This window comes from Amycolatopsis sp. NPDC045836, assembly GCF_056431745.1.
This window is the reverse complement of record NZ_JBWKKF010000019.1, coordinates 110,175-155,810: the sequence shown is the minus strand read 5'-3', so window position 1 is coordinate 155,810 and position 45,636 is coordinate 110,175. Positions and strand designations below refer to the sequence as shown.

Annotated in this window: 45 protein-coding genes and 1 tRNA gene (1 of these 46 cut by a window edge); 25 read left to right on the top strand and 21 right to left on the bottom strand. The window is 71.5% G+C overall.

The window, feature by feature from the left end; genetic code table 11:
- Positions 1 to 15: 15 nt before the first annotated feature.
- The 5 genes from AC07EG_RS31455 (at position 16) to AC07EG_RS31435 (ending at position 5,451) form a co-directional block, all read left to right on the top strand.
- Positions 16 to 3,981 carry an RHS repeat-associated core domain-containing protein gene (locus AC07EG_RS31455; RefSeq protein ID WP_478256855.1) on the top strand — a complete coding sequence of 1,322 codons (3,966 nt, stop codon included), beginning with the start codon at positions 16 to 18 and terminating at the stop codon, positions 3,979 to 3,981.
- Position 3,982: 1 nt separating this feature from the next.
- Entirely contained in the window at positions 3,983 to 4,369 is a 387-nt protein-coding gene (locus tag AC07EG_RS31450; protein ID WP_478256854.1) for a hypothetical protein, read from the top strand.
- Positions 4,366 to 4,812 (top strand): hypothetical protein, encoded by a 447-nt coding sequence (locus AC07EG_RS31445; RefSeq protein ID WP_478256853.1) that lies wholly within the window; start codon positions 4,366 to 4,368, stop codon positions 4,810 to 4,812. Before AC07EG_RS31450 ends, AC07EG_RS31445 begins: the two co-directional genes overlap by 4 nt.
- Before the next feature lie 157 nt (positions 4,813 to 4,969).
- On the top strand, positions 4,970 to 5,107 hold the full coding sequence (locus tag AC07EG_RS31440) for a hypothetical protein (RefSeq protein WP_478256852.1): 138 nt from the start codon (positions 4,970 to 4,972) through the stop codon (positions 5,105 to 5,107).
- Positions 5,108 to 5,220: 113 nt separating this feature from the next.
- Complete coding sequence (locus AC07EG_RS31435; protein WP_478256851.1) at positions 5,221 to 5,451, top strand: hypothetical protein; 231 nt, start codon at positions 5,221 to 5,223, stop codon at positions 5,449 to 5,451.
- Here AC07EG_RS31435 and glfT1 read toward each other — a convergent pair whose 3' ends face one another.
- The 5 genes from glfT1 to AC07EG_RS31410 form a co-directional block, all read right to left on the bottom strand.
- Positions 5,452 to 6,351: a galactofuranosyltransferase GlfT1 gene (gene glfT1, locus AC07EG_RS31430; protein ID WP_478256850.1), complete on the bottom strand. Its 900-nt coding sequence runs from the start codon at positions 6,349 to 6,351 to the stop codon at positions 5,452 to 5,454.
- A 2-nt stretch (positions 6,352 to 6,353) separates the two neighbouring features.
- A complete protein-coding gene (gene wzt / locus AC07EG_RS31425) occupies positions 6,354 to 7,169 on the bottom strand; it encodes a galactan export ABC transporter ATP-binding subunit Wzt/RfbE (protein ID WP_478256849.1) in 816 nt (271 codons plus the stop codon).
- A 10-nt stretch (positions 7,170 to 7,179) separates the two neighbouring features.
- Positions 7,180 to 8,130: a galactan export ABC transporter permease subunit Wzm/RfbD gene (gene wzm, locus AC07EG_RS31420; RefSeq protein ID WP_478256848.1), complete on the bottom strand. Its 951-nt coding sequence runs from the start codon at positions 8,128 to 8,130 to the stop codon at positions 7,180 to 7,182.
- 45 nt (positions 8,131 to 8,175) lie between these two features.
- Positions 8,176 to 8,994 carry a class I SAM-dependent methyltransferase gene (locus AC07EG_RS31415; protein ID WP_478256847.1) on the bottom strand — a complete coding sequence of 273 codons (819 nt, stop codon included), beginning with the start codon at positions 8,992 to 8,994 and terminating at the stop codon, positions 8,176 to 8,178.
- A gap of 167 nt (positions 8,995 to 9,161) precedes the next feature.
- Entirely contained in the window at positions 9,162 to 9,728 is a 567-nt protein-coding gene (locus tag AC07EG_RS31410) for a bacterial proteasome activator family protein (protein WP_478256846.1), read from the bottom strand.
- Between the two features lie 91 nt (positions 9,729 to 9,819).
- Here AC07EG_RS31410 and AC07EG_RS31405 point away from each other — a divergent pair, with 91 nt between their 5' ends.
- Positions 9,820 to 11,019, top strand: a complete 1,200-nt coding sequence (locus AC07EG_RS31405; RefSeq protein WP_478256845.1) for a cysteine desulfurase-like protein — start codon at positions 9,820 to 9,822, stop codon at positions 11,017 to 11,019.
- A 43-nt stretch (positions 11,020 to 11,062) separates the two neighbouring features.
- Here AC07EG_RS31405 and AC07EG_RS31400 read toward each other — a convergent pair whose 3' ends face one another.
- Positions 11,063 to 12,040, bottom strand: coding sequence for an NAD(P)H-quinone oxidoreductase (locus AC07EG_RS31400; RefSeq protein ID WP_478256844.1), 978 nt, complete (start codon positions 12,038 to 12,040; stop codon positions 11,063 to 11,065).
- Positions 12,041 to 12,242: 202 nt separating this feature from the next.
- Between AC07EG_RS31400 and AC07EG_RS31395 the strand changes: the two genes are divergently transcribed.
- Positions 12,243 to 13,781, top strand: coding sequence for a M28 family metallopeptidase (locus AC07EG_RS31395; protein ID WP_478256843.1), 1,539 nt, complete (start codon positions 12,243 to 12,245; stop codon positions 13,779 to 13,781).
- 66 nt (positions 13,782 to 13,847) lie between these two features.
- Here the strand turns inward: AC07EG_RS31395 and ypfJ are convergent, their stop codons facing one another.
- Complete coding sequence (ypfJ, locus tag AC07EG_RS31390; RefSeq protein WP_478256842.1) at positions 13,848 to 14,744, bottom strand: KPN_02809 family neutral zinc metallopeptidase; 897 nt, start codon at positions 14,742 to 14,744, stop codon at positions 13,848 to 13,850.
- A 521-nt stretch (positions 14,745 to 15,265) separates the two neighbouring features.
- Here ypfJ and AC07EG_RS31385 point away from each other — a divergent pair.
- A complete protein-coding gene (locus AC07EG_RS31385) occupies positions 15,266 to 15,733 on the top strand; it encodes a MarR family winged helix-turn-helix transcriptional regulator (RefSeq protein WP_478256841.1) in 468 nt (155 codons plus the stop codon).
- A 24-nt stretch (positions 15,734 to 15,757) separates the two neighbouring features.
- Positions 15,758 to 15,845: transfer RNA gene (locus AC07EG_RS31380), tRNA-Ser, on the top strand.
- A gap of 220 nt (positions 15,846 to 16,065) precedes the next feature.
- Here the strand turns inward: AC07EG_RS31380 and AC07EG_RS31375 are convergent.
- Positions 16,066 to 16,359, bottom strand: a complete 294-nt coding sequence (locus AC07EG_RS31375) for a DUF2277 domain-containing protein (RefSeq protein WP_478256840.1) — start codon at positions 16,357 to 16,359, stop codon at positions 16,066 to 16,068.
- 122 nt (positions 16,360 to 16,481) lie between these two features.
- Here AC07EG_RS31375 and AC07EG_RS31370 point away from each other — a divergent pair, with 122 nt between their 5' ends.
- The 5 genes from AC07EG_RS31370 (at position 16,482) to AC07EG_RS31350 (ending at position 19,413) form a co-directional block, all read left to right on the top strand.
- The gene (locus AC07EG_RS31370; RefSeq protein ID WP_478256839.1) at positions 16,482 to 16,670 is read left to right on the top strand and encodes a DUF1918 domain-containing protein; all 189 of its coding nucleotides are present in this window, start codon (positions 16,482 to 16,484) and stop codon (positions 16,668 to 16,670) included.
- Between the two features lie 25 nt (positions 16,671 to 16,695).
- Complete coding sequence (locus AC07EG_RS31365) at positions 16,696 to 17,382, top strand: Crp/Fnr family transcriptional regulator (RefSeq protein ID WP_478256838.1); 687 nt, start codon at positions 16,696 to 16,698, stop codon at positions 17,380 to 17,382.
- Positions 17,383 to 17,503: 121 nt separating this feature from the next.
- Positions 17,504 to 17,656 carry a hypothetical protein gene (locus AC07EG_RS31360; RefSeq protein WP_478256837.1) on the top strand — a complete coding sequence of 51 codons (153 nt, stop codon included), beginning with the start codon at positions 17,504 to 17,506 and terminating at the stop codon, positions 17,654 to 17,656.
- Positions 17,657 to 17,836: 180 nt separating this feature from the next.
- On the top strand, positions 17,837 to 18,607 hold the full coding sequence (locus AC07EG_RS31355; protein ID WP_478256836.1) for a hypothetical protein: 771 nt from the start codon (positions 17,837 to 17,839) through the stop codon (positions 18,605 to 18,607).
- Positions 18,608 to 18,837: 230 nt separating this feature from the next.
- Complete coding sequence (locus AC07EG_RS31350; protein ID WP_478256835.1) at positions 18,838 to 19,413, top strand: hypothetical protein; 576 nt, start codon at positions 18,838 to 18,840, stop codon at positions 19,411 to 19,413.
- A 67-nt stretch (positions 19,414 to 19,480) separates the two neighbouring features.
- Here the strand turns inward: AC07EG_RS31350 and AC07EG_RS31345 are convergent, their stop codons facing one another.
- Positions 19,481 to 20,662, bottom strand: coding sequence for a S8 family peptidase (locus AC07EG_RS31345; protein WP_478256834.1), 1,182 nt, complete (start codon positions 20,660 to 20,662; stop codon positions 19,481 to 19,483).
- Between the two features lie 90 nt (positions 20,663 to 20,752).
- Positions 20,753 to 23,701, bottom strand: a complete 2,949-nt coding sequence (locus tag AC07EG_RS31340) for a helix-turn-helix transcriptional regulator (protein ID WP_478256859.1) — start codon at positions 23,699 to 23,701, stop codon at positions 20,753 to 20,755.
- A 350-nt stretch (positions 23,702 to 24,051) separates the two neighbouring features.
- On the opposite strand from AC07EG_RS31340, the gene AC07EG_RS31335 reads away from it, so the two are divergent.
- The 3 genes from AC07EG_RS31335 (at position 24,052) to AC07EG_RS31325 (ending at position 28,538) form a co-directional block, all read left to right on the top strand.
- Complete coding sequence (locus AC07EG_RS31335) at positions 24,052 to 24,855, top strand: alpha/beta hydrolase (RefSeq protein WP_478256833.1); 804 nt, start codon at positions 24,052 to 24,054, stop codon at positions 24,853 to 24,855.
- Between the two features lie 99 nt (positions 24,856 to 24,954).
- Positions 24,955 to 26,967 carry an acetate--CoA ligase family protein gene (locus AC07EG_RS31330; protein ID WP_478256832.1) on the top strand — a complete coding sequence of 671 codons (2,013 nt, stop codon included), beginning with the start codon at positions 24,955 to 24,957 and terminating at the stop codon, positions 26,965 to 26,967.
- A complete protein-coding gene (locus AC07EG_RS31325) occupies positions 26,964 to 28,538 on the top strand; it encodes a thiamine pyrophosphate-binding protein (protein WP_478256831.1) in 1,575 nt (524 codons plus the stop codon). Before AC07EG_RS31330 ends, AC07EG_RS31325 begins: the two co-directional genes overlap by 4 nt.
- Here the strand turns inward: AC07EG_RS31325 and AC07EG_RS31320 are convergent.
- Both AC07EG_RS31320 and AC07EG_RS31315 read right to left on the bottom strand, forming a co-directional pair.
- The gene (locus AC07EG_RS31320) at positions 28,535 to 29,164 is read right to left on the bottom strand and encodes an NAD(P)-dependent oxidoreductase (RefSeq protein WP_478256830.1); all 630 of its coding nucleotides are present in this window, start codon (positions 29,162 to 29,164) and stop codon (positions 28,535 to 28,537) included. The two genes, AC07EG_RS31325 and AC07EG_RS31320, sit on opposite strands and share 4 nt — an antisense overlap.
- Before the next feature lie 46 nt (positions 29,165 to 29,210).
- A complete protein-coding gene (locus AC07EG_RS31315) occupies positions 29,211 to 30,308 on the bottom strand; it encodes a winged helix DNA-binding domain-containing protein (RefSeq protein WP_478256829.1) in 1,098 nt (365 codons plus the stop codon).
- A gap of 70 nt (positions 30,309 to 30,378) precedes the next feature.
- Here AC07EG_RS31315 and AC07EG_RS31310 point away from each other — a divergent pair, with 70 nt between their 5' ends.
- From AC07EG_RS31310 to AC07EG_RS31300, 3 genes are all read left to right on the top strand, one after another.
- Positions 30,379 to 31,602: a sensor histidine kinase gene (locus tag AC07EG_RS31310; RefSeq protein WP_478256828.1), complete on the top strand. Its 1,224-nt coding sequence runs from the start codon at positions 30,379 to 30,381 to the stop codon at positions 31,600 to 31,602.
- On the top strand, positions 31,590 to 32,225 hold the full coding sequence (locus tag AC07EG_RS31305; protein ID WP_478256827.1) for a LuxR C-terminal-related transcriptional regulator: 636 nt from the start codon (positions 31,590 to 31,592) through the stop codon (positions 32,223 to 32,225). Before AC07EG_RS31310 ends, AC07EG_RS31305 begins: the two co-directional genes overlap by 13 nt.
- 119 nt (positions 32,226 to 32,344) lie before the next feature.
- Positions 32,345 to 33,325 (top strand): beta-ketoacyl-ACP synthase III, encoded by a 981-nt coding sequence (locus tag AC07EG_RS31300; protein WP_478256826.1) that lies wholly within the window; start codon positions 32,345 to 32,347, stop codon positions 33,323 to 33,325.
- Positions 33,326 to 33,330: 5 nt separating this feature from the next.
- Here AC07EG_RS31300 and AC07EG_RS31295 read toward each other — a convergent pair whose 3' ends face one another.
- The 3 genes from AC07EG_RS31295 to AC07EG_RS31285 all read right to left on the bottom strand — a co-directional run bounded on the left by AC07EG_RS31295 (position 33,331) and on the right by AC07EG_RS31285 (position 36,391).
- Entirely contained in the window at positions 33,331 to 34,017 is a 687-nt protein-coding gene (locus tag AC07EG_RS31295) for a LuxR C-terminal-related transcriptional regulator (RefSeq protein ID WP_478256825.1), read from the bottom strand.
- Positions 34,018 to 34,051: 34 nt separating this feature from the next.
- Positions 34,052 to 34,831, bottom strand: coding sequence for an ATP-binding protein (locus AC07EG_RS31290; protein ID WP_478256824.1), 780 nt, complete (start codon positions 34,829 to 34,831; stop codon positions 34,052 to 34,054).
- A 69-nt stretch (positions 34,832 to 34,900) separates the two neighbouring features.
- Positions 34,901 to 36,391: an adenylate/guanylate cyclase domain-containing protein gene (locus AC07EG_RS31285; RefSeq protein WP_478256823.1), complete on the bottom strand. Its 1,491-nt coding sequence runs from the start codon at positions 36,389 to 36,391 to the stop codon at positions 34,901 to 34,903.
- Between the two features lie 69 nt (positions 36,392 to 36,460).
- Between AC07EG_RS31285 and AC07EG_RS31280 the strand changes: the two genes are divergently transcribed.
- Positions 36,461 to 36,958, top strand: coding sequence for an FBP domain-containing protein (locus tag AC07EG_RS31280; protein ID WP_478256822.1), 498 nt, complete (start codon positions 36,461 to 36,463; stop codon positions 36,956 to 36,958).
- A 4-nt stretch (positions 36,959 to 36,962) separates the two neighbouring features.
- Here AC07EG_RS31280 and ku read toward each other — a convergent pair whose 3' ends face one another.
- From ku to AC07EG_RS31255, 5 genes are read right to left on the bottom strand one after another with little or no spacing between them, the layout of a single operon-like run.
- The gene (ku, locus tag AC07EG_RS31275) at positions 36,963 to 37,949 is read right to left on the bottom strand and encodes a non-homologous end joining protein Ku (RefSeq protein WP_478256821.1); all 987 of its coding nucleotides are present in this window, start codon (positions 37,947 to 37,949) and stop codon (positions 36,963 to 36,965) included.
- 10 nt (positions 37,950 to 37,959) lie between these two features.
- Positions 37,960 to 39,786: a DNA ligase D gene (ligD, locus tag AC07EG_RS31270; protein ID WP_478256820.1), complete on the bottom strand. Its 1,827-nt coding sequence runs from the start codon at positions 39,784 to 39,786 to the stop codon at positions 37,960 to 37,962.
- A gap of 13 nt (positions 39,787 to 39,799) precedes the next feature.
- Positions 39,800 to 40,618, bottom strand: a complete 819-nt coding sequence (locus AC07EG_RS31265; protein ID WP_478256819.1) for a class I SAM-dependent methyltransferase — start codon at positions 40,616 to 40,618, stop codon at positions 39,800 to 39,802.
- A gap of 52 nt (positions 40,619 to 40,670) precedes the next feature.
- On the bottom strand, positions 40,671 to 41,396 hold the full coding sequence (locus tag AC07EG_RS31260) for a SigB/SigF/SigG family RNA polymerase sigma factor (protein WP_478256858.1): 726 nt from the start codon (positions 41,394 to 41,396) through the stop codon (positions 40,671 to 40,673).
- Between the two features lie 56 nt (positions 41,397 to 41,452).
- Entirely contained in the window at positions 41,453 to 41,926 is a 474-nt protein-coding gene (locus tag AC07EG_RS31255; protein WP_478256818.1) for an ATP-binding protein, read from the bottom strand.
- 131 nt (positions 41,927 to 42,057) lie between these two features.
- Here AC07EG_RS31255 and AC07EG_RS31250 point away from each other — a divergent pair, with 131 nt between their 5' ends.
- Positions 42,058 to 42,822 carry a sulfite exporter TauE/SafE family protein gene (locus AC07EG_RS31250; RefSeq protein WP_478256817.1) on the top strand — a complete coding sequence of 255 codons (765 nt, stop codon included), beginning with the start codon at positions 42,058 to 42,060 and terminating at the stop codon, positions 42,820 to 42,822.
- On the opposite strand, the gene hisC is transcribed toward AC07EG_RS31250, so the two are convergent.
- The gene (gene hisC / locus AC07EG_RS31245; protein WP_478256816.1) at positions 42,815 to 43,885 is read right to left on the bottom strand and encodes a histidinol-phosphate transaminase; all 1,071 of its coding nucleotides are present in this window, start codon (positions 43,883 to 43,885) and stop codon (positions 42,815 to 42,817) included. The two genes, AC07EG_RS31250 and hisC, sit on opposite strands and share 8 nt — an antisense overlap.
- A 104-nt stretch (positions 43,886 to 43,989) precedes the next feature.
- Here hisC and AC07EG_RS31240 point away from each other — a divergent pair, with 104 nt between their 5' ends.
- The 3 genes from AC07EG_RS31240 to AC07EG_RS31230 all read left to right on the top strand — a co-directional run.
- Positions 43,990 to 44,637: a dienelactone hydrolase family protein gene (locus tag AC07EG_RS31240; RefSeq protein WP_478256815.1), complete on the top strand. Its 648-nt coding sequence runs from the start codon at positions 43,990 to 43,992 to the stop codon at positions 44,635 to 44,637.
- 80 nt (positions 44,638 to 44,717) lie between these two features.
- Positions 44,718 to 45,179, top strand: coding sequence for a hypothetical protein (locus AC07EG_RS31235; RefSeq protein WP_478256814.1), 462 nt, complete (start codon positions 44,718 to 44,720; stop codon positions 45,177 to 45,179).
- Positions 45,176 to 45,636 carry the 5' end (the start) of a WXG100 family type VII secretion target gene (locus tag AC07EG_RS31230; protein WP_478256813.1) on the top strand. It continues 598 nt past the right edge of the window, so only the first 461 of its 1,059 coding nucleotides appear in the window; it begins with the start codon at positions 45,176 to 45,178; its stop codon lies beyond the right edge, outside the window. The genes AC07EG_RS31235 and AC07EG_RS31230 overlap by 4 nt, the downstream gene beginning before the upstream one ends.

Genomic DNA, 45,636 nt, shown 5'->3' with positions numbered 1-45,636 from the left:
GTTTCGGCTGGTGTGATGATCATGGGCACCGTGGTGGCGGCGGTGCGCGAGCTCGTGCGTGATCTGGTGGCCGAGTTGGTCGGGAAGCTGATCACCTGGGCGCTGGAGGCTGCTGCGACGCTGGGTTTCGCCACGCCGGTGATCGCGGCGCAGGCGACGGCGGCGATCACGAAGACGATCGGCAGGATCAGTGAGTTCGTCCGGAAGCTGGTCAAGACGATCGGGAATGTGTCGCCGAAGATCCGCAAGATCGTCGACAAGCTGGGTGAGATCATCGAGAAGCTGTCGAAGATGCTGCGCAGGGGCGGCAAACCCGGCAGCGGCACCACTCCGTCGGCGGCGAAGACGTCGCCGAAGTCCCCGGACACCACCCCGAACTCCCCGGACACCCCCGGCACCACTCCGTCCGATGTGGACAGCGCTCCGGGCGGTACCGGCACCGGGGGCGGGAGCAGCCGCAACGATCCGAACAACTCGTCCATGCGGGACAACGCGGGCGATCCCGATGCCGACGCCCGTCAGCAGGAGTGCGCGCCCGGCTCCGGCGACCCGGTCGACCTGGCCACCGGCCAGGTGTTCATGAGCCAGTTCGACGTGGAACTGCCCGGTGTGCTGCCACTGGCGTTCCAGCGCACCTACTTCTCCTCCGCCGGAGTGGGCCGGTGGTTCGGCCGATCCTGGATTTCCACCGTGGACCAGCGGATCGAAGTGGAGGATGACGCCGTCTACTTCGCCGCCGCGGACGGCGCGCGGTTGCGGTACCCGCTGCCGACGCCCGGTGGGGCCGAGGTGGCGCCGGTGTCCGGACCGAGTTGGCGGCTGTCCAGGCCCGATGCGGGCGAATACCTCGTGCGGCAACCGGAACTGGGGCGGGTGCTGCGCTTCGCCGGGACCGGGAAGGTCCGGCCGATCGAGTCGATCAGCGATCGCAACGGCAACCGCATCGACTTCGAGTACGACGGGTCCGGTGCGCCGCTGCACATCCGGCACCACGGCGGGTACCGGGTCGACCTGCGCACCGACGGCGGCCGGGTCACCGAACTCCTGCTGCACAACCAACACGGCGACGACATCGCGCTCGCCCGGTACGACTACGACTCGACCGGGCGGCTGACCGCGGTTCGCAACTCCTCCGGCAGGCCGATGGAGTTCGAGTACGGCGGTGGCGAGCGCATCGTGCGCTGGCGGGACCGCAACGACGAGTGGTACGGCTACACCTACGACGCCGAGGGCCGGGTGGTGCGCACCGAGGGGTCCGGCGGCGCGCTGGTCGGAACCTGGTTGTACGACACCGAGAACCGGCGGACCGTCTACACCGACGCGCTGGGCCACCCGACGACGTACCAGTTCGACGAGGCGTTCCGGATCACGCGGGTGATCGATCCGCTCGGCGGCCTCACCGCGCAGGAATGGGACGGGTACAACCGCCTCCGCTCCCGGACCGATCCGCTGGGCCGGACCACCCGCTACGAATACGACAACGACGGCAACCTCCTCGCCCTCACCCGTCCGGACGGCGCGCGCACGCTGGCCGAGTACAACGCCTTCGGCCAGCCCACGACCGTGATCGCCACGGACGGCGCGGTGCTGCGCCAGGAGTACGACGACCGCGGGAACCTGACCGCGGTGACGGACCCGTCAGGTGCGCGGACCACGTACGACTACGACGAGCGCGGAGTGCTGACTTCCAGCACCGACGCACTGGGCCGCACCCGCCGCATCCGCGCCGATGCCGCCGGACTGCCCCTCGAAGTGACCGATCCACGGGGTGGCGTCACCGTGTACGAGCGGGACCAGTTCGGCCGGGTGGTGGCGGCCACGCACCCCGGTGGCGGGGTGACGCGGTTCGCGTGGACGGTCGAAGGGCAACTGCTCGCCCGTACGCTGCCGGACGGTTCCGCCGAGCGCTGGACCTACGACGGCGAGGGCAACCAGGTCGAGCACGTCGATCCGGCCGGACGCGTGACCCGGTACGACACCACCCACTTCGACTTCGCCGCCGGCGAACTCGCCGCGGACGGCACCCGGCACGACTTCCGCTACGACGCGGAACTGCGGTTGACCGAGGTGCGCAACCCGCAGGGGCTCAGCTGGCGGTACGAATACGACGCGGTGGGCAACCTGGTCCGCGAGGTCGACTTCAACGGCCGTGAGCTGCGTTACGCCTACGACGCGGCCGGGCAGCTGGTCGAGCGGGTGAACGGTGAGGGCGTGCTCACGCGGTTCGTGCGGGACGCGGTCGGCAAGGTCGTCGAGCGCGTGACCGCGGACGGCACCACCAGGTTCGCCTACGACGAGGCCGGCCGGGTGGTCCGGGCGCAGAACGCCGATGCGGACGTGGTGTTCGAGCGGGACCCGCTCGGGCGCATCGTCGCCGAGACGGTGAACGGCCGTACCACGCGGTACCGCTATGACGCGGCGGGCCGCAAGGTCTGGCGCCGCACCCCGCAGGGCAGGGAAAGCCACTGGCAGTACGGCGACCTCGACGAACCCAAGGTGCTGAGGACGGCCGGGCGCACGCTGAGCTTCGGGTTCGACGAGTCCGGCCGGGAGGTGGAACGCCTGCTCGACACCGGGACCATCACCGCGCAGTCGTGGGACCGCAACGACCGGCTGGTCTCGCAGACGGTGTCCACGGTGGCCGCCGGCGGGGTGGGCGCCAGGGTGCTGCGCCGCCGTGACTTCCGGTACCAGGCGAGCGGTTACCTGACCGGGATCGAGGACCAGCACGAGGGCACCACCTGGTTCGACCTGGATCCGTCGAACCGGGTGCGCCGGGTCGAGAGGTCTGATCGCACGGAGACCTACGACTACGACGCGGCGGGCAACGTCAGCGGGGTCTCGTCGCGGGTGCACCGGTTCGACGGCGCACTGCTGCGGGAGGCGGGGAACGTGCGGTACCAGCACGACCGCCAGGGGCGGGTGGTGCTGCGCCAGCGCAAGCGGCTTTCCGCGAAGCCGGACAACTGGCACTTCAGCTGGAACGCGGAGGACCGGCTGGTCGGCCTGGTCACGCCGGACGGTGCGCGCTGGCGCTACCGCTACGACGCCTTCGGCAGGCGGATCGCCAAGGAGCGGCTCGACGAACGGGGCCGGGTCGCCGAGTGGGTGGAGTTCACCTGGGACGGCGCGGTGCTGACCGAGCAGGCCGACCACACCGGCCGGGTGGTCACCTGGGAGTTCGAACCGGGCTCGTTGCGAGCGCTCGCCCAGGTGGAGGGCCGGACCGGGCACGACCTCGCACAGCACGAGGTGGACACGCGGTTCTATTCGATCGTCACCGACCTGGTCGGCACGCCGACGGACCTGTTCGACGACCGCGGCAACCCGGGTTGGCGCCGCCGGACGAACCTGTGGGGGGAGGTGGTCGACGAAACCACGTCCGGGGTGGACACCCCGCTGCGCTTCCCCGGTCAGTACCACGACACCGAAAGCGGGCTGCACTACAACTTCCACCGGTACTACGACCCGGAAACCGCGCGCTACTACAGCCCGGACCCGCTGGGGCTGGCGCCGTCGCCCAACCCCTACGCGTACGTGCACAACCCGACCGGCTGGATCGACCCGTTCGGCCTGACCGCGCACAACCCGGGGCCGTCCGGCGGCAGCTGTCCCAAGGGCGGGGGCGGCTCGGCCGCGAACAACCCGGCGACGGTCAACGAAACCGTGGCGCCCAAGCCGGTCAAGCCGGAGGACGCGGTCGACAACTGGGACGAGTTCCTCGGCGAGGGCACGCACACCAACATCCACCCGCGCACCGGGCAGCCGGATGCGGACCGGATCGTCTCGGAGGACGGCACGCGGAGCATCCGCTACGGCGCACACGAAATGGGTGGCAAGCCGACGAAGCACCACTACCACGAGGAAACCTGGTCGCAGGACCCGGCGACCGGGCAGTGGCACGTGGAGAACACGCAGGTGCGCGTGCCTATCATCGTGAAGAAGCCGAAACCGCCGGTGCCGCCGCAGGCAGGGGAGTGAGATGAGGATCGTCGTGCGCCCCGGCCGGAGCGCCGGGCTGGTGGAATTCGATTCGCCCTACGGTTCCGCGGCCGCGAAGTGGGCGGGCCCGGACCCCGCGCCGTCCGGCGAGGTCGAAGTGGAGTTGGAGGTCGAGGAGCCGTTCACCTGGGCCGAGCGCGTGCACCCGGTCGAGGCGCACGCCCCCCGGCTGGCGCTGCGGGAAGGCGAGGTCGAACTGACCGGCCAGGTCGAATCCCCCCTCGGCGACGACCTCTTCTCGGTGCGTCTCGGCGATTCGGTGGTGACGCTGGAAATCGAAGACGGGCCGGCGGAGGACCTGTCCGGCCGGTGGATTTCGGCCGTCGTCCGAGCGGACGAGCTGGAGCTGTACCCCTATTCGGTGTGAAGGTGTTCCGATACCAGGTCACGAAGTACGGACCGGGGCATCCGGAAGACGAGTGGACGGCGTACTCCGATGTCGGTGAGCTGGTCGAGCAGGCGGAGTACGAGCGGGTCGAGGACCTGTACCTGCGGGCGGTGCGGATTGCCGCGGAGTTGGCCGGGCTGATGCGGTTGCAGGTGCGCGGGCTTGAAGCGGCGGAAGACGCGTCGATCGCCGAGGGGCAGTGGCTTTCGCTGGACGAGGCGATCGAGGTGTGCCGGGCGATGTTGCGGGAGTCGGGTGTCTGGTGCCGCCTGGAGGACGGCGACCGTTTCTACGTGCACGTCGGTTTCGACTACTACCTTTACGTGGGGTCCACTGTGGACCCCGGCGATGCCTGGCGGGGCTTGGTCGAGCAGGGCCTGTTCATCGAGCCGAACTGGCCCTCCCCATACCTCGGAGAATGACCGGGAACCGTTGGCGCACCTATTCGCCGCAGGAATCGACGAGCTGGGGCGGACCGCGCCCCCGCTCACCGACCGCGGCGAGCGGGTCTGCCCGGCGTGCGGCGACCGGGCCGTGCGCAAGTATCTGTACGACCACCGTGGGGCGCGGGTGGTCGCGATGACGTACGTGTGGTGCGGGAACTGCCGTCGCTACGCGTCCTCGACCGGCCCGCCGCTGGCGCCGGACTTCGACTTCGACGATCCGGTGGCGGATTCGGCGAAACTGCGAGAACTGCGGGGCGGGGAGGAACGATGAGGGTGGTCGTCCAGAGCGTCGGTGAGGACCGGGCGGTTCGGTTCGACTCGCCCTATGGGTCCGCAGCGGCTCGGTGGGCCGGCGCCTGGCCGCCACCCTGCGGGGGAATCGAGGTGGAACTCGAAGTCGCCGGGGTCGTGGAAGTGGCTCGGACCTCGGCGACCGCGCCCCGGATTTCCACCGGTGAGCTCGTCGGCCTGGTCGAGCGAGTGCTCGGCGACGGCCTCTGCGCGCTCCGGTTCGGCAGTTCCGTGGTGACCGTGGAAACGCGAAGCGATCCACTGCCCGGACAGTGGATCGCCGTGAGGACTGCTGATGTCGAGTTGTACCCCTGCTCGGTCTGATCAGTAGCGGAAGAAGTGCTCCCGCCGCCCCTGGCGGACCAGTTTCAGCCACTGCAGGAACGCCTTCGGGTCCCGCTTCACGCCGACGAAGTACAGGCCGAACCGCACGATCTCCAGCGCGCCGATCTTCCGCATCCCCGGCTGCGACAGCAGGTAACCCCGGTTCCGGTAGGTGTAGTACCGCTTCACCTCGTTCGACGGGTCCTGCGCGTGGAACCGCCCGCCCAGCATCGGCTTGAACTCGTCCGAGCCGTCCGGGTGCAGGTAGGTGGTGCGCAGCGAGGTCCCGAACGGCAGCCCCGAGCGCACCAGCCGCCGGTGCAGTTCGACCTCGTCGCCGCGGAAGAACAGGCGCAGGTCCGGCACGCCGACGACGTCCAAAGTAGACGCCCGGAACAACGCGCCGTTCATCAGCGAAGCGATGCCCGGCAGGAACTCCTCGCCCAGTTCGGCGGCCGAGCGCTTCCAGGTCAGCCCGCGGCGCAACGGGAACGCCAGCTTGTCCGGGTTCTCGATGTTCGTCACCACCGGCGAGACCTCCGCCAGGTTCCGCCGCTCGGCGACCTCCAGCAGCACCGCCAGCACGTTCTCGTCACCGGGCCTGCCGTCGTCGTCGGCCAGCCAGATCCAGTCCGCGCCCAGCGACAGCGCGTGCAGCATGCCGAGGGCGAAGCCGCCCGCGCCGCCGAGGTTCCGGTGCGACGGGAGGTAGGTGTACGGCAGCGGGAAACCGGCGACCACGTCTTCGGCGGACTGGTCCGGCCCGTTGTCCACCACCACCAGGTGGTCCACCGGCCGCGTCTGCGCGGCGATCACCTTCAGCGAGTCCGCGAGCAGTTCACGCCGGTGGCGCGTGACCACCACGGCCACCACCGAACCCGCCGCCAGCGCTTGCTCCACCGCTACTCGCCGCCGTTCCCGCTCAGGACCGGGGCCTGCCCGATCCGCTCCAGCGTCTCCTGGCTCAGGTTCTGGAAGGGGTCCCGGCCCTTGTAGGCGGTGAGCACCTCCCGCAGCGAACCGTGCTGCTTGACCTGACCCTCGTCCATCCAGATCGCCGAATCGCAGAACTCGGCGAGGAACTCGTCGGAGTGGTTGGCGAAGACCAGCAGGCCGGAGCGGCGGACCAGGTCCTTGAGCCGGTCGCGCGCCTTGGCCATGAACGCCGCGTCGACCGCGCCGATGCCCTCGTCCAGGATCAGGATCTCCGGGTCGATCGAGGTGACGATGCCCAGCGCCAGGCGCACCCGCATGCCGGTGGAGTAGGTGCGCAGCGGCATCTGCAGGAAGTCGCCGAGTTCGGTGAACTCGGTGATGTCGTCGACCCGCTTCTCCATCTCCTTGCGCGTCATGCCCAGGAACAGGCCCCGGATCATGATGTTCTCCAGGCCGGAGATCTCCGGGTCCATGCCGACGCCGAGGTCGAACACCGGCGCCACCTTGCCGACCACCTTGGCCGAGCCGCGGGTGGGCTCGTAGATGCCGGACAGCAGCCGCAGCAGGGTGGACTTGCCCGCCCCGTTGTGCCCGACCAGGCCGACCCGGTCGCCTTCGGAGAGCGAGATCGTCACGTCGCGCAGCGCCTCGATGATCGGGATCCGGCTGCCGGTCCCGATCTTGCCGCCGACCTTCCCGATGACCTTCTTCTTCAGCGAGCGCGTTTTCGCGTCGAAGATCGGGAAGTCGACGTAGGCGTTGCGAACATCAATGCTGACCATTGGTTTCCTGTCACACCCAGTAGGAGACGCGGGCACGGTAGTTGCGCATGGCGACCAGGGCCAGGCCCCAGCCGACGATCGCCATTCCGGCGACCGCGAGCCAGCTGTAGAAGCTCAGGTGCTGCCCCAGCAGCGGGGCGCGGACCACCTGGACCAGGTGGTAGATCGGGTTGAGCTGGATAATCGGCAGCACCGTCTCGGCCAGCTGGTGCCGGTTGCCGCCGACCGCGCTGACCTGGTCCAGCGGCCAGACGATCGGGGTCAGGTAGAACAGCAGCTGGACCAGCGCGTTGATCACCTGCGGGATGTCGCGGAAGCGGGTGGAGATGATGCCCAGCAGCATGGTCACCCAGCCCGCGTTGATCGCCACCAGCACGAACCCGGGGATGGCGAGCAGCATGTCGAACCCGAGGCCGGGGTGGCAGGTCCAGGCCTCGTTCACCCCACCGCAGGACCCGTTGCCGGTCAACGTGTACGGCCCGCTCAGCGTGCCCACGTAGATCAGCATGATGATCACGTAGACGATGATGTTGTGGGCGAACATCAGCATCTGGCGCCACACCGTGCGCAGGGCGTACACCGACAACGGCGAGGGCAGCTGCTTGATCAGCCCCTCGTTGGCGATGAAGCACTCCATGCCCTCGGTGAGGCAGCCGCTGATGAAGGTCCAGACGATCAGGCCGGTGGCCACGTAGGGCAGGAAGGTCGCCACCGGGGCACCGAACAGCACCGCGTAGAGGACACCGAGGCCGAGCGCGATGACACCCTGGCTGATGGTGATCCAGAACGGGCCGAGCACGGAGCGCCGGTAGCGCTGCTTGATGTCCTGCCAGCCGAGGTGGCTCCACAGCTCACGGTTGGCGTAACCCTGGCGGAGATCGCGGATGGCGCGCTTGAACGTGCGGCTGTCGGAGACCGCAGGGGGCGCGGGAACCTGTTCGATGGTGCTGGTGGCGTGCACGAGATACGAGGGTACCGACGGCCCCGACCTGACCGAGACCAGCCCTCACCGCCCGCCGATGCGGACGATGACCTGCTCGTCGGCGTAGGTGTAACCCTCGTAGGTGAACTCCACGCCGGTTTCGCCGACGTACTCCATCCACGCCCGGTACTCGTGCCGCTGCCAGCCCGGGTAGTTGAAGAACTCGTCGAAGACCACGATGCTGCCTTCGACCAGCCGCGGCCCGACCAGGTCGAGCACGGTCTTCGCCGAGCTGTAGAGGTCACCGTCGACGTGCAGGAAGCCGACCGGGCCGGGGTGCTCCGCCAGGAACCCGGGCAGGGTCTCGTCGAACCAGCCGGGCACCAGCTCCGCGCCGGAGACGTCCGGCAGCCCGTCGACGGTGAAGGTGCCCGCCGGGAAGCCGTTGCGCCAGTCCTCGGGCAGGCCCTGGAACGAGTCGAAGCCGTAGACCTCGCCGGCGCGCGCGGCGGCGATGATCTTCAGCGTGGTCCCGGTGTACACGCCGAACTCCAGCGCCATGCCCTCGGCGGGCGCCAGCGAGAGCGCGTGCTCCAGCGTCGCGTGCGGGTGGCCGAAGTGCGGCGCGGTCGGCATGTGGTTGCGCACGAAGCGGTTCGCCTCGATCGCGGCTTCCTGGTCGGCGGCGTAGACGATGTCCCGCCTGCTGCGGATCTCGAACTCCACCAGCCGGTCGAAGGCGTGCTTGGCGTCCTGGCGCAGCTCGTGCTCGAGCCGGTCCAGGCGCTCGCGCTGCTCGTGCTGGAACGGCTCCATCGCTTCGGCGATGGCGCGGATGAACTTGTCGCGCACCGACCGGCGGAGAGCTTCGCCTCTGAGCAGGTGGTGGATTCTGTCGAGCACCGCGGGGTCCTCCCTGGTTCGCAGGCTCGGCTGGTGGGGCCCCCTGTCGCCCCGATGCCTAGGCCGCGCCGAAAGGCGCAGTGTACGCAGGCGCGGACTCCGCGTGAACCGGTAGCCGCCTTTGCCCACCGGGGAAAACGCGGCCCAAGATCACCGGGGACGGGGGGTCACAGGTACTGGCCGGTGCCCCCGATGCCGGGACCGGGGTGGTCACCACCGCCTGCCGCCGACGCACCCGGGGGCAGGCCGCGGCGCATCTGCTCCAGCTGCACGCGGGCCGCCATCTGCTGGGCGAACAACGCGGTCTGGATGCCGTGGAACAGCCCCTCCAGCCAGCCCACCAGCTGGGCCTGCGCGATCCGCAGCTCGGCGTCGGTGGGGGTGGCGTCCTCGGTGAACGGCGAGACCAGGCGCTCCAGCTCGTCGCGCAGCTCCGGGGCCAGCGCCTGCTCCAGCTCCTTGATCGAGGTCTCGTGGATCTCGCGGACGCGGTTGCGGCTGGCGTCGTCCAGCGGTGCCGCGCGGACCTCTTCGAGCAGCTGCTTGATCATCGTGCCGATGCGCATCACCTTGGCGGGCTCTTCGACGAGGTCGCCGACGGTCTCGTTCTGCTCGGCCTGCTCGCTCGGCGCGACCCGGGCCGTGCCCACCGGGGACCCGTCTGGCCCGACCACCACGACGTGCTGGGCGGACTCGCCGTTCGTGTCTGCTTTCGGGGAATTCGGCTCGGTCATGGTCCCGAGCCTAGCGGTCCGTGGCTGGTCACGCGGTTCGCAGGCCAACCCCGGAGCACACGGTGATTCGCAGGCTCCGTACCGTGTGCCCATGGCCTTCGACGTCGCTCGGATTCGCGGGTTGTTCCCCGCGCTGGGTGACGGCTGGATTCACTTCGACGGCGCGGCCGGGATGCTGGTACCCGAACAGGTGGCCTCGGCTGTGTCCACCGCGATGCGTGCCCCGGTTTCCGGGCCGGGCGGCGTTTTCCCGGCCTCGCAGCGCGCGGAGAGCATCGTGTCGGCGGCCCGGCGCGCGGTGGCCGACCTGGTCGGCGCCGATCCGGCCGGGGTGGTGCTCGGGCCCAGCGCGTCGGTGCTGCTCCAGCGGCTGGCGGACGTGCTCTCCGAGCGGTGGACCATCGGCGACGAAGCGGTGCTGTCCCGGCTCGACGAGCAGGCGAACCTGTCGCCGTGGTGGCGGGCGGCCAAGCGGGTCGGCGCGGTGGTCCGCTGGGGCGAGATCGACATCGAGACCTGCGAACTGCCCGCGTGGCAGTACGCCAACCTGGTCTCCGCGCGCACCAAGGTCGTCACCGTCACGCTGGCGTCCGGTTCGGTCGGCACCCGCCCGGACGTGCCGACGATCATCGAGTACGCCAAGCGCGTCGGGGCGCTGGTGGTGGTCGACGCCACCTACGCGGCCCCGTTCGTGCCGCTGGACCTGCCGGAACTGGGCGCCGACGTGCTGGTGCTCTCGGCGCAGGCGTGGGGTGGCCCCGCGATCGGCGCACTGGTCTTCCGCGATCCGGAACTGCTGGAGCGGCTGCCGTCGGTCTCGCTGGAGGCGGGGGCCCGCGGGCCCGCCCGGCTGGAACTGGGCCCGCACGCCTATCCGCTGCTCGCCGGGCTGGTCGCCTCGGTGGACTACCTGTCCGGGCTGGATGATGCCGCGATCGGCTCGCGGCGGGAGAAGCTGGTCACCTCGCTCGGCTCGGCGAAGTCGTACCACGCGGGCCTGCTGGCGCAGCTGAGCACCGAACTGCGGTCGCTGCCGCACGTGATGGTGATCGGCGACGCCATGCGCCGCATTCCGGCGCTGGCCTTCACCGTGTCCCGCAAGAAGCCGCCCGAAGTGGCCGAATACCTTGCCTCGCAAGGACTCTGCGTGTTCGCCGACGACGGCACCAGCGGCGTGTTCGCGGCGATGGGGGCGGGCGAGGTCGGCGGTGCGGTCCGCGTCGGCCTCGCCCACTACTCCAACGTCTTCGAGATCAACCAGCTGGTGCGCGTCCTCGAAGAACTGCGCTGAGCTGCGCTGAGCTGCGCTGAACTGCGCTGAACCCCGTTGGGGATCAGGACCGGGCGGACAGCAGGATCTTGCCGAACACGCCGCCCTCGTCCAGCCTGCGGTGCGCGGTGCCCGCCTCGGCCATCGGCACCACCTGGTCCACCACCGGTGCCACCGAACCCCGTTCGACCAGTGGCCACAGGTGCTCGCGGACCGCGCCGACGATGCGCGCCTTGTCCGCCAGCGACCGCCCGCGCAGCCCGAGCCCGGTCACGCTGGCGCGCTTGCCGAGCAGCTGACCGAGGTTCAGCTCGCCCTTGACCCCGCCCTGCATGCCGATCACCATCAGCCTGCCGTCCGGCTTGAGCGCGTCGACGTTCTTGCCGAGGTAGGCGGCGCCCATGTTGTCCAGGATGACGTCCGCGCCACCGGTCTCCGCCCGCAGCACCTCGACGAAGTCCTGGTCGCGGTAGTTGATCGCGAGGTCGGCGCCGAGCTGGCGGCAGCTCTCCAGCCGTTCGGCCGAACCGGCGGTCACCGCGACCGTGGCGCCGAGCGCCTTGCCGACCTGGATCGCGTGCGTGCCGATGCCGCCGGCACCGCCGTGCACCAGCAGCACCTCGCCCTCGGCCAGGCCGGCGTGCATCACCACGTTCGACCAGACCGTGCAGGCCACCTCCGGCAACCCGGCGGCGGCGACCAGCTTCACCTCACCCGGCACCGGCAGCAGCTGCCCGGCGGGCACCGCCACCTTCTCGGCGTACCCGCCACCGGCCAGCAGCGCGCACACCTCGTCGCCGACGGCCCAGCCCTCGACGCCCTCGCCGAGTTCGGTGACCACCCCGGAGCACTCGAGGCCGAGGATCTCGCTGGCGCCCTCCGGCGGTGGGTACTTGCCCTGCCGTTGCAGCAGGTCGGCCCGGTTGACGGCGCTGGCGGCGACCTCCACCAGCACCTCGCCGGGCCCCGGTTCGGGATCGGGTACCTCGCTCCAGTGGAGGTTCTCCGGCCCGCCTGGTTCGCTGATCGTGATCGCGTGCATACCGTCGACCATAAACCCGCAATGTCAATTCGTTACCAGCGCGGGTAAACAGCGGTCAACGGATTACCGGCCACAAATCCAACGAATGCCTCTTGACCAGGGGCGGCAAACAGCTGAAGGTGATGCGCATCGCGGTATCCGGTCTGTTCGGGGGGCTGGGTGGGACCGGTGCCGATTCCACGTGAGATTGGGGAACCGCTCGATGTCATCCGTGAGAAAGAAGCTCGCGCCCGCGGTCGCACTGGCCGCGTGCGCTGGCTTGGCGCTGGGCACCGCCCCGGCCGCAGGCGCGCAGCAGGCGCAGGCGGTGCCGGACGGGCCTGCACTGGCCAAACAGCTGGTGAAGAAGGTCGACGTCGGTGGCGTGAACCGCCACCTGGTCGCCCTCCAGCGCATCGCCGACCAGAACGGCCGGACCAGGGCCGCCAGCACCCCCGGTTACGACAAGTCCGCCGACTACGTGGCGGGCAAGCTGGAAGCCGCGGGCTTCACCGTGACCAGGCAGCAGTTCCCGTTCACCTACTCCGAGACGCTCGCGGAGAGCCTCGAGGTGGCCGGGACCGACGTGCCGATCCATGTGATGACCTACAGCCCGTCCACCCCGGTCGGCGGCATCACCGCGCCGCTCGCGGTGGTCCCGGCGGACGCCACGCCGGGTTGCGAGGCGAGCGACTACAGCGGTGTCACGGGCAAGATCGTGCTGGTCTCGCGCGGGTCCTGCTCCTTCGCGCAGAAGCAGCAGGTGGCCGCGGAAGCCGGGGCGATCGGCGCGATCATCTACAACAACGTCGAGGGCGACCTGAACGGCACGCTCGGTGACCCGAGCGCGGCGAAGATCCCGACCGGTGGCATCAGCCAGGCCGCCGGCCAGACGCTGGCCGGGCAGAACGGCGCCTCGGTCACCCTGGAGCTGCGCACCATCCAGGAGCAGCGCACCACCTCCAACGTGATCGCCGAGACCAAGACGGGCCGCAAGGACAACGTCGTGATGGCCGGTGCCCACCTGGACAGCGTGCCGGGCGGCGCCGGGATCAACGACAACGGCACCGGCTCGGCCGGGCTGCTGGAGACCGCGTTGCAGCTGGGCGGCAGCCCCAAGGTGAACAACGCGGTGCGGTTCGCCTGGTGGGGTGCCGAGGAGTTCGGGCTGGTCGGCTCGAACTACTACACCAGCCAGCTCAGCTTCGAGCAGCAGCTGGACATCGCGCTGTACCTGAACTTCGACATGATCGGCTCGCCGAACGCCGCGTACTTCGCCTACGACGGCGACGACTCGGCCGGTGAGGGTTCGGGCCCCGGCCCGTACGGTTCGGCGCAGATCGAGCAGCAGTTCGTCGGCTACCTGGGCTCGCAGAACATCCAGGTGGAGGACACCGACTTCAGCGGCCGGTCCGACTACGGCGGCTTCATCGCGCTCGGCATCCCGGCCGGTGGGCTGTTCACCGGGGCCGAGGGCATCAAGACCGAGGCGCAGGCGGCGAAGTGGGGCGGCAAGGCGGGCGTGGCCTACGACCCGTGCTACCACCAGCCATGTGACAACCTCGGCAACGTGGACCGCAAGGCCCTCGACCGCAACGCCGACGCCCTGGCCTGGGTGACCGCCGTGTACGGCATCAGCACCGAAGAGGTCAACGGGGTGGCGCCGCAGGGCGCCAAGAACAAGAAGGCCACCGCGGACCAGCGGAAGGCCCAGCGCACCTTCGCAGCGCACGCCGAGCACACGCACGACGTCGCCGCCTGAGTGAAGTGGGGAGAGGGGCCGGGCGCTCGCCCGGCCCCTCGCCTTTTTCGCCGTGTTTCGAGCGGGTCAGCCGAGGTCCCGGGTGCTGAACGTGTCGCAGCGGGCCGGGTCCCCGGTGGTGATGCCGGTGGTGAACCACTTCTCGCGCTGCTTCGAGGTGCCGTGGCTGAACTGCGACTCGTCCACCCGGCCACCGCCGAGTTCGCGCTGGATGTAGTCGTCGCCGATGCGGGCGGCGGTGTCCAGGGCGCGCTTGACGTCGTCCTGGGTGATCTCGGTGACCAGCGGCCTGCCGGTTTCGGTCGGCGTGGTCGTCGCGTGGTTGGCCCAGACGCCGGCGTAGCAGTCGGCCTGCAGCTCCAGCCGCACCGAGTCCGAGGCCGGGCCGCTGCGGCTGCGCACCCGGTCCGAGGTGCCGTTGAGGTTCTGCACGTGGTGCCCGTACTCGTGCGCCAGCACGTACGCCTCGGCGAACGGCCCGCCCTGCGCACCGAAGCGCGACCGCAGTTCGTCGAAGAAGGCCAGGTCGATGTAGACCTCGGAGTCGGCGGGGCAGTAGAACGGGCCGACGTCGGAGCTGGCGTTGCCGCAGCCGGTGCGGGTGCCGCCGCTGAAGAAGTTCGTGGTGGCCTTGCGGTAGGTCTGCCCGGATCGAGCGAATTCGGCGGCCCAGTAGTCCTGGATCGAGTTGATCACGGCGACCGTGGCGCAGTCGCGGTTGGTGTTCGCGTCGGCGCCGGTGCGGCACTCCGAGGAGAGCGCACCGTTGTCGGTCCGCTCGCCGGAGCCGATGCCCGACAACCCCGTCCCGCTCGGCGACACCCCGCCGAACTGGGAGAACAGGAAGTAGACCACCAACCCGAGCACCCCGAGACCGCCGCCGCCGATGGCGACCCGGCCACCCACCCCACGCTGATCGGAGACCTCGGAGACGTCGAGGCCGGCACCTTCGTCGAATCGCACCCCGAAAGCCTAACCGGCCCCCGGAAAGCGCGCTGGGGCAAGAAAAAGCCTGGGTGCCGCCTGCAACGGGACGGCACCCAGGACTACCGAGGTTGTCATGGAACTGTCGCGGTCAGCCGCTTGCCGGGCCGGCGAGGAGCGCTGCCGGTGGGGTCACCGAGGCCACACCGAACACAGGCTCGACGACGCCGAGAATGCGCGTTTCTCAGACCCGAGCGCACCAGGGAAACCCGCGCTCGCGCTGTTCACAGTCACGACCTGGTCGTCAGTGGGATCGCCCTGGTCGTGGGACACAGCCGGCGGTCAACCGCGAGGAATCATCCGTCACTGCACCACCTAACCCTCTCCCGGGTGGAGGCCCGTCCCGGCGCGCCTGGCCGGTGTGCCGCGGTTCGGGTCGTGCCATCCGCTTGTCCACCAGGATGCGCCTCGGCGGGCTGAGTCTCAACCGTTTCGGCTGCCACTTTCGGCGGAAGATCCCCGCTGTGGCGGAGGCCGGGCCGGGATCTACTCTGCGTGGCATGAGCGAGGACGAACCGCGGTGGCTCAGCGAGCGCGAGATGCTCGCGTGGCGGTCCTACATCGTCGCCACGCTGCACCTGCGCCAGCGGTTGCACCGCGAACTCGCCGAGGAGCACGACCTCTCGCTCATCGACTACGAGGTGCTCGTCGCGCTGTCGGCCCGTGAGGACGGGCGGGTCCGGATGTCGGAGCTGGCGGCCATGCTGGGGTCGACGAAGAGCCGGCTGTCGCACCAGGTGGGCAGGCTGGAGCAGGAGGGCTACGTCCAGCGCGAACGCGACCCGGCCGACCGGCGCGGCGTGATCACCGTGCTGACCCCCGCGGGCCGCGCCCTGCTCGAACGGGCGGCGCCCACCCACGTCACCGGGGTGCGGGCGCACCTGATCGATCTGCTCAGCGAGGAGGAGCAGGTGGTGCTGGGGCGGGCGTTCACGCGGGTCAACAACCACCTCGGCGGCGCCTGGTAGGGCGAGGCGCTACGCTCGGGGCAGGGAAGCGTGGCAGAGCGGCCGAATGCACTCGCCTTGAAAGCGAGCGTTGGGAAACCAACCGGGGGTTCAAATCCCTCCGCTTCCGCCAGCACGGTTTTCGGAACCGCCGAGTGTTCGGGGCCGATCCGTTCTTTTCGCCGGACCGGTTCTGGGAGCGGCTGGAGAGCTACGCCCTCGGTTACCGCCTGCCCCGGGATCCGTGTGGTGGCGCGGGTTTCTCGGTGACGCCGAGCCGGGATTCGGGGCTGGCAGGTGTTCGGCCGTCCGTCTACGACTCGCTGCTGCTCGAGTCGTTCCCGTGGCAGGTCTCAGGCTTCCGCGGCGGCCTTCGCGGCTTCTCGGGCGGCGATCCTGGCTTGGACCTCGGGGCGGCGCAGGGGTGGCACCACGGCCGGTGGCTTGCGGCGCGCGGGGAGCGAGTTGATCAGCTTCTCCGTCGCGGCGGCGATTTCGGCGACCGCGGTTTCGAACGCTTCGCGGTTCTTGGCCGAAACGGAGCTGACCCCGCCGACCTTCCGGACGTACTGGGTGGCGGCGGCCTGGATCTCCTCGTCGGTGGCGACCGGCTCCAGTCCGCGCAGGTTGGTGATGTTGCGGCACATGGCACCACCATACGTCGAGGGGCTCGAAAACGGCTCGAAAACGGGTATTCACCCTGGCGCACGCTGTGCTCGGGCGGCTACGAAGGGCATTCTAGGGAGCACCGGCGGAGACGGGAGGAACCATGCGGGCAAGCGTCGGTGACCAGCTGCTCACCCACGGCCGGGTGGTCGGCCAGCAGGACCGGTTCGCCGAGATCGTGGAGGTGCTCGGCGCGGACGGCAACCCGCCGTACCGGGTGCGCTTCCCCGACGGGCACGAGGCGCTGATCAGCCCCGGAGCGGACTCCGTGGTGCGCAACCGCGACGCCTGAGCGCCACGCGGGGGAGGGGCGACGGTTGAGTTGGCGCGATCCGCTGCCGCGGGCGGCTCCGGGCACCTTCTGGGGTGCGCTGGACCCGGCTGACCGGCAGGCGCTGGCGCGCGCGGGTGCGCTCTGCTCGTACCCGCGCCCGGCCACGCTGTGCCGCGAAGGCGAGGGCGCCGACGGCGTCTTCGTGCTCTACGGCGGCCTGGTCGAGGTCTTCCGCGCCGACGCGAGCGGCACCCGCACGGTCATCGCGCGCCGCGGGGCGGGCGAGATCGTCGGGGACATGGCCGCGGTCGACGGCGGTCCGGTGTCGGCCACCGTGCAGGTGCTGCGGCAGGTGCGCGCGCTGGTGGTGCCCGCGGTCCGGTTCGCCGCGCTGTGCCGCGAGCGGCCGAAGATCGCCTGGCCGGTGCTGACCAACGCGGTGGCGCGGCTGCGGGACAGCGACCTGCACCGCCACCACCACCGCTTCGACACCCGCCGCCGCACCGTGCAGTGCCTGCTGGAACTGGCGGAGGCGGAGAGCCGTTCCGGCGAACTGGTCACCGTTCGCTTGACCCAGCGGGAACTGGCGGACATGGTGCTGGCGTCCCTCGTCTCGGTGACCAGGGTGCTGGAGGAACTCCGGCGGCGCGACATCGTTTCCACCGGCCGCGGCCGGATCCGCGTGCACGTGCCGCGCCTGCGGGCGCTGCTCGCCGAGACCGGCGGCTGAACTTCGGCGTTGCACATCATTTGACGCACAAGGATTCCCCGCACCGGGATAGCGTGATCACGCGACGGTTAATAGCTACCTGAAAAGGTGATTCCCGATGCGAATGATGTGCGCTCCCGCGATGATGATCAGGATTGTCGCCACCACGCTGCTGATCGGGATGATCATCGGGTTCCTGCTCGGGGTGCAGCTCAACCCCGGCTTCGCGGATCCGGTTTCGGCCGGTTACACCCCGGTCGCCCCGGCCGTGCAGCGGCAGGCGGCAGGCGGCTGAGCCGGTGGCCTTCCGCTCGGCGGTGGTTGTCCGCTAATCGTCACCTTTTTTGTCAGTGGTACGGCCTTGTTTTTTCCGGTGACTTCCTTTGAGATTTGCCGCGTACGGCATTCAGCGCGGTACCGGGATCTCTTCCCGGACCGCGAAGTGCGTTGGCGCTTTTCCGAGAACGGAGTGCTGGTGACGGATCCGACCTTCGACCCGATCCTGGAGGTGCGCCGCCCGCGTGCGGTCCGGTTGTTCGCCCCGATCACCCCGCCCCGCCGCGGCACCGCGCTGGTGCTCGAACCCCGCGAGGGGGAGCCGGTGGTGGTGGAGGCGGACGGCCGGGTGCCGGACGCCTGGCTGGGCAGCTACCTGCGCTCGTGGGTGGTGGACCTGGCCGACCACGAACTCGGCTTCACCGAGGCGCTGCCCGCCGGGGACCCGGACCTGCGCTTCGACGCCGAGGTCCGGTGCACCTGCCGGGTGGACAGCCCGGCCGAGGTGGTGCACCGGCGGGTGCGGGACGCCGCGGCCACCATCCGCCCCGCGCTGACCGCCTTCCTGCGGGAGATCTCCGCTGCCTACGACGTCGCCGACCACGCCGACGCGGAGGCGGACCTCAACGCGCAGCTGGAGTTCTTCTCCGCCGACCCGGCGCTCCACATCGGACCGTGCGTGGTGCGGTTGCGGGTGGACCCGGCGGTGCGCGGGCGGGCCGCCCACCCCGGGGACCGCATCCGGCTGGGGCAGATGCACCGCGGCGCGCTGGGCAGGCTGGTCACCAGCGGGGACCCGGGGCTGGCCGCGCGGTTGCTCGACGGGGTGGACGCGGACAAGATCCCGACCGTGTCGAAGCTGCCCGGCAGGCACCGGGCGGCCGAGCCCACCGGGGCCGCGATGCGGGAACGGCTCATCGCGCACCTGCGTCAGAGCGGTGAAAGCCAGCGGAGCCGGGAAAACCACTGAGCGCGCCGAGCCGGCGGTCCGTTCGCCGAAGGGGGGCGAACGGCCCGCCGGCCCGGCGCGCTCGGCGGGGCGGAAGACCCCCGTCACCCGATCGAGTTGTTCTCGGTCCCCCTGGCCGGGAAGTGGGCCGGGTGTGGTTCCGCCCGGACTGAACGCGCTGGTAGCTTCGCCTTCTCGCGTGGTCACGGTCGGCGCAAAGCCGGTCACACCAAGCATCGGAGGTTTGGCTGGTGACGCGGAAATCTCGGCGGCGACCGCACGGTGGCACCTCGATCCCGGCGGATCTGCGCGACCGCACCGGCATCATCGCGGCGAGCGAAGCCGGGCGCCGGGTGGGTGAGCCGGCGGGCGGTACCGGGCACGGTGGCCTGCGCCACGCCGCACTGGTGATGGGTGCCGCCGCCGCGTTGTTCTTCGTCGGCTGGCTCGGCACCCACGAACCGGTGCCGGTGCCGGTGGAGACCGCCCAGTCGCCGGTGCAGGCGCCGCCGCGGGTGGTCGCCGAACCGGAGCCGGTGCGGCCGGTGCTGCCGGGGCCGTCCGATCCGCCCGAGCCGTCGCCGAACCAGGAAACCCAGCAGCCGCAAGCAAAACCGAGACAGACCACCGCCGTGGTCGCCGCCTCGGAAACCAAGAAGAAGCCGCAAGCCGGGAAGCCGCGGAAGGGCCAGGCCCGCGGCGACCTGCCCGCGCAAACCAGCCCGCCCAAGCCGAAGAACCCGGTGGAGCAGTTCGGGGACCAGGTCGAGCAGGTGATCGGGCCGGTGTTCGACCAGATGATCGCGCAGGCCAGGGGCGGGCGCTGAAACCCGTCCCGCGCAACGAACCGGCCCGCCGCTGTGACAGCGACGGGCCGGTTCGCGTGCCGGGGCCTCAGCCCACGTACAGCAGCTTGTTCGGCGAGCCGGAGCCCGGGTTCTTCACCACGCCGTTGGTGGCGGCGTTCTTCAGCGCGGTCTGCACCTGGGCCGGGGTGGCCGAGGGGTTGGCCGACAGGTAGATCGCGGCGGCGCCGGCGGTGTGCGGCGAAGCCATCGAGGTACCGGACATCGAGGTGGTGCCACCGCCGTTGCGGGTGGAGGTGACGTTGACGCCCGGCGCGAAGATGTCCGAGCAGGTGCCGTAGTTCGAGAAGCTCGCGCGGTTGTCGCTGGAGTCGGTGGCGTTCACGGTGATCGCCTCCGGCGCGCGGGCCGGGCTCGAGTTGCAGGCGTTGGCGTTGGAGTTGCCCGACGCCACGACCACGGTCACGCCGGCGTTGCTGGCGTTGCGCACGGCGGTGTCCACAGTGGAGGCAGCGCCGCCGCCGAGGCTCATGTTCAGCACGGCCGGCTTCTTCGCGTTCTTGGCCACCCAGTCGATCCCGGCCACGATCTGGGCGTAGGAACCGGAACCGGAGCAGTTCAGCACGCGCACCGCGACCAGGCTGGTGGCCTTCGCCACGCCGTAGGTGGTGCTGCCGACGGTGCCCGCGACGTGGGTGCCGTGGCCCTGGCAGTCCGAGGCGTTGGTGTCGTTGTCGATGAAGTCGTAACCGCTGGTGGCGCGGCCCCCGAAGTCCGGGTGCTGCATGTAGATCCCGGTGTCGGCGATGTAGGAGGTGACGCCTTCACCGCCGTTGGGGTAGGTGTAGGTCTTGTTCAGCGGCAGGTTGCGCTGGTCGATCCGGTCCAGGCCCCACACCGGGTTCTGCTGCGTGCCCTGGACGGTCAGCACGCCGTCCTGCTCGACGTACTCCACGCGCGGGTCGGCGGCCAGCCGCTTGGCCTGCTTCTCGCTCATCTTCACCGAGAAGCCCGGCAACGCGGCGGTGTAGGTGAGGCCAACCGTTCCACCGTGCTTCGCGGCCAGCTGCGCCGCGGTGTCGTTCACCGAGCTGGTGCCCACCTGGTCCTTCAGCTTGACCACGTAGCTGCCCGGGATCGACGCCGCGGCGCCCGCCCCGCGGATCTGGCCCTCTTCCGGCTGGGCGGTCGCGGTCCCGCCGACCGCGACGGTCAGTCCGGTCACCGCGGCCAGCAACCCGACGTACAACGGCTTGCGGAGGTTCACCATGGGTACTCCGTTCCTCTTCCGGTGGCTCTGGGGTCCCTCGGTAAAAATCCTCGCCCGGGGCCACCCGGTGAACAATCCGCAAATATTTCACTAGGGGTACGTATTTAAAGGTGTTTTCCGGCCGACCTCGGTGCGTGAGCGCGCCCCGAGTTTCCGCAGGACATTCGCCACGTGCTGTTCCACGGTGCGCGGCGAAAGGAACAGCCCGTTGGCGATTTCGCGGTTGGTCCGGCCGGCCGCGAGCATTTCCGCGACCTCCTTCTCGCGTGGCGACAATTGCTGCCCGTAACCGCGCCTGCCTCGCTGTGACGGCGCCCAGGCGCCGTGCTCGCGCAACCGGTGGCGGCAGCGACCGGCGTCCCTGGCCGCACCGAGGGCTTCGTAACCGTCGGCGGCGGCGCTCAGTTCGGCGAGCGCGGTGCTGGTGTCCCCGGCTTCGAGCAGGCACAACGCCCCGCGTTCCCTGGCCCAGTGGGCCAGGTACGGCATGGGCATCGCGTCCGCCTGCTCCCGCACGGCCAGGAACAGTTCCGCCGCTTCCCCCGGTTTCGCCTGCGCGGCGAGCAGAACGGCCTGGGCGGCGGCCAGTCCCGCCGAGGCCGCCGGTGCGTCACGCCCGGCGATGCCGCGGGCGAAGTCCTCGATCGCCTTCTCGGCGTCGCCGAGCCGCCCGGCGTGCACGTACGCCTCGACCGCCGACGGCACCAGTTCCGCCGCCCACACCCAGATCTGCTTGCGGCGGGCGGTCGCCATGCCGTGGTCGGCCGCCGCGCACGCCCCCGGCACGTCCCCGGCGGTCAGCCGCACCCGCGCGAGCATGCCCGCCGCGCAGAGCACCACGGTCATCACGCCCTGGTCGGGGTTGAGCAGGTTCGTCGCCGCCAGGTGCTTCTCGGCTTCGTCGAACTCCCCGCGCACCCCGGCCAGCCCGGCCAGCACCAGCGCCGACTCCGAGGTGATCGCCGCGAGGTCGCGGTACTTCTCCCGCAGCGCTTCGGCGGATTCGGCGAGCCCGGACCAGTTGCCGGTGAGCCAGTCGAGCCGCGCCCTGGTCGACTGCCCGTTGCCGGTGACGAAGAGCGCACCGGCGCAGTTCGCGATGCGCAGGCCGTCCTTGAGCAGGTGCGCGGCCCGGTCGAGGTGGCCGACCCAGGCACCGGCGTCGGCCAGGTTGCACCAGAACCGGGCCTGCTGCACGCGTTCGGCCACGGTCACCGCGACCTCGCCGGCCCCGGCCCGGAACCGCTCGAACTCCTCCCACGCCGAGCCGTCACCGATGTGCGCGCGCCCGGCGATGCGGTCGGCGGTCAGCGCGAGCCGCAGTTCGGGGTCGTCGAGCTGGTCGTGGACCCGGCGGGCGCGGTCCATCCACCCCTGGTGCCAGGACAGCGGGGTGGTGCCGTCGATCGGCTGGGCCAGCAGGTTGATGCCGCGCGCGGCGAGTTCGGGGTCACCGGCGAGTTCGTCGATGGCCTTCTGCACGGCGGCGCGCCCGCGGGAGAGCTCACCGCTCTTGCGCACCAGCAGCAGGCCGGTGTTCATCCGGATCGTGCCGCGCACCACCGGCGACAGCTCGTACCGGGTGATCACCTCTTCGAGCGTCCTGGTGACGTCGGGGCGGAGCCCGCGCAACGCCACCTTGCTGAGCTTCTCGGCCATCCGCCCGGCGTCCTCGGCGGTGGGTGCGGTGCCGTCGAGCACCGCCTGCAACGCGTCGATGGCCAGTGAGGTCTCGCCGAGTTCGATGGCCTGGTCCGCCGCCGCTTCGGCGTACCGCTGCCATTCGCCGACGCGACCGGCGGCGCGGGCGTGCCCGGCCAGCTGCACCAGCGGCGGGGGGTCGGTGGCTGCCAGCGCCCGCATCGCGCGCGCGTGCAGCAACTGTCTTTCCGGGCCGCTGATCGCGTCGTAGACCGACTTCATCGCGAGCGCGTGCCGGAAGCCGTAGCGGTCGCGGGTGACCTCGCGCAGCACACCGGCGTCCAGCGCCTGCGCCAGCGCGGTGGACAGCGGGCGGCCGCGCAGTCCGGCGAGCGCGCCGAGCAGCGAGATCTCCGCGGGCACCCCGAGCACGGCGGCCGAGCGCGCCACGCGGATGGCCGCTTCGGTCAGCGTGCTCATCCGCTCGGTCATCGCCTCGCGCAGCAGCACCGGCACCTCGAGGCTGTCCAGCAGCCGGTGGCCGGTGGCGCGGTCGACCTCCACCGCACCGGCCGGGCCACGCAGCGCCCGCAGCGTTTCCTCGACCACGAAGGGGATCCCGGCGGTGCCCTCGTGCAGCTTGGCGGCGAACTCCTCGGCCACGCGCGGGGCGTCGAGAATGGTCGACGCCAGCGTCCGCACCGCGGGCACGTCCAGCGGCCCGAGCTGCACGCGGGCCGCGCGCACGCCCTCGGCCGGGCGGTAGGGCACCCCGAGCGGACCACCGGTGCGCAGGTCCTCGCTGCGGTAGGTGACCACCACGCCGAGCTGCTCCGGCGGGCGGGACAGCACGAACCACAGCAGGTCGCGCGTGCGCTCGTCGGCCCAGTGCAGGTCGTCGATCACCAGCAGGGCGGGACCGCAGGCGCCGAGCAGCTCGCGGATCGCGCGGAACTCGCGGTGCCGTTCGGCGGCGGTGTCGGCCAGCGGCTGCGGCCGGGGCGGCAGCAGGTCGGCGATCTCCGGCAGCAGCGGCCGGAGCACCCCGGCCACCGGGCTCAGCGGCCCGATCGGGAAGTCGGCGACACCGCGCAGCGCTTCCAGCACCGGGCCGTAGGGAAAGGGTTCGCGCAACGGCTGGCACGAACCGGTGAGCACCCGCGTGCCCGCCAGTTCCGGCCGCCGCAGCAGCTCCTGCACCAGCCGGGTCTTGCCCATGCCGGCTTCGCCTTCCAGCAGCACCGCCGACGGGCGTTCGGCGACCAGCTCGACCAGCGTGGCCAGTTCGGTGTCGCGGCCGACGAGCACGGGGGAGCTCGTCCGCACGGACAGCACCGAGGTCGCCGGTGGGTACACCGGGGGCAGGGCCGGCACGGCGGTTGCAGGGCGTTGGGCCATCCACTTCATGGCTCGCTCCTCGACAACGGGTGACTGGGGCAGGTCACCGCGTTGAAGCGGAGCCTAGGCAGTCGGGCACCCGCTGGTAAACCTTGTACACCTCCGCTAATCGCCTGGTGAAAAGGCCGATTCGGAACGGATTGTCACCGTTTTGCCGACTTCCGGTGGACCCCGGATGACACTCGGTAGTCAACAGATGTTCTTCACCTGTTCCGGGGGTAACTCCCTCGGACGTGTGAGGCGAGATGTCACGTCCAGTAAGCACCTAAAGTTCCTACTGATGGACCCACACGTTCGGGTGAATATCTAATAACACTCTTGCCACGGGTACCGCATGGCACACTTGTCCGGTGTTGCGGCCGTGGCTGATCGGACTGGGCTGTCTGGCGGCGGTGGCGCTGCTCCTGGTTTCCCTGCTCTACGCGTTCCAGCGCAAGATCATCTACCTGCCGTCGGCCGGTCCGGTGCCGGCTGCGGCGACCGTGCTGCCGGGGGCCCGGGACGTCACCTTCGACACCGCCGACGGGTTGCGGCTCGGCGGCTGGTTCGTGCCGCCACGGGGGCCGGACACCGGGTTCACCGTGCTGGTCGCCGCGGGCAACGCCGGTGACCGGTCGATGCGGGCGCCGCTGGCGCGGGCACTGTCCGACCGGGGGATGGGCGTGCTGCTGTTCGACTACCGCGGGTTCGGGGGAAACCCCGGCACGCCGAGCGAGGAGGGGCTGACCCAGGACGTCCGGGCGGCCCACCGGTTCCTCACCGGCGAACTGGGCGTGCCGCGGGACCGGTTGCGGTACTACGGCGAGAGCCTGGGGTGCGCGCTGGTGACGAAGCTGGCGACCGAGGTCCCACCGGCCGCGCTCATCCTGCGGTCGCCGTTCACCGACCTGCCGTCGGTGGGGCAGCTGCAGTACCCGTTCCTGCCGGTGCGGTCGATGATGTGGGACCGCTACCCGGTCGCCGAAGACGTCCGGCGCGTCACCGCCCCCGTCGTGGTCGTCTACGGCGACGCCGATTCGATCGTGCCCCCGGAGCAGAGCACCTCGGTCGCCGCCGCCGGCCGGGCCCGCGCGGTCCCGGTGCACGGCGCCGACCACAACGACCGCGCCCTGCTGGACGGCCCGCAGTTGATCGACACCATCGCCGACCCCTGACGCGGGTTGGTTCGGTGACCGGGATGTGGTGGACTTGGCGGTCCGGGGCCAGTTCCTCGTGGAGAAGTGGATGCGCGACGCCAGGGGGCTGAAGCGGCGATGACCGACGCACCCGACCCGTTCTCGGACCCGGCCTCGGTCGCCGTGGTCGGTGCCAGCGCGGACCCGGCCAAGTGGGGGCACTGGCTGGCCAGGGGGGCGCTCGCCGGGGAGGACCGCCGCCGCGTCTACCTGGTCAACCACCGCGGTGGGGCGGTGGCGGGCCGCGTGCCCCACGCCACCCTCGCCGACCTGCCCGAAGTGCCCGAGCTGGTGGTGTTCAGCGTGCCGCCGCCCGTGGTGCCCGACCTCGTCGACCAGGCGCTGGAGCTGGGCACGCGCGGGCTGCTCGGGATCAGCGACAGCAGCCAGGACGACTACGAACTGACGCGCCGCGTGCGGGCGGCCGGGGCCCGCCTGCTCGGCCCGGCCTGCGCCGGCCTGTTCGACGCCGACACCCGGCTGGAACTGGCCTGGGGCCGGTTCGAGCCGGGTGCGCTCGCCGTCGTCTCGCAGCGCGGCCGGGCCGGGCTGGAACTGGCGGAGCTGGCCGCGGAGACCGGGATCGGCGTCTCGCGGTTCGTCTCGGTGGGCCACCAAGCCGATCTGACCCTGGAAGAGGTGGTCGGCGGGCTGGTCGAGCACGGGTCCACCCGGGTGGTGGCGATCTGCGCGGAGAGCTTCGGCGACGGCCGGGAGCTGGTCCGCGCGGTGACCCGGCTGACCGAGGCGGGGAAACCGGTGGTGGTGCTGACCGGGAAGAGCACCGAGAACAGCGCCGAGAACAGCACCGCGCCCGCCTCGTCACCCGAAGTGGTCGACGCGGCCTGCCGGGCGTCGGGCGCGGTCCACGTGCGCACCCCGGCGGAGGTGGTCGACCTGGCCCGCTACCTGCTGCTGACCGTGCGCCCGGCGGGGAACCGGGTGGCGGTCGTCGGCGACAGCGGTGACCAGGGCGCGGTCGCCGCCGCCGCGGCCACGCGGGCGGGGCTGCGGCTCAAGCCGTTGTCCGCGGTGCTGGCCGCCCGGATCGAAGCGGGCCTGCCGGACGCGGCGAACTCGGTGAACCCGATCGACCTGGCCGACGCGGGCGAACAGGACCTGCGCAGCTACGCCAGGGTGGTGCGCGAGCTGACCGGCAGCGGCGAGGTGGACGCCGTGCTGCTCACCGGCTACTTCGGCAGCTACGGCGAAGACACGCCGATGCTGCGGGAGACCGAACTCGGGGTGGTCGCCGAACTGGGTTTCGCCGTGCACCGCACCGGGGTGCCGGTGGTGGTGCACTGCCTGTCGGCCGATTCCGACGCGGTGCGGGCGCTGCGGGACTGCGGGGTGCCGACCTACCACACCGTCGAGGGCGCGGCCGGGGCGCTCGGCACCGCGGCGAACTTCCCGGAACCCTGCCCGTTGCCCCTGGTGTGGGGCAGCGCGGCCCCGGTCGGCGAGGGTTACCTCGCCGCACGGGACCTGGTGGCCTCGGCCGGGGTGCGGTTCCCGGCGGCAGCCGCGGTGACCGATCGCGAATCCCTGCTGGCCGCCGCGGAACGGCTGGCGCCGCCGTACGCGCTCAAGGCCGATTCGCCGGCGCACCGGGGCGATCCCGGCGGGGTCGAACTCGGGCTCGAGGACGCGATGTCGGCGGTGTGGTCGCTGGAGGAAATGGTCCACCGGCTCGGCCCCGGCCGGTACGTGCTGGAGGAGATGGACGCGCGGCAGGACACCGTGGAGGTGGTCATCGGCGCCCGGCGAGACCCGGCGTTCGGCCCGCTGGTGTCGGTCGGCGCCGTGGACGCCGGACCGCGGCGCGACACCACCATCGAACTCGGGCCGGTGGACACCGAGCGGGCGCTGACGATGCTGCGTAGGCTCCGGTGCTACCCGCTGCTGGACGGCTGGCGCGGAAGCACGCCGCTGGACGTGAAGGCACTGGCCGAAACCGTCGCGGCGGTGTCGTCGGTGCTGGCCGGGTGCGCGGCGGTGGCCGAGATCGAACTGAACCCGGTGCGGGTGGGCGCGGACGGGGTGATCGCCGCCGACGCGCTGCTGACCAGGGCCGGAGAGGAACGCACGTGAAGCTCAGCGGTGGGGCCGCGCTGGTGGAGTCGCTGGCCGCGCACGGGGTCGAGGTGCTGTTCGGCATTCCCGGCACGCACAACCTGGGCATCTACGCCGAACTCGGCCGGTACGGCGTCCGCCACGTGCTGACCAGGCACGAGCAGGGCGCCGGGTTCGCCGCCGACGGCTACGCGCGGGTGACCGGCGAGCCCGGGGTCTGCCTGACCACCAGCGGCCCGGCGATCCTGAACGCGGCGACGGCGGCCGCGCAGGCGTACTCGGACTCGGTGCCGGTGCTGTTCGTCTCCCCGGGACCGCCGGTGCGGCACCCCGGGCGCGGCAACGGGATCCTGCACGAGGTCCGCGACCAGTCCGGGGCGATGGCGGCGGTCACCGCGGGCAGCCACCGGGTGACCAGCGTGGCCGAGATCCCGGTCGCCGTGGCGCAGGCGTTCGCGCAGCTGCGCTCGGGACGGCCGCGCCCGCTGCACCTGGAACTGCCGCTCGACCTGATCGACGGGGCCGACGACGTCGACCCGGTGCCGCCGGTCCCGGTGGCCCCGCCGGTGCCGGATCCGGCGGCGCTGGCCAGGGCGGTGGAACTGCTGAACGCGGCGGAACGGCCGGGGGTGCTCGTCGGTGGTGGTGCGCGGGCCGCCGCGGAACCGCTCGCCGAACTCGCCTCGCGGCTGGGCGCGCCGGTGCTGTCCTCGGCCAACGGCAAGGGGATCCTGCCCGAGGACCACGCCTGTGCGCTGGGTGCCGGGCTGCACCACCGGGCGGTCGCGGACTTCGCCGCCGACTGCGACGTGGTGCTGGCCGTGGGCACCGAGCTGGCGCCCGCCGACCTGTGGCACGGGCCGCTGCGCTTCCCCGGCCGGCTGGTCCGGATCGACGTCGACCCGGTGGCCGCGGTGACCAACGCCCATCCCGACGTGCCGCTGGTCGGCGCCGCCGCGCCCACCCCGCGCGCGTTGCTCGACGGCCTCACCCGGGTGGCCACTTCGGACTCGTTCGGCCGGGTGGCGCGCTGGCGGCAGCGAATCTTCGCCGAGGCGACGCGGCAGGCCGGGCCGTGGCTGCCGCTCCTCGCCGCACTGGACGAAACGCTCGGCCGGGACGGCGTGCTCGCCGCCGACAGCGCGATGGTCTGCTACTACGGTGCGTTGTCGAGCCTGCCGCGGTACACACCCGGCTCGTTCCTGTACCCGACCGGCCTCGGCACGCTCGGGTACGGCCTGCCCGCGGCGATCGGGGCGAAGCTGGGCCGCCCGGCCTCGCGGGTGGCGGCGCTGCACGGTGACGGCGGCATCATGTTCACCGTGGCCGAGCTGGCCGCGGCGGCCGCGCTCGAACTCGCGCTGCCGGTGCTGGTGGTGGACAACGGCGGTTACGGCGAGATCCGCGACGAGATGGCCGAACGCGGTGACCTGCCGCTCGCCGTCGACCTGCCCAGTCCCGACTTCGCGGAACTGGGCCGGTCGCTGGGCTGCCACGGTGTCACCCTGCCCGACTACGACGGCCTGGCCGACGTGCTCGGCGACGCGTTCGCCGCGGACCGCCCCACGGTCATCCACCTACGCGGTTAGTCACCCACGGCGATGCGGGTGCGGTGGTGCTTCGGCGTTTCGATCTCGTCGACCACGGCGATCGCCAGGTCCGCGTACGAGAGGTGCCCCGGCTCGCCCGGGGTGAGCACCTGGTCCCCGCCGGTGCGGTAGGTGCCGGTGCGCGGCCCCTCGTCGAGCACCATCGGCGGGCTCAGCATCACCCAGTCCAGCTCGGCGGGCGCGGCCCGCAGCAGGTGCAGCCCGGTGGTGTGGCCGAAGCAGAACGGCAGGTGCTCGGCCGGGAAGCCCGGTTCGTCCATCACCCGGACCCCCGGCGAGACCTCCAGGTTCGCCGCCAGCCCGATGGTCACCAGCCGCCGCACGCCCGCGCGCGGCAAGCCCTCGAACAGGGCCAGTGCCGCCTCGGCGAACACCAGGTCGGCCGGCCGGTCCAGCGACGCGGCGGCGTGCACCACGGCGTCGTGCCCGGCCGACAGCCCGGCGACGTCGTCCGGGTCGCCGATGTTCCCGGCCACCGCCGCCAGGCCGGGGTGCTTCGCCGGGTCCCGCACCACGGCGGTCACCCGGTGACCGCGGCCGGTCGCCTCGGCGACGATCGCGCGGCCCGCCCGGCCGCCTGCTCCGAAAACCACTATTGCGCTCATGCGGCGAACGTATTGAGCGGAAATCCGTTACTGCAACGGAAGTCGGTTACCCCGGGGATACCGCGAACCGGTGCTCGTCCGCGGCCGGTTCGGCGAACCGCAGCAACTCCGCACCGAGTTCCTCCAGCGCGATCCGGTCCCCTTCGGACAGCGGCGCGAACGGTTCCACGGTCAGCGTGGCGGTGCGGCCGGTGCGATCGATGGTCCAGCGGCCCCGCACGAAGCCGTCGATCAGGAACACCGGCGGGATCAGGCCGTTCTTGGTGAAGATCCGCCTGCGGTGCTCGTCGCTGAGCACGCGGGTGCGGTCGGCGAACGAGAGCAGGTTCTGGTCGAAGCCACCGAGGAACCGGGCCGGGGCCGGGGTGTCCGGGTCCGGGCGTGGTGCGTCGGGCAGGTCGAACAGCTCGCGCCCGGCCTCGTTGCGGAAGGTGCGCAGGTGCGGCCGGAGCCGGTCGACGACCTCACCGAGCCGGGTCAGCCCGCACCAGGTCTGCACGTCCAGCACGCTCGCCGGGCCGAACGCCCGCAGGTAGCGCCGCACGAACTCCTCCGGCGACGGCTGGGCGGCCGGCGGCTCACCGGCCCAGTCGTCCAGCGTGGCGTAGGCCGGCTGGCCCGACCGGCCCCAGACCCCGCGCGGCGGCACCTGCACCAGCGGCAGCGAGTTCCTGGCGGCCTGCCCGAGGTCCGACGGCGAGTGGTCCGGCCACCGTTGGGCCAGCGCCTCACCCAGCTGCTTGCCGGTCATCGGCCGGTCGGCGAGCAGGGCGCGGGCGTCCGCGGCCACCCCGGTCAGGTCCATGCCGCGCCACCGGGCGTCGGTGCGCAGGAAGTTGTCCAGCAGCGGCTGGGTGAGCGGACGCCAGTCGAGCGCGTCGCGGGTGGTGAGCAGGTGCACGGTGCCGCGCATGGTGACGATGCGCACGACCCGCCGGTCCAGCAGCAGCCGGGCCAGGTCGTCCGGCTGGAAGCCGTCGAGCCGGGCCCACAGCGCGTAGTACGGCGGGAACGGTGCCTGCGCCTGGAGCCCGGCGAGGTGCTCGACCGCGTCGTGGGCGGTCATCCGCGCGCGTTCCAGCAGCAGTTGACGGCTCAGCGTCGCGCGGTTCAGCGCTCGCGTGCTCAATGTGTCCCCAGTCATGCGCAGAGCCTAGGAAATGGTGTAGCTGGTCCCACCGCGCCGGGGTGGGGCGGCGGGGAGAATCGTCGGCATGGACGAAGCACGGCGGCGCGTGGTCGCGACCCTCCGGTACGGCCTCGGCACCGTGGTCACGGGTGCGCTCTCGATGGCCCTGCTGCCGGTGATGGTGCTCACCGCCGCGATGTGCCTGTTCGGCATCGGGCTGGTGCTGCTGCCGTACGAACTGCGGCTGCTCGGCTGGGTGGCCGACTTCGAACGACGGCGGGCGGGTGCCCTGATCGGCCGGGAGGTCCCCGGTCACCAGCGGCTCGACGGCAAGCTGCGTGACCTGCTCGCCGACCCCGCCACCGTCCGCGACCTGCGGTGGCTGCCCGCGCACATGGTGGCCGGGCCGGTGCTCGGCCTGCTCGGCACCGCCTTCGTGCTCTCGCCGCTGTTCGCGGTGGGCACCATCGGGCTGTGGTGGTTGTTCCCGGCGGACGAACCGGTCCGGGTGCTCACCGACATCCCGGTGACCAGCTGGGGCGGTGCCATCGGCTTCGGGCTGGGGCAGCTGGTGCTGTGCCTGGGCCTGGCCGTCTTCGTGGCGCCGCTGCTCGCCCGGCTGAGCGCCCGCCTGTCCGGGCTGCTGCTGGCGCCCTCGGCCAAGGAGAAGCTGACCGAACGGGTGGAGGAGCTGGAGGAGACCCGGGCGGGTGCGGTCGACGCGCACGGCAACGAACTGCGCCGGATCGAGCGCGACCTGCACGACGGCACGCAGGCGCGGCTGGTGTCCATCGCGATGCGGCTGGGCCTGGCCGAGCAGCAGCTCAGCCGCGACCCGCAGGCCGTCGCGGCCCTGCTCGCCGAAGCCCGCGAGGGAGCCGAGGAGGCGATGACCGAACTACGCGGGGTGCTGCGCTCGATGTACCCGCCGATCCTGGCCGACCGCGGCCTGGAGGGCGCGCTGGCCGCGGTCGCGGCGAACTGCCCGCTGCCGGTGGAGCTGGACGTGCCCACGCTCGGCAAGCTGCCCGCCCCGGTGGAGGCCGCCGCGTACTTCGTGGTGAACGAGTCGCTGACCAACGTGGTCAAGCACAGCGGGGCCACCGGTGCGCAGGTCACCGTCACCCGCATCGGCGATACGCTGAGCGTGATCGTGCTGGACAACGGGCGCGGCGGGGTCAGCGAGGAGAGGGGGACCGGCGTGGCCGGGATGCGGCGCCGGATCGCCGCGCTGGACGGGCAGTTCGTGGTGGACAGCCCGGTCGGCGGGCCGACCGTGGTGGCGATGGACTGCCCGTGCGGATCCTGATCGCGGAGGACAACGTCCTGCTGGCCGAGGGCCTGAAGCTGCTGCTGGGCACGGCCGGGCACGAGGTGCTCGACCACGTCACCGACGGCCCGGCGTTCGTCGAGGCGGCGGCGCGGCACCGCCCCGACGTGTCCATTGTGGACGTCCGGTTGCCGCCGTCGTTCACCGACGAGGGGGTGCGCGCGGCGCTGCGGGCCCGGCGGGACACCCCGGGGTTGCCGGTGCTGGTGCTCTCGCAGTACGTCGAGCAGACCTATGCCGGTGAGCTGCTCTCCAGCGGGCAGGGCGGGGTCGGTTACCTGCTCAAGGACCGGGTGGCGCGGGTGGCGGAGTTCCTGGACGCGCTGGAGCGGGTGGCCGCCGGTGGCACCGCGATGGACCCCGAGGTGGTCGCCCAGCTGCTCACCAAGCGGCACGACCCGCTGGCGGCGCTGACCGCGCGCGAGCGCGAGGTGCTGGAGCTGATGGCGCAGGGCTACGCCAACGGGGAGATCGCGCGGCGGCTGGTGGTCACCGACCGGGCGGTGCACAAGCACGTCGGCAACATCTTCGCGAAACTCGACCTCCCGCCCGGCGAAACCGGGCACCGGCGGGTGCTCGCGGTGCTCGCTTTCCTCGGATGAAAGCCGAATCTTCTTCGAATTGAGACCTGGGCCACAACCCACCGGTATACCGGGAGGTAGGTCGTAAACAGGAGGTGCGGCCAGGTTTTCCCGTCTTCTGGCCGGTGGAGGAATTTGTGGTGGCCGCCGTGCTCTGTGGACTCGGCGCGTGGTTGCCGCCGCGCGTGCTCACCAACGCCGAGATCGCCGCCCGGCTGGACACCTCGGACGAGTGGATCCGCAGCCGCACCGGCATCGCCGAGCGGCGGGTGGCGGGGCCTGACGTGTCCACTGTGGACATGGCGGTGGCGGCCGCGGAACCGGCGCTGGCCTCGGCGGGCGGGGGCGGGGTGGACGCCGTGGTGCTGGCCACCGCCACCCCGGACCAGGTGTGCCCGGCCAGTGCCCCGCAGGTCGCCGCCCGGCTCGGCCTCGGCGCGGTCAACGCGGTCGACGTGAACGCGGTGTGCAGCGGGTTCCTCTACGCGCTGGCCACCGCCAGCGGGTTCATCGCGGGCGGCATCGCCGGCCGGGTGCTGGTGGTCGGGGCGGACGCCTTCACCACGCTGGTCGATCCGGACGACCGCGGCACCGTGCCGATCTTCGGGGACGGCGCGGGTGCCGTGGTGCTGCGGGCCGGCGCCGCCGACGAACTCGGCGCGCTCGGCCCGTTCGCCCTGCACAGCGACGGCGCGCTGGCCGACCTGCTGACGGTGCCTGCCGGGGGCGCGAAGCAGCGCCGCTCGGCCGATCCGCGTGACTACTTCCTCGACATGCAGGGCCAGGCGGTGTTCCGGCAGGCGAGCACGCGCATGGCCGAGGCGTCGCGCACGGTGCTGGAGCGGGCGGGCTGGACCATCGGCGACGTGGACCGGTTCATCGGGCACCAGGCGAACATCCGCATCCTGCAGTCCACCGCGAAGCACCTCGGCCTGCCGCAGGACGCGCTGGTGGTCAACATCGAGCGCACCGGCAACACCAGCGCCGCCTCCATCCCGCTGGCCATGGCCGACGCCCAGCGCGACGGCGGCTTGATCGCCGGGCAGAAGGTGCTGCTGAGCGCCTTCGGCGCCGGGCTCACCTGGGGCGCGACCCTGCTGCGCTGGCCGGCACTGGGCTGAGGGGCTCAGGCGGGCCGCCGCGTGCCGATGCCGTTGCGCGGTTGCATCCCGGCGGCACGGGCCAGGCTGGCGGCTTCGAGCCTGCTGTGCACCTTCAGCTTGCTGAACAGGTTGTGCGTGTGCGTGCGCACGGTGTTCACCGAGAGGTACAGCTCCGCGGCGATCTGCTTGCCGCGCTTGCCTTCGACGATGCCGAGCAGCACGTCGCGCTCACGCGTGGACAGGATGCTCAGCGGGGCGGCGGAGGTGCGGGCGCGGTGCACGTCGGTGCGCAGTTCGGCGAGCACGAAGCCGAGCAGGTGCGGGGCGAAGTAGGCCTTCCCCGCGTGCACCCCGGTCAGCACCGCGATGAGGTCCTCGGTGGAGGTGTCCTTGCCGATCCACGCCGCCGCGCCCCAGCGGGCGGCGAGCGCGGCCTGCACCGGGTCGTGGCTGTCGGTGAGCACCACGATCCGGGCGCCGGGCGCGGCGGCGCCGATCCGGCCGAGCAGTTCCCCGGTGGCCTGACCGGCAGGCTGGACGTCGATGACGATGAGCTGCGGCCGGGCACCCGCCAGTACCTCGGTGAGCCCGCGGGCGGTGGTCGTGCTGCGGCCGAGCACCCGCAACCCGCTCGCGGCGCTCAGCCGGGCGGCCAGTGCCTCGGCCAGCAGCACCTGGTCGTCGACGAGGAAGACACGCACTGGGTCCATGCGAACACTCTGCGACGCCCTGGGCCGGTTGTCCTCATCCAACCGGACGAGAACGGGGGTCGAACGGCCGCAACCGGGGCCTGCCCGGCTCGGTCTCCAGCACGCCCCACACCACCTTGCCCCCGCCGGGGGCCGGACTGTTGCCCCACACCTTCGTCAGCTGGGCGACCAGCACGAGACCGAGCCCGCCGCCCTCCCGCAACCGGGGCGGTTCCGGCGAGGTGTCGCCGACCGCGACGCTGAGCACCTCCGCGCGCAGTTCCAGCCGCAGTGACAGGTCCGAAAGGGTGTGCGTGAGCACGTTCTCCACCAGTTCGTTGACCACCACCAAGGCGTCCGCGGCGACCGGCTTGCCCGGCAGCCAGTACTCGCACACCTCCCTGGTGTACGCCCTGGCCTGACGGGCCGTGCCGGTCAGCCGGGGCAGCGAGATCTTCGCCTGCCGCCGCCACGGCGGCGAGGACACCCCCTGCGCCGCTTCCTCGATGGAGGGGTACAGGGGCACGAACCGGCGTCCGGGCGCGGTCAGCAGCAGTTCGCGCGCGGACGCGTCCTCGGCGACCAGGAGCACCGGCACGTGCGGCCAGTCGGACAGCCGCATCGCCACCCTGGCGAACACGCTGAGCAAGCTGGTGGCGGTGACCTGGAACGCGGTCAGCACCACGAGCAAGGCCGTGGGCTGGCCGGACGCGCACTTCAGCATCAGGTCGCGCAGCCGCGGGTAGCCGCGGGGGTCGAGGGTGCCGCTGACGCGCACCCCAGCACATCCGGCGTGCTCGCCGAGCTGGATGGACAGGCTGTCGTTGCCGGTCATCGCGATCCGCTCTTCCGGGGGCCGAGGGGCGCGGGTGAGCCTCAGGTTACCCGGTGCGGGTTCCTTCCCTCAGGACGCGGACGTGTAGGTGACGGTGGGCTGCTCGCGGCCCCGCAGCCGCAGGCGGCGGTGGCGCCGCCAGCGGGCGCGTTCGGCGGTGGTGGCGGCGTCGACGACGGCCCGGCTGGCCAGGATCCGGCCGCGCACCTTCTTCGCGTGGTCCGTCAGCCGCGCGGCTTCGTTCACCGCGTCGCCGATCACGGTGTACTCGAACCGGCTGCTCGCCCCGAGCTGCCCGGCGAACACCGGGCCGCTCGCCACCCCGATGCCCAGGTCCAGCTCACCGGCTTCGCGCACGGCGTCGCGGATGGCCCTGGCCGCCTGCAACGCGGCCGTGGCGGGGTCGGCCAGCCGCGTCGGCGCGCCGAAGACGCACAGCGCGGCGTCGCCCTGGAACTTGTTGACCAGGCCGCCGTGCGTGCCGACGGCGTCGACCACCGAGGCGAAGAACCGGTTCAGCTTCCGCACCACCTCGACCGGCGGCGACTGGTACGCCATCGCCGTCGAATCCACCACGTCGACGAACAACGCGGTGGCCTCGCGCACGTCCCCGGACAGGGAAGCGCCGTATTCGATGGCGTGCCGCGCCACGTCCGCGCCGACGTGCCTGCCGAACAGGTCACGCAGCCGGTCCTGCTCACGCAGGCCGTCCACCATGTCGTTGACCGACGCCTGGAGCCTGCCGATCTCGCTGGAGTCGTCCACCGGCACCCGCACGTCCGTGCGCCCGCGGGCGACCCGGTCCAGCGCCAGTTTGAGCTGGTGCAGCGGCGCGGCCACCGACCGCGCCAGCAACGCGGTGGCCACGGCACCGACCACCAGGCCGATCACCGAGAGCAGGATCAGGCTCGGCGTCGGATCGCCGGTGCCGAGGTACGGCGGCGACACCACGAACAACACCCCGAGCAGCGGCACCCCGCTGGCCAGCGCCCAGGTGACCACCAGCCGGCGGAGCACGGTCACCGGCAGCGTGCCGTCGGCGGGCCTGGCCTTCAGCGCCAGCGTCATCACCGGCCGGGCCAGCCGTTCGGCGAGCAGGTAGGTCAGCCCGACCGTGGTCAGCCCGCCGAGCAGGGTGGTCAGGCCGACGCCCATGGCGTCCCAGACCGAGCCGAGCACCCAGGTCAGCGTGCCCAGCACCACCACCCCGATCAGCCACAGCGTGCCGCTGACCACGGCGAGGTCGATCGGTATCCGCAGCGCGCGGCGCACCTCCTGCTCGGACGGTTCCCGGTCGAACAGGAACCAGACCGCGGTGCGCCGTTGCAGCAGCGCGGTCCACAGCGAACCGGCGAGCAGCGCGAAGGCGATGTACCCGGCGGCGCAGATCGCCAGCGTCCAGCCGTGCCCGCCGACGTCGTGCGGGATGTCCTGGAGCAGGAGCAGCAGGAAGACCACGCCGGAACCGCACACGCTGGAGCCGATGCCGAGCGCGGCGAAGCCCAGGCTGGTGCGCAGCAGCAGCGGGAATCTCGGCGGGAGATTCTGGCGGAGGCGCACCCGGTGATCGTATGGCGCCGCCGGAAAATGCGTGGCCGCGGCTCGCTGGCCGAATTAGCCTGGCCGATCGTGGAACCGCTCACCGAAGCCGAGATCAGGGCATCGTTCGTCAACTGCTCGAAGGGCGAGGCGAAGGGCCTGACGCTGCCCGCCCGAACCGACGTGATCCGCTGGTCCGACCTGGACTTCCTGGCCTGGCGGGATCCCCGGGCGGTGGCCAGGGCGTACCTGGTGACCCGGTACGGGGACGCGGTGGTGGGGCTGTCGCTGCGGGCCACGGACCCGCCGAAGAGCCGGTTGCGCAGCAACATGTGCGGTCTGTGCACCACCACGCACGGGGTGGCCGACGTGGCGCTGTTCTCCGCGCGCCGGGCGGGGCAGTCCGGAAAGGACGGCAACACCCTCGGCCTCTACGTCTGCGCGAACCTGCGGTGCTGCGACTACCTCCGCGGCAAGCTCAAGCCGGACACCCCGCAGCCGAGGGAGACCGTCACGCTGGACGAGCGGATCGCCCGGATGCGGACCAAACTGGACCGGTTCGTCGGGCAGGTGCTGGAAACCCGCTGACGCCTCAGGAAGCCTTCTTCCGCGAGGACTTCTGCACCGCCTTCTCCAGCTCCGCCCTGGTCATCTTCGACCGGCCCTTGATGTCCAGCTCGCGGGCCATCTTGTCCAGGTCCGCCTTGCTCAGCGAGGACAGGTCCTCCTTGGCCTCCCTGGCCTCCCTGGCCTCCTTGGTCTCCTTGGCCGGTTTGGGCGCTTTGGCCGCGCCGCCGCCGGACTTGCGGCCCTTCACGCTCCTCGCCAGCGCCTCGAACAGGTCCACCACCTGGGTGGCCTGGGCGGGTTCGTCCTCCGGGGTGACCGTGCGCCCGGCCTTCTTGTCCTGCACCAGTTTTTCCACGCGCTCGGTGTAGGTGTCGTGGTAGTTTTCCGGCTGCCACGGCTCGGCCATCGACTCCACCAGCGCCACGGCCATGTCCAGTTCCTTGCCCCTCGGCTTGGCCTTGGCAGGCAGCTTCCGCAACTCCTCGGCCGGGTCGCGCAGGTCCTCCGGGAAGTGCAGCGTGTTCAGCACCAGCACCCCGTCACCCGCCCGCAGCGCGGCGAGGTACTCCTTGCCCCGCATGACGAACTTCGAGATCGCCGCCTTGTTCGTCTTGTCCATGGCGGCCAGCAGCAGCGTGTACGCCCGCTCGAACTCCTCCTTCGACGGCGTCAGCCAGTACGTCTTCTGGAAGTACGTCGGATCGATCTCGTCGAGGTCCACGAAGGCCTCGATGTCGAGCGCCCGCGACCGCCCCGGCGCGATCTCGTCGAGTTCCTCCGGCTCGATCAGCACGTAGTCACCGTCGTCGAGTTCGTAGCCCTTGACGATGTCGTTGAACTCGACCTCCTTGCCGGTCCGCTCGTTCACCCGGCGGTACCGGATCCGGTCCGAGGTGCCGCGCTGGAACTGCCGGAAGTGCACGGTGTGGTCCTCGGTCGCGCTGTACAGCTCCACCGGCACCGTGACCAGGCCGAAGTTCACCGCACCGGACCAGATCGGTCGTGCCATGTCGAGCCTCCTACCCGAACTCGGCGAGCTGCGCCCTGGCCGCTTCGGCCGAGCCCGCGTGCTCGTGCATGTCCTGCCAGGGATCGTCCTTCTGCGCCAGGCGCCGGCGCAACTCGGGGATGTCGTAGGCGTCCGGTTCGGTGCGCCCCAGCTCGTCCCAGTCCAGCGGGGTGGCCACCCTGGCGCCCGCCCGCCCGCGCAGCGAATACGGCGCGACGAAGGTCTGCGCGTAGCCGTTGCGGGCGGTGTCGAGGAAGATGCGCTTGCCGCGCTTGTTCTTCCGGAACTCCGTGGTCAGCATGCCAGGGGCCTTCGAGGCCAGGAAGCCGGCGGCCTCCCTGGCGAAGGCCACCACCGTCTCGTGTGGACTCGATTTGTCCAGCGGGGCCACCACGTGGTACCCGCGGCCACCGGTGGCCTGCACGTACGCGGTCAGCCCGACCGCCTTGTACAGCTCTCGAACCGCCCGCGCGACTTCCCGCAGCGAGTCGACCGCGGTGCCGTGCGGCGGGTCGATGTCGATCACCACCAGGTCGGGGTGGTCCAGCGCGTCCCACACCGAGGTCCAGATGTGGAACTCCAGCGCCGCCTGGTTCGCCAGGTAGACCAGGGTTTCCGGGCTCTCGGCCAGCACGTGCCGGGTGGTGTCGCGGCCGTCGTGCTGCGGCACGTCCTCCGTGCGCATCCAGTCCGGCCAGTGCGACGGCGCTTCCTTCTGGAACCAGTTCTCCCCGCCGACGCCGTGCGGGTAGCGGCGCATGGTCAGCGGCCGCCCGCGCAGGTGCGGCAGCATCACCTCCGCCACCGCGCGGTAGTGCTCGATCACCTCGCCCTTGGTCACCCCGTCGGCCGGGTAGTACACCTTGTCCAGCCGCGTGGTCTGCACCTCGAGGGCGGGCACCTCGCTCACCACCTCCCTCGGCGCCTTGTCCGTCCGCAGCCCCAGGTACCTGGCGTGCCGCAGGCGGCCGTCGGAGGTCCACTCGGCGAACCCCGCCTGCACCACCAGCTCCGGCTCCACCCAGTGCGGCCGCCGCTCGGGCACCTCGCCGGTGAACGGCGAGTCCTTCCTGGACAGTTCACGCAACCGCCCGTGCAGCTCGCGCAGCGTCCGCTGGTCGAAGCCGGTGCCGATCTTGCCGGCGTACCGGAGCACTTCGCCCTCGTAGTACCCAGCCAGCAGCGCGCCGAACCCCGCCCGTGACCCGGTCGGCTCGGTGTACCCGCCGATCACCACCTCCTGCTCGCGCACGCACTTCAGCTTCAGCCAGTCGGAGGACCGGCCGGGGCGGTAGGGCGCGTCACCCCGTTTGGCGATCAGCCCCTCCCAGCCTTCGTCCCGGGCTTCGGCCAGGAACTTCTCGCCCTCGGTCTCGCGGTGCTCGGACAACCGCAGCGGGTCCTCGAAGTCGAAGGCGTCCGCGAGCAGCTGCTTGCGCTGGCGCAGCGGCAGGCTGGTCGCCTCCATGCCGCCGAAGGCCAGCAGGTCGAACAGGTACAGGTACACCTCGATGCCGGTGGCCACCGACGCACGGGGGTCCCGCAGGTGCATCCGGTGCTGGAGCCGGGCGAAGCTGGTGCGGTTCCGTTCGTCGAAGGCGACCACCTCGCCGTCGACGACGAAGTCCGGGCCGCCCTGGGTGGCCAGCGCTTCGACCAGTTCGGGGTAGGCGCCGTTCATCAGCTTCTGGTTGCGGGACCACAGCTGGGGTTCACCACCGCCCTCCCGGACGATCAGCGCCCGCACGCCGTCCAGCTTCCGCTCGAAGACCCAGTTCGGATCGGTGAACGGGCGGTCGGACAGCGTGGCCAGCATCGGCTCGCGCTGGACCTTCATCGGCGCACCCCTCCTAGAACCGGCAGCGGACTATGCGCCCCATCCTGTTCACCGGCGGGAACCACCGCAACGCCTTGAGCTGCCACCGGGGCACCACGCCCAGCTTCGGCAGGTCCTCTTCGGCCGCGAACTCCGTGGCGTTGTGTTCGTCGACCACCTCCAGGCCGTACTCCCGCAGCTCGCGCGAGTCGTCCAGGCCCCAGTGCAGCGTCGAACCGCTCTTGCGCACCACGGGGTTCAGCTTCTGCGCCTTGATGCCCAGCCTGCTGAACAGGTCGAAGACGAACTCGCCGGACGGGAAGCGCTCGACGATGCGCCGGATCAACCCGGCGACCTCGGCCTCCCGCAGGTACATCGTCAGCCCCTCGGCGACGACCACCACGGGCCGGTCGGCGGGCACCTCCTCCAGCCACGCCCAGTCCGTCACCGAGGAGGCGAGCACCCGGTAGCCCTCGCGCTCGTCGAGTTCGGGCCACAGCTGGTGCCGCAGTTCGGCGATCTCCGGGAAGTCCACGTCGAACCACCGCGACTCCGGCGGCGGGCCGAGCCGGAACACCCGGGTGTCCAGTCCGCAGCCGAGGTGCAGCACGGTGGCACCCGGGTGCGCGGCCAGTGCGGCCCGCGCCCAGGTGTCCACCGCCTTCGCCCGCAGCGCCACGCTCAGCGCCATGCTCGGCTTCATCAGCTTGCCGAAGTCGTAGTCCAGCCTGCCGACGGCCTCGGCCGCGGCGGTGTCGCCGAGGATCGGCCGCGCCGACCGGCTGTCCAGCGCCCGCCCCCAGAGCGTGGCCAGCATCGTCTCCTTGGTGCCGCTGAGCTGCACTCGGGTCATGTCGAGTTCCCCCATTCATAAACTTTCACAAGTTTGTGAATGAAGTGTACTCTCATTCGCCGGGCCGGCGGCTGAGCCCTTCCCGCAGCTGGGTGAGCGTCCGCGCCAGCAACCGCGACACGTGCATCTGCGAGACGCCGATCTTCTCGGCGATCTGCGTCTGCGTCAGGTTGTGCACGAACCGCAGCGCCAGGATCTTCCGCTCGCGCTCGGGCAGGCCGCGGATCAGCGGCTGGAGCATCTCGTGGTTCTCCACGTCCGCGAGCGCGCTGTCCTCCTCACCGAGCGTGTCGCCGAGCGAGACGTTGTCGGTGTCCCCGGAGAGCACCTCGTCCAGCGACATCGAGTGGTAGGCGTTGCCCGCCTCCAGGCCCTCGTACACCTCGTCCTTGTCGATGCCGAGGTGCGCGGCCAGCTCGCTCGGCGTCGGCGCCCGGCCCAGCCGCTGCGCCAGCTCGGTGCTGGCGTTGCTGATGGTCAGGTGCAGCTCCTTGAGCCGGCGCGGCACCCTGATCACCCAGCCGGTGTCGCGGAAGTGCCGCCGCACCTCGCCCATCACCGTCGGCACGGCGAAGGAGAGGAAGTCGAAGCCGCGTTCGGCGTCGAACCGGTCCACCGCGTTGATCAGCCCGACCCTGGCCACCTGGACCAGGTCCTCCTTGGCCACCCCGCGCCCGGCGAAGCGCTGGGCGATGTGCTCGGCCAGCGGCAGGTAGCCGGTCACCAGTTTGTCGCGCACCTCACTGCGCCGCGGATCCTCCTTGGGGAGCGCGGCCATCTCACCGAACAGCGGGGCCAGGTGCTCGTACCCGTTGCTGTCCGGCTGGACCGCCGTCACGCGCCCGGCCGCACGTCGGCGCGACGCTTGGCGAGTTCGATGTGGACCTCCTGCTCACCACCGGCGGACCCGTCGACCCAGCTGGCCGCCGAATCGGCCAGGGTGGTCAGCACCCGCCAGCCGAACGAACCGGTGCTCGGCGCCTCCGCATCGGTGGACGGCACCGTGCCGCGGAACCGCAGCTGGCCGTCCTCCAGGACGAACCGGCAGGTCAGCAGGCTGCCCGAGCGCGCGCGGGTGATCAGCGTCGAGCAGGCTTCGTCGATCGCCAGCCGCAGGTCGGCGATGGTGTCCAGGTCGAAGTCCGCGCGGACGGCCAGGTTGGAGACCAGGGCGCGGATGATCGGCAGGTGTGCCAGATCCGCTCCCAGCCTCACCTCTATGTCGTCCAGGGGGCCGATCTCGTCCAGTGCGGGCTGCTTGCCGTTCGTCACGTCCACCTCGTCAGTCGACCCGTTGTCGCGAAGCATTTTCTACCCCGCGGGGAAAAACCCGAAACCCGGTCCGAATCCTCCTGGGACGGGCGTCACGTTGTCTAGCGGGACACACCCGGTGCGCGCTGGGCGGGCGCCGTGCTTAGGGTGCCGGTTGTGATGACCCAGTGACGTGGTGGCACGCGATTCTGATCGCTCTCGCGGGGGTCTGGGCGGGCACCATCAACGCGGTCGTCGGCTCGGGCACCCTGGTCACCTTCCCGGTGCTGGTCGCCTTCGGGTACCCGCCGGTGACCGCGACGACCTCCAACGCGATCGGGCTGGCGCCCGGCACCATCAGCGGTGCCTGGGGCTACCGGCACGAACTGCGCGGCCAGGGCAGGCGGCTGGCCGTCTACGGCGTCGCCTCCTTCCTCGGCGCGGTCGGCGGGGCGCTGCTGCTGCTCGCGCTGCCCAAGGACGCCTTCGAGACCGTGGTGCCGGTGCTGGTCGGGCTGGCCGTGGTGCTGGTGATCATCCAGCCCAAGGTGGGCGGCTGGGTGGCCGCGCGACGGGAGCGCAAGGAGAAGCCGGAGCGGCGGTACGGCCCGCTCCTGCTCTTCCTGCTCTTCCTCGTCGGCATCTACGGCGGTTACTTCACCGCCGCGCAGGGCATCATGATGGTGGCCTGCATGGGCATGCTGCTGTCCGATCCGGTGCAGCGCATCAACGGCATCAAGAACGTGCTCTCCGCCGTGGTGAACGTGGTGGCGGGCACCATCTACGCCTTCGTCGCCCCGGTGGACTGGGCGGTGGTCGGCCTGCTGGCCGCCGGCTCGGTGCTCGGCGGCCTGCTCGGCGCGAAGATCGGGCGCAAGCTCTCCCCGGTGGTGCTGCGCTCGGTGATCGTGGTGGTCGGCCTGGCCGCCATCGTCCAGCTGGTGCTCAGGTGAGCGCCGGGAACGACCGGGCGGCGGCCAGGAACACCTCGTTCTCCTCCGGGCTGCCGATGGTCACCCTGGCGCCGTCGCCGTCGAACGGGCGCACGATCACCTTGTTCGCCAGCGCGTGCTCGGCGAACTCCATGGTCTTCTCGCCCAGCGGCAGCCAGACGAAGTTCGCCTGCGTCTCCGGCACCTGGTAACCGGCTTCCAGCAGCGCGTCCCGCACCCGCGAGCGCTCGGCGACGATCTCCGTGCAGCGCGCCAGCAGTTCCGCCTCGGCGTCGAGCGAGGCGATCGCGGCCGTCTGGGCCAGCGAGTTCACGCTGAACGGCAGGTAGACCTGGCGCAGCGCGGCGGTCACCTGCTCCGGCGCCACCGCGTAGCCGACCCGCAGCCCGGCCAGCCCGTACGCCTTGGAGAAGGTCCGCAGCACGGCCACGTTCCCGCGGCTCGCGGCCAGCTCCAGCCCGTCCGGCACCTCCGGGTCGGTGACGAACTCGCGGTACGCCTCGTCCAGCACCACCAGCACGTGCGGCGGCACCGCGTCGAGGAAGCGCTCCAGCTGGGCGCGCCGGACCGAGGTGCCGGTGGGGTTGTTCGGGTTGCACACGAACACCAGCCGGGTCTTCGGCGTGATCGCGGCGAGCATGGCGTCCAGGTCGTGGGTGTGCCCGGCGTCCAGCGGCAGGGTGACCGCGGTGGCCCCGACGATCTGGGTGAGGATCGGGTAGGCCTCGAACGACCGCCAGGCGAACATCACCTCGTCACCCGGTTCGCACAGCGCCTGGATCAGCTGCTGGCACAGGGCGACCGAACCGCAGCCGACCGCGACCCGCTCCTTCGGCACGCCGAACCGGGTGGCGATCCGGTCGACCAGCGCCCACGCGCCCATGTCCGGGTACCGGTTGATGTCGGCAGCCGAAGCCGCGATGGCCGAGGCCACGCTCGGCAGCGGACCGGCGGGCACCTCGTTGCTGGCGAGCTTGATCGCCCCCGGCAGCGAGCGGCCGGGCACGTACTTGGGCAGCGACTCGAGACCGGCGCGGGTCGGCACGACGGACGGAGTGGACATCGAGGCTCCTCGTGGGTCACTTGGTCGACTGCTGCCACGTTAACCCGGGTGGACGCGCCGGTTGAGGTTGACTCGAGTTCACCCATCAGTGGTTGAGTAGGCGCATGACGCAAACCCACACCGACGACTACCGGCACGCCGACGGCCGAGTGCTCCGCCTGACCTTCGCCGAGCCGGACGGCGTGGTCCGCGGTGGCCTGGTGGTGCTGCACGAAGCGGACGGCGTCACCGACGGCGTGCGCTTCCTGGTGGCGAGCCTCGCCGAAGAGGGCTGGCTGGCGGTGGCCCCGCACATCTACGAGGCGGCGGGCCAGAACGGGAAGCTGACCGGGCAGGACGTGCTCGACGCCACCGACATCACCCTGGCCTGGCTGCTCGACCGCGGGGTGCAGGCCGACCTGCTCGGCGTGGTGGGCTTCGACCTCGGCGGCACGGCGGCGCTGGTGGTGGCCGCCAGCCGGAAGCTGGGGGCGGCGGTCAGCGTCGGCGGCCAGTCCTCGACCAACGACCTGCCCGCGCTGGTGGACATCGCGGGCAAGCTGACCAGCCCGTGGCTGGGCATCTACGGCGATTCCGGCGACGAAACCGGGGTGGCCGAGGTGGAGCGCCTCCGCGAGGTCGCCGCCTCGTCGAAGGTGGCCACGAACGTGGTCCGCTACCCGGGCGCCAACCACCGGTTCGACGCCGATCCCGGGGCCGCCGCCGAAGCCTGGCAGCGCACGCTCAGCTGGTTCGACGCCCATCTGCGCTGAGCGGGAGCGAAGCGGTACGCCACTGCGTCCAAGGCCGGTACAGTTCGGCTTCGAGTGTCACGCAGGGGTGGGGATTCGTGATGGCTGCTGTGAACGAACCGGCGAGCACACCGCCGCCGTCCTTCGGGCCCGCGGCGGGCGGTGCGCTCGCGCCGATCGCCGGGGACGTCCGGAACGTCAAGCACGAGGCCAAGCAGGGCGGCCTGCAGCTGAGCGACGAGGCAGCGGAGGAGCTGCTCGGCGCGCTCGCCGAACTCGAGGCCACGGTCGGCCAGCTGATCGGGGACTCGAAGGAGCTGGACGTCCCGCTGCGGCTCGGCGCCAACTTCGTCGGCCGCACGATGGGCGAGCGCCTGCGTGAAGCCGCCACTTCGGCGGCGACGCCGGTGCTGCAGGACTTCGCCGGCGTGCTCAACGACCTCGAACTCACCGTCCGGGCCGCGCGCAGGAACTTCAAGAGCACCGACGCGGAGGCGCAGGACCTGCTCGCCGACGCCCGCCGGCGCCTGGACGAGGTGGTCGAGGGCGGTGGGTGCCGGTGAACCGCCCCGACGAGGCGAGATGCCTGCCGTACCCGCCGCCCTACCCGCGTGAGCCCGAGCCGGTGGCCGGTGACCTCGGCACCCCGGTGGACTGGCTGACCTACGAGCACCCCGACCTCTACGCCATGGTGCACCGGGACGTGGACCTGGCCGGTGCGCAGACCGTCGCGGCGACCTGGGCCACCATCGGCAGCAGGCTGACCGAGATCGGCGCGGAGCTGCGGGCCGCGATGGCGAAGGCGAGCCGGGGCTGGACCGGCGCGTCCGCCGAGAAGACCAGGCAGACCGTCGAACGGCTCGCCGCCTGGTGCGACGAGACCGGCGACCGGGCCACCGAGGTCTGCGGCTGCGTGACGCGGCAGGCGGAGAACGTGCGGGTGGCGATGAACACCATGCCCGAGCCGCGGACGGCCGGGCCGGACGGCCCGGCGGCGAGGTCCTTCGCCGACGGCCCGCG

What these genes read in the sequence shown, in the direction of transcription:
- AC07EG_RS31290 (WP_478256824.1), bottom strand. Translation starts at nt 34,831, where the DNA reads ATGACCGGCAACGACAGCCTGTCCATCCAGCTCGGCGAGCACGCCGGA.
- AC07EG_RS31265 (WP_478256819.1), bottom strand. Translation starts at nt 40,618, where the DNA reads ATGACCCGAGTGCAGCTCAGCGGCACCAAGGAGACGATGCTGGCCACG.
- AC07EG_RS31295 (WP_478256825.1), bottom strand. Translation starts at nt 34,017, where the DNA reads ATGGACCCAGTGCGTGTCTTCCTCGTCGACGACCAGGTGCTGCTGGCC.
- AC07EG_RS31345 (WP_478256834.1), bottom strand. Translation starts at nt 20,662, where the DNA reads ATGGTGAACCTCCGCAAGCCGTTGTACGTCGGGTTGCTGGCCGCGGTG.
- AC07EG_RS31370 (WP_478256839.1), top strand. Translation starts at nt 16,482, where the DNA reads ATGCGGGCAAGCGTCGGTGACCAGCTGCTCACCCACGGCCGGGTGGTC.
- AC07EG_RS31405 (WP_478256845.1), top strand. Translation starts at nt 9,820, where the DNA reads ATGGCCTTCGACGTCGCTCGGATTCGCGGGTTGTTCCCCGCGCTGGGT.
- AC07EG_RS31410 (WP_478256846.1), bottom strand. Translation starts at nt 9,728, where the DNA reads ATGACCGAGCCGAATTCCCCGAAAGCAGACACGAACGGCGAGTCCGCC.
- AC07EG_RS31375 (WP_478256840.1), bottom strand. Translation starts at nt 16,359, where the DNA reads ATGTGCCGCAACATCACCAACCTGCGCGGACTGGAGCCGGTCGCCACC.
- ku (WP_478256821.1), bottom strand. Translation starts at nt 37,949, where the DNA reads ATGGCACGACCGATCTGGTCCGGTGCGGTGAACTTCGGCCTGGTCACG.
- AC07EG_RS31330 (WP_478256832.1), top strand. Translation starts at nt 24,955, where the DNA reads ATGACCGACGCACCCGACCCGTTCTCGGACCCGGCCTCGGTCGCCGTG.
- AC07EG_RS31320 (WP_478256830.1), bottom strand. Translation starts at nt 29,164, where the DNA reads ATGAGCGCAATAGTGGTTTTCGGAGCAGGCGGCCGGGCGGGCCGCGCG.
- AC07EG_RS31385 (WP_478256841.1), top strand. Translation starts at nt 15,266, where the DNA reads ATGAGCGAGGACGAACCGCGGTGGCTCAGCGAGCGCGAGATGCTCGCG.
- AC07EG_RS31310 (WP_478256828.1), top strand. Translation starts at nt 30,379, where the DNA reads ATGGACGAAGCACGGCGGCGCGTGGTCGCGACCCTCCGGTACGGCCTC.
- ligD (WP_478256820.1), bottom strand. Translation starts at nt 39,786, where the DNA reads ATGAAGGTCCAGCGCGAGCCGATGCTGGCCACGCTGTCCGACCGCCCG.
- AC07EG_RS31260 (WP_478256858.1), bottom strand. Translation starts at nt 41,396, where the DNA reads ATGGCCGCGCTCCCCAAGGAGGATCCGCGGCGCAGTGAGGTGCGCGAC.
- AC07EG_RS31340 (WP_478256859.1), bottom strand. Translation starts at nt 23,701, where the DNA reads ATGGCCCAACGCCCTGCAACCGCCGTGCCGGCCCTGCCCCCGGTGTAC.
- AC07EG_RS31255 (WP_478256818.1), bottom strand. Translation starts at nt 41,926, where the DNA reads ATGCTTCGCGACAACGGGTCGACTGACGAGGTGGACGTGACGAACGGC.
- AC07EG_RS31395 (WP_478256843.1), top strand. Translation starts at nt 12,243, where the DNA reads ATGTCATCCGTGAGAAAGAAGCTCGCGCCCGCGGTCGCACTGGCCGCG.
- AC07EG_RS31240 (WP_478256815.1), top strand. Translation starts at nt 43,990, where the DNA reads ATGACGCAAACCCACACCGACGACTACCGGCACGCCGACGGCCGAGTG.
- hisC (WP_478256816.1), bottom strand. Translation starts at nt 43,885, where the DNA reads ATGTCCACTCCGTCCGTCGTGCCGACCCGCGCCGGTCTCGAGTCGCTG.
- AC07EG_RS31315 (WP_478256829.1), bottom strand. Translation starts at nt 30,308, where the DNA reads ATGACTGGGGACACATTGAGCACGCGAGCGCTGAACCGCGCGACGCTG.
- AC07EG_RS31440 (WP_478256852.1), top strand. Translation starts at nt 4,970, where the DNA reads ATGACGTACGTGTGGTGCGGGAACTGCCGTCGCTACGCGTCCTCGACC.
- AC07EG_RS31360 (WP_478256837.1), top strand. Translation starts at nt 17,504, where the DNA reads ATGATGATCAGGATTGTCGCCACCACGCTGCTGATCGGGATGATCATC.
- wzt (WP_478256849.1), bottom strand. Translation starts at nt 7,169, where the DNA reads ATGGTCAGCATTGATGTTCGCAACGCCTACGTCGACTTCCCGATCTTC.
- AC07EG_RS31450 (WP_478256854.1), top strand. Translation starts at nt 3,983, where the DNA reads ATGAGGATCGTCGTGCGCCCCGGCCGGAGCGCCGGGCTGGTGGAATTC.
- AC07EG_RS31235 (WP_478256814.1), top strand. Translation starts at nt 44,718, where the DNA reads ATGGCTGCTGTGAACGAACCGGCGAGCACACCGCCGCCGTCCTTCGGG.
- AC07EG_RS31400 (WP_478256844.1), bottom strand. Translation starts at nt 12,040, where the DNA reads ATGCACGCGATCACGATCAGCGAACCAGGCGGGCCGGAGAACCTCCAC.
- AC07EG_RS31455 (WP_478256855.1), top strand. Translation starts at nt 16, where the DNA reads ATGATCATGGGCACCGTGGTGGCGGCGGTGCGCGAGCTCGTGCGTGAT.